The organism is Rossellomorea sp. GAMAL-10_SWC (assembly GCF_049568075.1).
GTDB lineage: Bacteria > Bacillota > Bacilli > Bacillales > Bacillaceae_G > Gottfriedia.
In genome coordinates, this window is record NZ_CP144911.1 from 2536569 (window position 1) to 2594239 (window position 57671).

The 57671-nt window shown below is 32.9% G+C and carries 64 protein-coding genes and 1 riboswitch (2 of these 65 cut by a window edge); of the genes, 20 read left to right on the forward strand and 44 right to left on the reverse strand.

Annotated elements, in window-relative coordinates:
* Positions 1–794: the 5' portion of a zinc-dependent alcohol dehydrogenase family protein gene (locus V5E38_RS12555; RefSeq protein ID WP_499210271.1), read on the reverse strand. 193 nt of this gene lie to the left of the window's left edge; 794 of the gene's 987 nt are visible here — the first part of the coding sequence; it begins with the start codon at positions 792–794; the stop codon falls past the left edge of the window.
* A gap of 204 nt (positions 795–998) precedes the next feature.
* Here V5E38_RS12555 and V5E38_RS12560 point away from each other — a divergent pair, with 204 nt between their 5' ends.
* Positions 999–1298 (forward strand): hypothetical protein, encoded by a 300-nt coding sequence (locus V5E38_RS12560; protein ID WP_499210272.1) that lies wholly within the window; start codon positions 999–1001, stop codon positions 1296–1298.
* Between the two features lie 78 nt (positions 1299–1376).
* Here the strand turns inward: V5E38_RS12560 and V5E38_RS12565 are convergent, their stop codons facing one another.
* The 3 genes from V5E38_RS12565 to V5E38_RS12575 form a co-directional block, all read right to left on the reverse strand.
* On the reverse strand, positions 1377–1949 hold the full coding sequence (locus tag V5E38_RS12565) for a TetR/AcrR family transcriptional regulator (RefSeq protein WP_499210273.1): 573 nt from the start codon (positions 1947–1949) through the stop codon (positions 1377–1379).
* Between the two features lie 17 nt (positions 1950–1966).
* A complete protein-coding gene (locus V5E38_RS12570) occupies positions 1967–2659 on the reverse strand; it encodes an MBL fold metallo-hydrolase (RefSeq protein WP_499210274.1) in 693 nt (230 codons plus the stop codon).
* Between the two features lie 306 nt (positions 2660–2965).
* On the reverse strand, positions 2966–4435 hold the full coding sequence (locus V5E38_RS12575) for an amino acid permease (protein ID WP_499210275.1): 1470 nt from the start codon (positions 4433–4435) through the stop codon (positions 2966–2968).
* A 198-nt stretch (positions 4436–4633) separates the two neighbouring features.
* Positions 4634–4812, reverse strand: a riboswitch (Lysine riboswitch).
* A gap of 201 nt (positions 4813–5013) precedes the next feature.
* Between V5E38_RS12575 and pdxK the strand changes: the two genes are divergently transcribed.
* A complete protein-coding gene (pdxK, locus tag V5E38_RS12580) occupies positions 5014–5829 on the forward strand; it encodes a carbohydrate kinase family protein (RefSeq protein ID WP_499210276.1) in 816 nt (271 codons plus the stop codon).
* Positions 5830–6237: 408 nt separating this feature from the next.
* Here the strand turns inward: pdxK and V5E38_RS12585 are convergent, their stop codons facing one another.
* The gene (locus V5E38_RS12585; protein ID WP_499210277.1) at positions 6238–6447 is read right to left on the reverse strand and encodes a hypothetical protein; all 210 of its coding nucleotides are present in this window, start codon (positions 6445–6447) and stop codon (positions 6238–6240) included.
* Positions 6448–6641: 194 nt separating this feature from the next.
* Here V5E38_RS12585 and V5E38_RS12590 point away from each other — a divergent pair, with 194 nt between their 5' ends.
* Entirely contained in the window at positions 6642–6956 is a 315-nt protein-coding gene (locus V5E38_RS12590) for a hypothetical protein (RefSeq protein ID WP_499210278.1), read from the forward strand.
* A 128-nt stretch (positions 6957–7084) separates the two neighbouring features.
* Here the strand turns inward: V5E38_RS12590 and V5E38_RS12595 are convergent, their stop codons facing one another.
* From V5E38_RS12595 to V5E38_RS12680, 18 genes are all read right to left on the reverse strand, one after another.
* Complete coding sequence (locus tag V5E38_RS12595) at positions 7085–7678, reverse strand: YdeI/OmpD-associated family protein (RefSeq protein ID WP_499210279.1); 594 nt, start codon at positions 7676–7678, stop codon at positions 7085–7087.
* Positions 7679–7941: 263 nt separating this feature from the next.
* Positions 7942–8649 carry a nitroreductase family protein gene (locus V5E38_RS12600; protein ID WP_387327519.1) on the reverse strand — a complete coding sequence of 236 codons (708 nt, stop codon included), beginning with the start codon at positions 8647–8649 and terminating at the stop codon, positions 7942–7944.
* Positions 8650–8850: 201 nt separating this feature from the next.
* Positions 8851–9273, reverse strand: a complete 423-nt coding sequence (locus V5E38_RS12605) for an RrF2 family transcriptional regulator (protein WP_084006839.1) — start codon at positions 9271–9273, stop codon at positions 8851–8853.
* 169 nt (positions 9274–9442) lie between these two features.
* Positions 9443–10069 (reverse strand): class I SAM-dependent methyltransferase, encoded by a 627-nt coding sequence (locus V5E38_RS12610; protein WP_499210280.1) that lies wholly within the window; start codon positions 10067–10069, stop codon positions 9443–9445.
* A gap of 89 nt (positions 10070–10158) precedes the next feature.
* The gene (locus V5E38_RS12615; RefSeq protein ID WP_499210281.1) at positions 10159–11670 is read right to left on the reverse strand and encodes an MDR family MFS transporter; all 1512 of its coding nucleotides are present in this window, start codon (positions 11668–11670) and stop codon (positions 10159–10161) included.
* 158 nt (positions 11671–11828) lie between these two features.
* Positions 11829–12008, reverse strand: a complete 180-nt coding sequence (locus V5E38_RS12620; RefSeq protein ID WP_097974623.1) for a hypothetical protein — start codon at positions 12006–12008, stop codon at positions 11829–11831.
* Between the two features lie 288 nt (positions 12009–12296).
* Entirely contained in the window at positions 12297–12839 is a 543-nt protein-coding gene (locus V5E38_RS12625; RefSeq protein ID WP_499210282.1) for an MFS transporter, read from the reverse strand.
* A gap of 4 nt (positions 12840–12843) precedes the next feature.
* Positions 12844–14280 (reverse strand): FAD-binding protein, encoded by a 1437-nt coding sequence (locus V5E38_RS12630; protein WP_499210283.1) that lies wholly within the window; start codon positions 14278–14280, stop codon positions 12844–12846.
* Between the two features lie 108 nt (positions 14281–14388).
* Entirely contained in the window at positions 14389–15804 is a 1416-nt protein-coding gene (locus V5E38_RS12635) for a PH domain-containing protein (RefSeq protein WP_499210284.1), read from the reverse strand.
* The gene (locus V5E38_RS12640) at positions 15797–16276 is read right to left on the reverse strand and encodes a PH domain-containing protein (RefSeq protein ID WP_097974616.1); all 480 of its coding nucleotides are present in this window, start codon (positions 16274–16276) and stop codon (positions 15797–15799) included. The genes V5E38_RS12635 and V5E38_RS12640 overlap by 8 nt, the downstream gene beginning before the upstream one ends.
* Positions 16277–16495: 219 nt before the next feature.
* Complete coding sequence (locus V5E38_RS12645) at positions 16496–17233, reverse strand: polysaccharide deacetylase family protein (RefSeq protein WP_499210285.1); 738 nt, start codon at positions 17231–17233, stop codon at positions 16496–16498.
* 346 nt (positions 17234–17579) lie between these two features.
* The gene (locus tag V5E38_RS12650; RefSeq protein WP_499210286.1) at positions 17580–18848 is read right to left on the reverse strand and encodes a zinc-binding metallopeptidase family protein; all 1269 of its coding nucleotides are present in this window, start codon (positions 18846–18848) and stop codon (positions 17580–17582) included.
* 6 nt (positions 18849–18854) lie between these two features.
* Complete coding sequence (locus V5E38_RS12655; RefSeq protein ID WP_387327491.1) at positions 18855–19532, reverse strand: 3-oxoacid CoA-transferase subunit B; 678 nt, start codon at positions 19530–19532, stop codon at positions 18855–18857.
* Positions 19514–20143 carry a CoA transferase subunit A gene (locus V5E38_RS12660; RefSeq protein ID WP_499213573.1) on the reverse strand — a complete coding sequence of 210 codons (630 nt, stop codon included), beginning with the start codon at positions 20141–20143 and terminating at the stop codon, positions 19514–19516. Before V5E38_RS12660 ends, V5E38_RS12655 begins: the two co-directional genes overlap by 19 nt.
* 65 nt (positions 20144–20208) lie before the next feature.
* Positions 20209–21537: a PLP-dependent aminotransferase family protein gene (locus tag V5E38_RS12665; protein ID WP_499210287.1), complete on the reverse strand. Its 1329-nt coding sequence runs from the start codon at positions 21535–21537 to the stop codon at positions 20209–20211.
* Between the two features lie 383 nt (positions 21538–21920).
* Entirely contained in the window at positions 21921–22226 is a 306-nt protein-coding gene (locus V5E38_RS12670) for an immunity protein CdiI family protein (RefSeq protein WP_499213574.1), read from the reverse strand.
* A 126-nt stretch (positions 22227–22352) separates the two neighbouring features.
* Positions 22353–23141: an SDR family NAD(P)-dependent oxidoreductase gene (locus V5E38_RS12675; protein WP_499210288.1), complete on the reverse strand. Its 789-nt coding sequence runs from the start codon at positions 23139–23141 to the stop codon at positions 22353–22355.
* 15 nt (positions 23142–23156) lie between these two features.
* Entirely contained in the window at positions 23157–24137 is a 981-nt protein-coding gene (locus tag V5E38_RS12680; RefSeq protein WP_499210289.1) for an MBL fold metallo-hydrolase, read from the reverse strand.
* Between the two features lie 262 nt (positions 24138–24399).
* Here V5E38_RS12680 and proC point away from each other — a divergent pair, with 262 nt between their 5' ends.
* Both proC and V5E38_RS12690 read left to right on the forward strand, forming a co-directional pair.
* Positions 24400–25239: a pyrroline-5-carboxylate reductase family protein gene (gene proC / locus V5E38_RS12685; protein WP_499210290.1), complete on the forward strand. Its 840-nt coding sequence runs from the start codon at positions 24400–24402 to the stop codon at positions 25237–25239.
* 78 nt (positions 25240–25317) lie between these two features.
* On the forward strand, positions 25318–25569 hold the full coding sequence (locus V5E38_RS12690) for a hypothetical protein (RefSeq protein ID WP_097974601.1): 252 nt from the start codon (positions 25318–25320) through the stop codon (positions 25567–25569).
* Between the two features lie 118 nt (positions 25570–25687).
* On the opposite strand, the gene cbpA is transcribed toward V5E38_RS12690, so the two are convergent.
* From cbpA to rnz, 5 genes are all read right to left on the reverse strand, one after another.
* Positions 25688–26335, reverse strand: coding sequence for a cyclic di-AMP binding protein CbpA (cbpA, locus tag V5E38_RS12695; RefSeq protein ID WP_025671671.1), 648 nt, complete (start codon positions 26333–26335; stop codon positions 25688–25690).
* Positions 26336–27118: 783 nt separating this feature from the next.
* Positions 27119–27760: a PspA/IM30 family protein gene (locus tag V5E38_RS12700; RefSeq protein ID WP_069033441.1), complete on the reverse strand. Its 642-nt coding sequence runs from the start codon at positions 27758–27760 to the stop codon at positions 27119–27121.
* A 15-nt stretch (positions 27761–27775) separates the two neighbouring features.
* Complete coding sequence (locus V5E38_RS12705) at positions 27776–28105, reverse strand: lmo0954 family membrane protein (RefSeq protein WP_387327473.1); 330 nt, start codon at positions 28103–28105, stop codon at positions 27776–27778.
* A gap of 158 nt (positions 28106–28263) precedes the next feature.
* Positions 28264–29016 (reverse strand): polysaccharide deacetylase family protein, encoded by a 753-nt coding sequence (locus tag V5E38_RS12710; protein WP_499210291.1) that lies wholly within the window; start codon positions 29014–29016, stop codon positions 28264–28266.
* Between the two features lie 113 nt (positions 29017–29129).
* The gene (gene rnz, locus V5E38_RS12715) at positions 29130–30056 is read right to left on the reverse strand and encodes a ribonuclease Z (protein WP_499210292.1); all 927 of its coding nucleotides are present in this window, start codon (positions 30054–30056) and stop codon (positions 29130–29132) included.
* A gap of 147 nt (positions 30057–30203) precedes the next feature.
* Between rnz and V5E38_RS12720 the strand changes: the two genes are divergently transcribed.
* The 3 genes from V5E38_RS12720 (at position 30204) to V5E38_RS12730 (ending at position 32522) form a co-directional block, all read left to right on the forward strand.
* On the forward strand, positions 30204–31319 hold the full coding sequence (locus V5E38_RS12720) for a BMP family lipoprotein (protein WP_499210293.1): 1116 nt from the start codon (positions 30204–30206) through the stop codon (positions 31317–31319).
* A gap of 72 nt (positions 31320–31391) precedes the next feature.
* Positions 31392–31775: a hypothetical protein gene (locus V5E38_RS12725; RefSeq protein WP_499210294.1), complete on the forward strand. Its 384-nt coding sequence runs from the start codon at positions 31392–31394 to the stop codon at positions 31773–31775.
* 135 nt (positions 31776–31910) lie between these two features.
* The gene (locus V5E38_RS12730) at positions 31911–32522 is read left to right on the forward strand and encodes a DsbA family oxidoreductase (protein WP_499210295.1); all 612 of its coding nucleotides are present in this window, start codon (positions 31911–31913) and stop codon (positions 32520–32522) included.
* 165 nt (positions 32523–32687) lie between these two features.
* On the opposite strand, the gene V5E38_RS12735 is transcribed toward V5E38_RS12730, so the two are convergent.
* Positions 32688–32849, reverse strand: a complete 162-nt coding sequence (locus tag V5E38_RS12735; RefSeq protein WP_176522467.1) for a hypothetical protein — start codon at positions 32847–32849, stop codon at positions 32688–32690.
* 226 nt (positions 32850–33075) lie between these two features.
* Here V5E38_RS12735 and V5E38_RS12740 point away from each other — a divergent pair, with 226 nt between their 5' ends.
* The gene (locus V5E38_RS12740; RefSeq protein ID WP_499210296.1) at positions 33076–34017 is read left to right on the forward strand and encodes a Gfo/Idh/MocA family protein; all 942 of its coding nucleotides are present in this window, start codon (positions 33076–33078) and stop codon (positions 34015–34017) included.
* A gap of 71 nt (positions 34018–34088) precedes the next feature.
* Here V5E38_RS12740 and V5E38_RS12745 read toward each other — a convergent pair whose 3' ends face one another.
* A complete protein-coding gene (locus V5E38_RS12745; RefSeq protein WP_499210297.1) occupies positions 34089–34952 on the reverse strand; it encodes an AraC family transcriptional regulator in 864 nt (287 codons plus the stop codon).
* Positions 34953–35033: 81 nt separating this feature from the next.
* Positions 35034–35957, reverse strand: a complete 924-nt coding sequence (locus V5E38_RS12750) for a DMT family transporter (protein WP_499210298.1) — start codon at positions 35955–35957, stop codon at positions 35034–35036.
* 195 nt (positions 35958–36152) lie between these two features.
* On the opposite strand from V5E38_RS12750, the gene V5E38_RS12755 reads away from it, so the two are divergent.
* Positions 36153–37073: an NAD(P)/FAD-dependent oxidoreductase gene (locus tag V5E38_RS12755; protein ID WP_499210299.1), complete on the forward strand. Its 921-nt coding sequence runs from the start codon at positions 36153–36155 to the stop codon at positions 37071–37073.
* A 136-nt stretch (positions 37074–37209) separates the two neighbouring features.
* On the opposite strand, the gene V5E38_RS12760 is transcribed toward V5E38_RS12755, so the two are convergent.
* From V5E38_RS12760 to V5E38_RS12770, 3 genes are all read right to left on the reverse strand, one after another.
* On the reverse strand, positions 37210–37596 hold the full coding sequence (locus tag V5E38_RS12760) for a hypothetical protein (RefSeq protein ID WP_499210300.1): 387 nt from the start codon (positions 37594–37596) through the stop codon (positions 37210–37212).
* A gap of 705 nt (positions 37597–38301) precedes the next feature.
* A complete protein-coding gene (locus V5E38_RS12765; protein ID WP_499210301.1) occupies positions 38302–39066 on the reverse strand; it encodes a MerR family transcriptional regulator in 765 nt (254 codons plus the stop codon).
* Positions 39067–39263: 197 nt separating this feature from the next.
* Entirely contained in the window at positions 39264–39764 is a 501-nt protein-coding gene (locus V5E38_RS12770) for a hypothetical protein (RefSeq protein WP_499210302.1), read from the reverse strand.
* Positions 39765–40014: 250 nt separating this feature from the next.
* Between V5E38_RS12770 and V5E38_RS12775 the strand changes: the two genes are divergently transcribed.
* The 3 genes from V5E38_RS12775 to V5E38_RS12785 all read left to right on the forward strand — a co-directional run bounded on the left by V5E38_RS12775 (position 40015) and on the right by V5E38_RS12785 (position 41709).
* Complete coding sequence (locus V5E38_RS12775; RefSeq protein WP_097974572.1) at positions 40015–40449, forward strand: SET domain-containing protein; 435 nt, start codon at positions 40015–40017, stop codon at positions 40447–40449.
* Positions 40450–40519: 70 nt separating this feature from the next.
* Complete coding sequence (locus tag V5E38_RS12780) at positions 40520–40846, forward strand: transposase (protein ID WP_499210303.1); 327 nt, start codon at positions 40520–40522, stop codon at positions 40844–40846.
* Positions 40789–41709 carry an IS3 family transposase gene (locus tag V5E38_RS12785; RefSeq protein WP_499213488.1) on the forward strand — a complete coding sequence of 307 codons (921 nt, stop codon included), beginning with the start codon at positions 40789–40791 and terminating at the stop codon, positions 41707–41709. The genes V5E38_RS12780 and V5E38_RS12785 overlap by 58 nt, the downstream gene beginning before the upstream one ends.
* Positions 41710–41772: 63 nt before the next feature.
* Here the strand turns inward: V5E38_RS12785 and V5E38_RS12790 are convergent, their stop codons facing one another.
* From V5E38_RS12790 to ggt, 3 genes are read right to left on the reverse strand one after another with little or no spacing between them, the layout of a single operon-like run.
* Positions 41773–42300 (reverse strand): chromate transporter, encoded by a 528-nt coding sequence (locus V5E38_RS12790; RefSeq protein WP_499210304.1) that lies wholly within the window; start codon positions 42298–42300, stop codon positions 41773–41775.
* Positions 42297–42878, reverse strand: a complete 582-nt coding sequence (locus V5E38_RS12795) for a chromate transporter (RefSeq protein WP_097974568.1) — start codon at positions 42876–42878, stop codon at positions 42297–42299. The genes V5E38_RS12790 and V5E38_RS12795 overlap by 4 nt, the downstream gene beginning before the upstream one ends.
* Positions 42879–42899: 21 nt before the next feature.
* A complete protein-coding gene (gene ggt, locus V5E38_RS12800; protein WP_499210305.1) occupies positions 42900–44516 on the reverse strand; it encodes a gamma-glutamyltransferase family protein in 1617 nt (538 codons plus the stop codon).
* 226 nt (positions 44517–44742) lie between these two features.
* Between ggt and V5E38_RS12805 the strand changes: the two genes are divergently transcribed.
* A complete protein-coding gene (locus tag V5E38_RS12805) occupies positions 44743–45423 on the forward strand; it encodes an N-acetylmuramoyl-L-alanine amidase family protein (RefSeq protein ID WP_499210306.1) in 681 nt (226 codons plus the stop codon).
* A 104-nt stretch (positions 45424–45527) separates the two neighbouring features.
* Here the strand turns inward: V5E38_RS12805 and V5E38_RS12810 are convergent, their stop codons facing one another.
* Positions 45528–46766 carry a DNA polymerase IV gene (locus tag V5E38_RS12810; RefSeq protein WP_499210307.1) on the reverse strand — a complete coding sequence of 413 codons (1239 nt, stop codon included), beginning with the start codon at positions 46764–46766 and terminating at the stop codon, positions 45528–45530.
* Positions 46767–46919: 153 nt separating this feature from the next.
* On the opposite strand from V5E38_RS12810, the gene V5E38_RS12815 reads away from it, so the two are divergent.
* The 3 genes from V5E38_RS12815 (at position 46920) to V5E38_RS12825 (ending at position 48356) form a co-directional block, all read left to right on the forward strand.
* Positions 46920–47438 (forward strand): VOC family protein, encoded by a 519-nt coding sequence (locus tag V5E38_RS12815; RefSeq protein WP_499210308.1) that lies wholly within the window; start codon positions 46920–46922, stop codon positions 47436–47438.
* A 124-nt stretch (positions 47439–47562) separates the two neighbouring features.
* Positions 47563–47940, forward strand: a complete 378-nt coding sequence (locus V5E38_RS12820) for a globin domain-containing protein (RefSeq protein WP_025672250.1) — start codon at positions 47563–47565, stop codon at positions 47938–47940.
* 17 nt (positions 47941–47957) lie between these two features.
* A complete protein-coding gene (locus tag V5E38_RS12825) occupies positions 47958–48356 on the forward strand; it encodes a thiol-disulfide oxidoreductase DCC family protein (RefSeq protein WP_499210309.1) in 399 nt (132 codons plus the stop codon).
* A 68-nt stretch (positions 48357–48424) separates the two neighbouring features.
* On the opposite strand, the gene V5E38_RS12830 is transcribed toward V5E38_RS12825, so the two are convergent.
* The gene (locus V5E38_RS12830) at positions 48425–48589 is read right to left on the reverse strand and encodes a hypothetical protein (protein ID WP_175403474.1); all 165 of its coding nucleotides are present in this window, start codon (positions 48587–48589) and stop codon (positions 48425–48427) included.
* A gap of 270 nt (positions 48590–48859) precedes the next feature.
* Between V5E38_RS12830 and V5E38_RS12835 the strand changes: the two genes are divergently transcribed.
* Entirely contained in the window at positions 48860–49144 is a 285-nt protein-coding gene (locus V5E38_RS12835; protein WP_056475296.1) for a YiaA/YiaB family inner membrane protein, read from the forward strand.
* A gap of 66 nt (positions 49145–49210) precedes the next feature.
* Here the strand turns inward: V5E38_RS12835 and V5E38_RS12840 are convergent, their stop codons facing one another.
* Both V5E38_RS12840 and V5E38_RS12845 read right to left on the reverse strand, forming a co-directional pair.
* Positions 49211–50551 (reverse strand): glycosyltransferase family 2 protein, encoded by a 1341-nt coding sequence (locus V5E38_RS12840; protein ID WP_499210310.1) that lies wholly within the window; start codon positions 50549–50551, stop codon positions 49211–49213.
* Between the two features lie 264 nt (positions 50552–50815).
* Positions 50816–51628, reverse strand: coding sequence for an alpha/beta hydrolase family protein (locus V5E38_RS12845; RefSeq protein ID WP_499210311.1), 813 nt, complete (start codon positions 51626–51628; stop codon positions 50816–50818).
* 195 nt (positions 51629–51823) lie between these two features.
* Here V5E38_RS12845 and V5E38_RS12850 point away from each other — a divergent pair, with 195 nt between their 5' ends.
* A complete protein-coding gene (locus tag V5E38_RS12850) occupies positions 51824–52420 on the forward strand; it encodes a DedA family protein (protein WP_097974554.1) in 597 nt (198 codons plus the stop codon).
* Positions 52421–52857: 437 nt separating this feature from the next.
* Here V5E38_RS12850 and V5E38_RS12855 read toward each other — a convergent pair whose 3' ends face one another.
* The 3 genes from V5E38_RS12855 to mce are packed head-to-tail and all read right to left on the reverse strand — an operon-like array spanning position 52858 to position 55962.
* Positions 52858–53976, reverse strand: a complete 1119-nt coding sequence (locus tag V5E38_RS12855; RefSeq protein ID WP_499210312.1) for a zinc-binding metallopeptidase family protein — start codon at positions 53974–53976, stop codon at positions 52858–52860.
* Between the two features lie 38 nt (positions 53977–54014).
* Positions 54015–55556 (reverse strand): acyl-CoA carboxylase subunit beta, encoded by a 1542-nt coding sequence (locus V5E38_RS12860; RefSeq protein ID WP_499210313.1) that lies wholly within the window; start codon positions 55554–55556, stop codon positions 54015–54017.
* Positions 55543–55962, reverse strand: a complete 420-nt coding sequence (gene mce, locus V5E38_RS12865) for a methylmalonyl-CoA epimerase (RefSeq protein WP_335477637.1) — start codon at positions 55960–55962, stop codon at positions 55543–55545. Before mce ends, V5E38_RS12860 begins: the two co-directional genes overlap by 14 nt.
* Positions 55963–56407: 445 nt before the next feature.
* Between mce and V5E38_RS12870 the strand changes: the two genes are divergently transcribed.
* On the forward strand, positions 56408–57671 hold the 5' portion of the coding sequence (locus tag V5E38_RS12870) for a M4 family metallopeptidase (RefSeq protein WP_499210314.1). 395 nt of this gene lie beyond the right edge of the window; the window shows 1264 of its 1659 coding nt (coding positions 1–1264); its start codon is at positions 56408–56410; the stop codon falls past the right edge of the window.

The window sequence follows — 57671 nt, forward strand, 5'->3', positions numbered from 1 at the left end:
AGTAAAATAAAAATTACATGTAAAGATAAAGATTTGTTATGTAAAAGTGTTAAATCATGCGTCGAACGTGCTGCGATTGCTAGAACAGTACCTTTTGGTTTAACTGCAATAAAGGATTTATCTAGGTTTTCTTTACCGACAGTATCAAAAACGAGATCAAAGCCTTGCCCATCTGTTAGGCGGTTAACATATTCTTGGACGGACTCTTCCTTGTAATTAATGACATGGTCTGCACCTAGTGCTTTAACTAAATCAGCTTTTTCATTCGACGAAACAGTTGTCGTAACAGTAGCTCCAAAAGCTTTCGCCAACTGGATAGCTAGATGACCAACTCCACCTGCCCCGCCATGAATTAAAATATGATTACCTTGTTTTAATTTACCTCTGTCAAAAAGTGCCTCCCATGCAGTAATAGCTGTTAGTGGTAAACTTGCAGCTTCTTGAATTGGTAAATTTTTTGGAGCTTTAGCAATTACTGTTTCTTCTATTAAAAAATAATCTGAAAGAGTACCCGTAAAGACATTTAAACCGAAAACAAAATCTCCAACTGAAAAACGTGAAACATTTTCACCAACTTCAACAACTTCACCAGAAAAATCACTATGTAAAATCATCGGAAATTTAGGATGGAACGCATTTGGTACAATTCCTTTTCTAATCTTTGTATCAATTGGATTGATACTAGTCGCAGAAACTTTAACTAAAACTTGATGACCAGATGGCTTCGGTATTGAAAGTTCAACATTTTTAAACTCAGAGCTATCTCCATATTGGTGAATAACAATTGCTTTCATAATAGACCTCCTATGCAAAATAGAAAATATTATTAAGTCATTTTAGCATACATCAGATGGAAAGAAATACAATTTTAACTTGAAATCGAATCATAAGGTTTTGATTATAAATGGTTAAAAATTTATAATTTATATTGTTTTTTCACATTGATTCAGTATAATCAATATTAATCTTTTAATCTTAATTCATGGAGGAAAATGACTATGGTAAACAAATTAGAGGAATTAAATGAGAGAAATGCGTTAAACCATAGAAATATTGTAAAGTATGTAAAACACGTCTTTGATGAGTTAGACTTAAAAGTTAGAAGATTTCGTGAAGAAACAGCAATTAAGGCAGCTCATCATGCAAAACCAGATTTAGAAGAAGAAAAATTATTTTATAACAATATTCACCATATGAAGACGTTACTAATTGACGTATTAGAACGTACTACTGAAGATCTTGAACATATGGGAGATAAAAACTGGAATAAAAACTTCAAAGACGGCGTAAACGCTTAATTTTAAATAAAAACGTATTTTCTCTATCAATTCAATAAATAAGGATAGGAAGGTATTTAAACCTTCCTATCCTTTTGATTATTTCTTTAGACCCGGCTTCAAATTTCTTACATAATTTTTCAATACAAAAAGTACACTTTCATCAATTGGAATATTTATACCAAATCCATCACTTTTTTCAAGCGAAACAAAACCATGAAGTAAACTTCTTAAACCTCTTACCGCATGAATAAGTTCAATATCCGTTAAATTATATGGTTTCAATAACTCATAGATTAAGTTCAATATTTTATTGCCAGTTAAATGATAATCATCACCTGGTGTTTGAGACGGAGATAAGGTAGCTTTATATAAACCAGGATGGGTTCTAGCGTAATCAAGATAAGCAAAAGCTAATGCAAAAATTGCGTTCTCATTATTTTTACCTTCAACCGATTCACGAAGTTTTTCATAAAGTTGCGTAATCCCATGTAATGCAACACTATTTTTTAGTTCATCCAAATTCTTAATATGATTATAAATCGATGGTGGTTGAATCGTTAGCTTCTTTGCAAGATAACTAATCGTTAAAGCCTCCCAGCCTTCTGTATCGACAATTTTAATTGAAGTACTCAGTAATTGATTAAAATTCAATCCAATCCTTGGTGACATTACGAATTCCCCTTCACTTACTGCTTTTTAAGAGCACGGTCAATTGCTTCTTGTGGATGACTTAACATCGTACCATGACCGACTGCTAATAATGTAGGTTTTAATTCACTAATTTTCTTAGCACTATTTAAAGCAGCATCTTTATTCCATGTTGCCATTGAAGGAAAAGGAAATAAAATTTTCAATTGACCAGAGATTGCAAAACCACCTCTTAATGAAAAAGCATCACCAGCGATAATACCATTTGTGCGTTGATCTAAAAATGCCATTGAACCAGGTGTATGCCCGGGAACTTCAACTGCTATTAAAGAGCCAATAATGTCTCCTTCTTGTAGTAACCGATCCGGAATAGTTTGGATATTTTTAGGGACGCCACCTTTTATAGGAGTATTTGGCTCACTAGCTTCTAAACTAGTGTCTCCTTTTAATAATTTTGCATCCCTTTTTGAAATGGAGACGACTGCATCAGGAAGTAGTGATTTTAATTGATCAAGCGCTCCAACATGGTCACCGTGCGCATGCGTTAAAACGATATTCGTAATTTTTTTGCCGATTTGATTAGCTGCTTCAATAATTTTAGTCGCACTAAAGGATAGTGCTGTATCGATTAACGTAAGTTCGTTTTCTTCTTCAACTAAAAAACAATTTACAGGAAAGAAATTGGGTAAAAAGCTCAACTCATAAAGATAATTATTTTTCGTAATCTTCATTTTATACCCTCCTAATAATAAAAACTAATACCTTTAGTTTTATAATGCTAAAGGTATTAGTTTTTGTGAACAAAAATTCCAAATTTACATAAAAATCGTTATAATGACTAAAAAACCCTTTCATCAAAGATGAAAGGGCTTCAGACTGTTGACAAACGCTCGCTTTCTTCGTTGCTTCGCCTGTTGAGCGGTGCTCATTACCGTCTAGGGTAACCCCCCGCTCCTCACCAGGCTTCGCGCCTCGAAAGACAAGCGCTCGCAATCAGTCTGAAAATCAATTTTTAGTACTTTTTCTACATGTTGATATTATTTTCTAGATAAATCCATCTCTTTATAAGAAACAACTTTCGTTTTGTGTTTAAATTTATAACCTAACCAAACAATTAAAAATACAGGAATTCCAATGTATGAAACAAGTACACCTTGCCAATCAATTGCCTTACCAGTGAAAGCTTGCCAGTTTTGAGCTAGTACAATAAATAAACAAGCTAAGAATGCTAAGATTGGACCTAGTGGGAACCATTTTGCGCGATAAGGTAAATCTTTTAAATCTTTTCCTTGAGCAACATAAGCCTTACGGAAACGGTAATGAGAAATCGCAATACCTAACCAAGCAAGGAAACCTGATAAGCCTGATAAATTTAATAACCAAGTATACACTTGACCTTCACCGAAAAATGAAGATAAACAAGCAAGTGAACCAACTGCAAGTGTTATATATAAAGCATTTGTAGGAACACCATTTTTATTTACTTTTGTTAAGAATTTAGGAGCTTTTCCTTCAATTGCTAGCGTATATAACATACGAGTAGATGCGTATGTTCCACTATTACCTGCCGATAAAACTGATGTTAAAATAACTGCATTCATTACAGAAGCCGCAAATGCAACACCTAATTTTTCAAATACTAAAGTAAATGGACTAACAGCCACGTCATTTTTCATTAGACCAGGGTCTGTATAAGGAATTAATAAACCAATTACGATAATAGCTAATACATAAAATAGAAGGATACGCCAGAAAATTTGACGGATAGCTTTTGGAACATTTTTTTCCGGATGTTCAGTCTCACCTGCTGCAACACCGATTAGCTCTGTACCTTGGAATGAGAAACCTGCAACAATAAAGATTGATAAAACACCTAAAAATCCATTATGAAACGGAGCATCTCCAGCAGTAAAGTTTTTGAAACCTGCATGATGTCCACTTAAAATGCCAAAAATCATTGCAATACCAACAACTAAAAAGACAACTACAGTAACAACTTTAATTAATGAAAACCAAAACTCTGATTCACCATAGCCTTTAACCGAAAGTAAATTTAACCCTAAAATAATCACTAAAAAGATTCCGCTCCATAAAACAGCTGGAGTATGTGGAAACCAATATTTCATCAGCATTGCTGAAGCTAATAATTCAAAAGCTAAAGTGATTGCCCAGTTATACCAATAATTCCAACCCATAGCAAAACCAAATGCTGGATCAACATAGCGAGATCCATAAGTACTAAATGAACCCGAAACTGGCAAGTAAGTCGCCATTTCACCTAAACTAGTCATTAAGAAATAAACCATAATACCAATTAGTCCGTAAGCTAAAACAGCTCCGCCAGGACCAGCTTGACTAATTGAAGTTCCACTAGCTAAAAACAATCCTGTCCCAATTGAACCACCAATTGAAATCATCGTTAAATGTCTTGCTTTAAGGCCCCTTTTTAAAGAACCATCGTGAGTATTCGATACTACTTTATCATTCTTAGGGTTTGTTAGTCCCATCTTATTGCCTCCTCTTGATTCTTGCAATCTTATCTTTACGCGAGAATATGGGACGGTATAAAGTGTTGTATGATGTGTATTTTACTCAGTATTTTCGTCATTATGTAAAGAATGGAAAATCTGGTAAAATACAAAAAACACGTGAAGCAATGTTCACGTGTTTAAGACTCAATTATATGTGTCAAACAACATCAACATCTCTTCAATAGCCCTCCACAAGAAATTCTTGTGACAGTCCTATGCTTATTCAGCAATAGGCCCAGTAATAAATTTAAATGGTAAATTTATTACTTCGGCAGTTTCACCTTTTATTACTTTTCACAGGTACCATAAACCTCAAAGTAACGACTAATCAAAACTGCGCCTCTATCCAGACGAGATAAAGATCATATTAAATTAATTTTTATAAACTCAATATACAATCTATTAATCTAGTTTGTCAATAGAATTTTCGACAAAAATAGACTTTACCTAAGAGATGCATCTCTTGATTTTCGCCTCAGGATACTCATGTCTTGTACCTAACACTTATGTTTTTGTATAATAACTCTGTATACTTCAAAGGAGGAAATTTTCACATGACAATTTATAAAGCATTAACACTTGCGGGATCTGATAGTAGTGGTGGAGCTGGATTACAAGCTGATATTAAAACGTTTCAGGAACGTAATGTTTATGGAATGAGTGCAATTACAACTTTAGTAGCGATGGATCCTCATAATCATTGGCATCATCAAGTATTTCCAATTGATATAGATACAATTGCAGCGCAATTAGAAACAATCGTTGTTGGCGTTGGAATTCAAGCAATGAAAACAGGTATGCTTGGTTCAACTGAAATAATTGAGTTAGCAGCAAAAACAATAAAAAAACATAATATTGATCGAGTTGTTGTTGATCCAGTTATGATTTGTAAAGGAAATGACGAGGCTCTTCACCCAGAGACAAATGATGCATTAAGAGAAATTTTAGTACCACTTTCAACAGTTGTAACACCAAATTTATTTGAGGCAGCTCAATTAGCTAAAATGGCTCCAATCTGCACTGTTGAACAAATGGAAGAAGCAGCACGCAAAATCCATGAATTAGGTGCTAAATATGTTTTAGTTAAAGGTGGAAGCAAAATTCAGCATGAAAATGCAATAGATGTATTATTTGATGGAGAAAAAATCGAGCATCTAGAATCTGATAGAATCGAAACTACATATACTCACGGTGCGGGTTGTACTTATTCGGCAGCGATTTGTGCAGAGCTTGCTAAAGGAGCAGAACCAAGAGAAGCAATCTACACTGCAAAGAAATTCATTACTGAAGCAATTCGTCACTCATTCCCACTTAATCAATACGTTGGCCCAACAAACCACATGGCATATCGATTACATGGAGAAGGCTAATATCAAATAATGGGGCTGTCTTATACGTCAGGTTAACTGACGTATGAGGCGCCCTTTTTTAATTGTAAAAAATGTGAATGTACTGAAGCTGGAATGATTTTTATCAATCAAAAACTAGCAAATCTGTTCCAAGTCGAATAAAAACTTGATAAAATCTGCTATTTATCCTACTATTTTCTAAATTTGAGGACATAATACCTTAACTGGTATGGGTAATTTTTAATTTTATTTGCGATTCCTTGGAATTTAATTGCAGTTTTGCTAAATTTATTTGTGATTCCCTAATTTTAATTGCTGTTTTGCCAAATTTAATTGCGGTTTTCGGATTTTATTTGCGACTCACGATATTTTTTATTTTAAAGAATAAAAAAAGGGCAAAGGTTTCCCTATACCCTATGTTCCCACTTTTCACTTAACGAACCCTTTAATTGCCTTAAATGCACTTCTTCCTTTGAAGTAAACAAATCTTTCCCATTTAGCTAGTAAACCATTTCCATTTTCACCATTTTCAATCTGAAGCGCGTGTTGTTTATGAAACTCAGCAACTCGTTCATTATGTTTTGTATGCAAAGTGTTTAAACGCTTATGAAGATGTATTGCCTGTTTGTTATGTCCCATATAAATTCTCCTCCTTTAGTTAAAAGCTTAAATAATTTATAAATAGCTAGAGCATACAATTTTACAATTAATTTCTACTTTATTTCCTACAACCTTTTACACTTTCAATAATTTTAAAAACCAAGTGAAAATTACCATGATTTAACATTTTTTATGTATTGCATGTTATTATAAATAGAAAGGAAGTGGATTTTATGAGAAAAAATATTTTCATATTAATAATAACATGTATGTTTCTTTCAGTAATTGGTTGTGAAAAAAATAATGACGAAAGTATCCAAGGCATTGCATATGCTAGCCTAACTAGAACTGAACAGGCTGCGTTAAGTGATAAACACGGGGTCGTTAAAAAAGTAGAATCCATACCGAATAATGCTACAATATTTAATAAAAACTATCATAAAGATAAGCTATATTCTGTTACTTTTAATGGAGATAATCCTGAGAAGATCGTTATCTATATAGATAATAAGACAAACAAAAAAGTCGGAATGATTGGTGGGGATTAATTTTTTAATCCATTCAGACTGTTGACAAGCGCTTGCAATCAGTCTGAAAAACAAGTTTTTTGTACTTTGGCTACACACTAAAAGAGCAATATTAATCGCTCTTTATTTTTTTATTGGTTTTAATACAACTAATCATTTAATCCTTTTCCATCGAGAATTTGACCAATGTATTTCTCAACCCTAGACGTACGTGTTTTCGATTGTTTTGGTTGAGAAAAATAATAAATATAAGCTCTTTGACGTCCTGGCGTTAATGCTTCAAAAGCCGTTTTTAAGGCCGGATTTTCATCTAATTTAAGTTGTAATTCTTCAGGAACTTTATAATCTGAAGTCTTTTTTAATTCTACTTGCAAACCTGCTTTTTCCACTTCAATTGCTTCTTTAATATAGTCCTTTAAAACGCTTTCCATTTCAATTATTTCCTGAATATTGGTGAACCGAATCTGACGTGCTGATTGTACATTTTCTGTTTGTTGAATCAGAATGCCTTTTGGATCTTTTAACAACGCACCTTTGTGAAACAGAAGTGCACAATATTCTTTAAAACCATGAATTAAAACGATATTTTTATTATCAAGTGTGTAACAAGGATGCATCCATTTAAAATCTTCAGTCAGTTCACAGTCAATGACGATATCTCTTAACTTATAAAATTCCTCTTGCCACTTTTTCGCTCTCAATAAAAATGCTTCAACTTTAGGATGCATATTATTATTTGTCATCGATAACACCTCTTATTAATTCCACTTTTTTAGCATAATTATAAATTAACGTACAACATGAAAAATCTTCATTTTAAATTTTACTATACATGTTTTTATAATACCACTCGGATTGGCTCATCTACTTTATTCTTAGCTAGTTAACTGGATAAATAGTCCCCTCCAAAAAAGTTATTCTTTAAACGGATGCAAATTTCCTTCAATCAAAAAAAGAACAGGTCAAAGGTTTCCCTTATCCCTGTTCTACATACTCTTCTAAGTAATTAGTACTGATCCCAAGCAACAACTTCATCTAAAGTTAAACGAACTTTTTCGAAGCCTGCTTTGATTCCTTTACCAACTGAAATTAACATAACTGGTTTGAAGTTTGCTGGTACATTGAAAGCTTCTACAAATTTCGCTTGGTCAAATCCACCCATTGGAACTGTATCTAAACCTTTTGCTTTTGCTGCAAGCATAAATTGCATTGAAACTAATCCACCATCAACCATCGCAATTTTTGTTGCAATTTCTTCTGGTAAACCACCGTAGTTTTTCACGATTGATCCTACGTAGAAGTCTTTCACTTCCTGAGTCATCATACCTTTTTCAACTAATTCATCATAAATGCGATCGGCATTTTTGTATGCTTCTGTATCACCTAAAACAGCGATTACCGCAGAAGCATCCACAACTTGTTGTTGGTTATTAGCGATTGGTAATAATTTTTGTTTAGTATCTTGGTCCTTAATAACAAGGAATCTCCATGGTTGTAAATTAGAAGAAGATGGAGCTTGAACTGCAATTTCTAGTAACTCCTTAATTTCATCATCAGACATTTGAAAGCTTGGATCGTAGTGACGAACTGATCTTCTTTCCTTTGCTACAGTGAAGAAATCCGTACTATCAAGTTCTTTTGGCGCTTCTTTACCAAAATCAATTTCGTTTACTTTATTTAAATACTCTTCTTTTTCAGATTTAACATTAGACATATTTAATCTCTCCTTAATTAACTGTATTCTTTACAAATACAGTATATGACTTTAACTGTATAAAAGTCAACTACAGTTTACAAAAAAATAAAATCGAAACATCTTAGTTTCGACTAAATTAGAAAACATACTAATAATTTGATTTTCAAACTGATTGCGAGCTCGTTTGGCAGGCAATCTGAAACTAGTTTCGATTTTATTTTATCCATTTTCCTTTGGTAATAAGTCTGAAATTGTTTTCTTTGCGAGACCTTCAACAAGCCAGCTTTCCATCTCATCTTTTAAATCATATAAAGCAGATCGTGTAGATGGTGTAAAACATTCCTTACTATTTACATCTAAAAAGCCTTTTGAATATGGATCTGATCTCATCGCATCATATACATCTTTTAAAGTAATTTCATTAGCACCTCTGGCTAAATAATATCCACCATCTCGTCCTTCTTTAGCTGAAATAATGCCTGCCTTAACTAAATTAGCAAGAATTTTTCTTAAAAAAGTAGATTGTGCTTCAAGTTTTTGAGCTAATACTGCGCTTGGACAAATTCCATCTTGCTCCGCTAAAACTAGTAGAGATTGCAGTGCTAGTCCAAACCACTTTGTACTAGAAACCTTATCTTTCAAGATCATTCACCTCAGTTACTAGTCTAAACTATTTTTTGAAAAAGACAACCTTATCTAAATTAATGTTATACAGGGTGTAAAATTTAAGTGAATTTAGAAAAGCCCTACGCCTTTTCCTAAATTCACAATAATGATTCGTAGTTTTTAGTGACAATAAGATTTGTAAGGATTATTTCTTTTGACATTTCACCATCGTAAATTTAAACGGTGGTTTACTTTCCATATTCTTATGTGGTTCAAGAATTTCGGAAACTTCAATCAATCCATAGTCTCCAAATTCTTGCTTGATCGAGTTAGAATCATAAAAGAACATTTTTATCCCTTCCATTATTTCAAAGTAATCTTTATCTAGCTGTTTGCCTTTTCCGTACATTGGTGCATCTTTTGAAATTGTAGTAAATACCATATAGCCATTCGGATTTAACTGATTATAGCAATCTTTAATAAACTTTTCTCTCTCTTCTTTATTCAATAAGTGAATAAGTGCGTAACAAAATATACCGTCATAAAGCTTTTGATCAAAAGGCATGTCGGTAACTGAACCATGAAAAATAGTAAAATTAATTCCATTTTGTCTTGCCAATTCAATCGCTGTTTTTGATATTTCAATACCTGTTACGTTTATTCCATTGTCAGTAAAAATTTTTGCGTTTCTACCATATCCGATCCCCGGAATCAAAACATCCTGAACTTTCTTTTCAAGGAAAAAGTCCTTTGTTAAAATTGCGGAGTCTGAAGGTTCAAATCCCCACATCATTTGATTTTCTATAAAACTCGATTCCCAAATTTCTGCCATATCTAAAACCCCTTTTAAAATCATTCAATCTACTTACCCAATTGTGTTCAAAAAAAGAAAGACCTAAGGCCTTTCTTTATTATTTCTATTTATGACGCATTGCTCTTAGCCATTTCTTTATCTGATAAACGCTCGTTACCCATTAAGAAAATTGAAATCAATGCTAATCCTACAGGAACTAATGTCCAAAGGAATGTATGAGCAATTGATGTTGAAAACACGTCAGTAATTTTTGTCAATATTGGTGCAGGAATCAATTTGGCAGCTTCAGGAGTAAAGGCTTGATTAATATTCGAAAAATCCTGAGGTGCGCCACTTTTTGCAAATGCATCAGCAATTTTATCAGTAAATACATTTCGTTGAATAACTCCAAAAACAGTAATACCAACTGTCATTCCTAAAGCACGAAGGAATGCGTTAGTTGAACTTGCAGAACCACGATTTTCATTATCAAAATGATGCATCGCAGACATACCAAGAACTGAGAACGACGCCCCTACACCAAATCCAACAATGATCATATAAACGATCACTTGGAATTTAGACGTATCAGGTGTTAAAGTACCTAGGCAAATAATACCTGTTAACAGAAGCACAACTGATCCGACCATAATATTACGATAACTAGTTTTATTTGCTAAAGTTCCACCAAATGCGGCAGAAATACTTACACTCACCATCATTGGTAATAAAACTAAACCAGAATTCGTAGCTGTTCCACCTTGAACAAACTGGATAAAGATTGGAATATAAATTGTTGCAGCAATGAATGCCGCTCCATAAAATAAGCCAACAAAGTTACTTGCAGCAAACAGACGATATTTAAACATGCTAAACGAAATAATCGGCTCAGCTGCTTTACGTTCAATAAATAAAAAGACAATAAGGAAAACAGCAAATCCAGCAAATAAACCTAAAATTTGAACTGAATCCCAAGCATATTCTTTTCCACCTAGTTCAAGTGCAAACATTAAACATATGATACTAATAACAAATGTTGTTGCACCCCACCAGTCGATTTGTTGCTTTGTGTGGTTTTTTGACTCGACATAAAAATAACTAATTAGTCCAAGTGTTAAAAGTCCAAAAGGAATATTAATATAGAAAATATATCTCCAGTTAATATAATCCGTAATATAAGCGCCAATTAAAGGTCCAAGAACACTTGATAACCCAAAAACAGCACCAAAAACACCACTCATTTTACCACGCTTTTCAACAGGAAACACATCCCAAATAATTGAAAAAGCAATTGGCATTAATGCACTTCCACCAATACCTTGGATTGCACGATAAATACTAAGCTGAATAATAGAAGTCGCTGTTCCACAAAGAACTGAACCTAAAATGAATAGAATAATTCCTAACATAAAAAATCTTTTTCTACCGTACATATCAGAAAGTTTACCGAAAATTGGCATCCCAGCCATTTCTGTAACTAAGTAAGCTGATGTTACCCAAACAAATTTATCATAGCCACCTAAATCTTTTAATATTGTAGGCATTGCCGTAGAAACGATTGTGTTATCAAGGGAAGCGAAAAATATCCCAAGCAATAACGCAATCATAACAGGAACCAGTTTTGTTTCCCTTTTTTGCATGAACATCTCTCCTTTAACATTTCAAGCATAAAATTTAATTTCAATACTGTATTCATGGTCTAACTTAAGTATCTGACTGACTGAAAAACGCTATTCTTTCGAGGCAATTAGTCTGATGAAGAGCTATCCTTTGGCAATCATTAGCACAGCCGTAAAAATCAGTCTTTATTAATGTATAAAATAGCATTACTTAATAGACCTAAACCTATTCCAATTCCAAAACCAATAAATCCTCCTACGACTAAATGTGATGTAAAATAACCTACACCTAAACCAATCGTTAATCCTAAAATAACAAAAGCAGCATAAAAAATCCCTACAGCTTCCTCATGTCTCATAATATATAATCATTCCTTCCATACAATTTAACTTCACATAAAGTAATGAATGTCTCCATAAATACTTTAATTAATTTAAAGTTAATATAACATTGTTTCGTTACTTAAACAATATATAAATTTAAATTTATTATTTTATTTTTATTAAAAACAGTATTTTATATGTAAATCATGGTACATATTCATTAAATTTATTGTATAAAAAGGAATACAACAACGTTACGCACAAAAACAACCTATAAAAACAAAACATTGTTGCGTTACTCTGAATTTAAATAATAAACTTCATTACTTAGGACCAGTCTGGCCCATGCTCCTTATCATTTTATAACAAAGACCAAGTGCACTTATTAAGAAAAGCCAAGCTGCTAAATGAAACATAAATTGAATGTCAATTGATTCAAGTATAGTTCCAACACCTATAATACAAATAGCAGTTACAAAAGAAGTCCAAAATAAGTAACTCCTATAAAAATCGGATGAAGCGTTCATAAATAATTTCTTTTCAGCGATCTTGAATGACGCAGTAAATCCTCCAAATAAAACTTGCCCAATATAAACAATCTTTATATTATCGATAAAAGGAAGTGAAAAAAACAATAAACAGCAAAATAATGAATGGAATATCATTAATAAAAATGGTGAAACCCGGTCAACGAATCGGCCACCAAAGTATACAACCACACTTAAACTTAATGAAAAAAGTCCATATAATAAACTAAATATGTCATACGCATCTCCTATATTTCTTAAGAAGAGGACATAATATGGAAATACTAAAGAGCTACTAAATCCAATAATACTAAGTAATGCAATTAAACAACGGTTCATAGGATTACTCCCCATAATTTTCATAAAACGTATTCATAAATACACTATTTGGATCAAACTCTCTTTTCTTATTGAAAAAATCTTGCGTTTTTGGATATGCTGAAACCATTTGTTGCTTAGACTGATATGGATAATAAGGTAAATAATAAGTACCTCGATGCTCTAGAGTTAGATCAGTCCACTTTTGAATGACTTCTTTTGCATATTGAACAGAATCTTTATCTTTACCGTGTTGAATCAAAACAACGAAAGCAAACATATCATCTTTCGCATAATTCATGACTGTTTCATCATCTTTTTCAACGTATCGAATCGTAATATTTAATATATTTAAATTTTCATATTGTAAATATTCTCTAACATCATCAATGTAACGAACAAATTCATTTACAGGTACAAAAAATTCCTGTAAAACTTGTGTATCTTGACGATCATCGAATTCCATAAACTTACTTTCAGAACGCATGACATTATTGCGAGTTTCATAGTTTCCATTTAGGGAGTGAATAAAGCGATATTGAAAATCCCAAAATAGATTTTTACCAATGTCCGAAGTTCTGGACATACCTAGTGCAAACTTCGGTAAAAAAGCGGAATAATCTTGCTTCAGCTCTTGATCTGCATCGGTCATTTTATGGGAAGTTGCCATATAATTAATTGCATAAACCTTATCTAAAAAGCCATCTGGTGCTACAGAAATCCTAGCAATATGCATTCTTGCATTTTGGTTTTTTAAAACGTTCTTGTTAAAATAATTTGGATACTTCTTATAGTCCATCGTTTTTGTTTCTACTCGATATAATTCATTATTAGTTAGTTGAAACTCTACTTCTAAAATAATTCCAAACAATCCATATCCACCTAATACATACGGGAATAATTCTTTATTCTCGGTGCGGCTTACTTTAATTACCTTCCCTTCTGGTGTTAATAATGTAAACCAATTAACAGTACTAGCTAATGAGTGATTCCGAATGTCACGACCATGTGCGTTCACACTTAATGAACCACCTACTGAGAATATCTCTTGTGACTGAGTTACCTTCAATGCAAGATGATAAGGATTAATCGCTTTTTGTATATCTCCCCATGTAGCACCACTTTGAACAATAATTGTCTTTTGAACAGGATCCACTTTTTCAACCTTATTAAATGTTTTTAAATCAATCACCACACCATCTTTATAATATGTATGACCTCCTTGACTATGTCGCTCACCTGCAATTGAAACTGTCTTCCCTTGTTTTTTTGCTTCAATTACAATTTTCTTTAATTGATCTACTTCCTTTCCTTTGACAATACGATCAATTTTAGTAGGAAGAAGATGGCCAACATCATCAATCACTCCATGCTTTAATGGTGCAGGTTTATTCCACAGCGTATGTAAGACTGTCACAAACACGGTTAAGAGGAGTATTCCTACAAATATTCTTTTCCCCAAGTTCTTTTCCTCCTAATTGAAAAAATAAATTTAAGCGTTAGAAAAAGACGTGCTTACACTAATGTATACACGTCTTCTTTTAACAATCTGTACTTGTTCAATACGATATTAACTAAACCAACCAATCATTTGATTTACGTCTTTTTCATCTAAATGTCTTACCTGATAAGTACGACCAAATTGGCTTGAAAGAATCGTAATGTAGATAGATTTTAGTTTTACTCTTTTTTGAAGGAAACTTTGTTCACCGATCAATACTTGTATTCGCTCTTTTGGTAAAATCGCGGTTGTTCTTGAGAAATAACCAGACTGAATGATCACAGTTCGATCTAATAATGTATAGCCTGCGTTTCTAAATCCTAATTCCCCAATAAATAGACCAATTAAAACAATGCCATAAGCCCAGAAATGGACAAATGGAAGTAATACAATTCCACTTGCTATTAGAAGAAAAGTAATAATCATTCTTGAATAATACGTTTTTCGAGCTCTTTTTGGTGCTCGGTTTGATATTTCATCATAGTTAATAGAAGGAATAAAATTTTTTAGGAATAACTGGACATCCTTCGTTTTAATAAATGGATGTAGAACATGTCTACCTTGTTCCTGCTTATCCCCCATTCCAACAGCTTCGACGTAAACTGTAGAATAGCCGAATAATTGACGAATGATCCCTTCTTTTATAACTACTCCTTGAATTCGTTTTAACGAAACCGTAAATTCATTTTTTTCGAATAATCCTCTTGTAATAATAATTCGATCATCTATTCTTTGGACAGTAAAGTTTGCAAATTTCAATATGTATCGAATGGTTGAAAAAATTAGGGAAAGTAATAAACTACCTAAAAATACAATAAAAAACATCATGTAAGTGAATGTTTGTATTTGATTATATATTGCCACATAAATACTATGTGGAAGTAAATCCTCGATTTGTGAAAATAAAGATGCTAAAACGGCAAAAGCTAGTCCAACTTCAAAGGAAGTGATTCCAGCTAAAAAAAGTTTTCTTGTTTCAATTGTTAAACTTATATCTACTAAAGGTACTGCTTGTACACTATTTTCCTCAGCTACAACCAAACCTACTTTTTTCTTTTTAGAGTTTAATACTTCATTTTTTAATGAAAGTGCCACTTCCTTAGGTATCGCATTTAATATACCTTCAGCTTTTTTCCCACCAGCTGTTTCAATTCGTACGCTCACCACATTAAAAAACTGTTGAATAAATCCAGCATTAATTGAAAATGACTGAATACGTTCTTTTTGAATAAATGTATTTTCGATTACAAATAATCCCGAACGAATTCTAAATTCATCTTCAGTTATATAGTAGGTAAATCGATACCATTTTATGATTGCTGAAGCAACTGGAAAAACAATCAGAACAGCAGCAAACAAATATTGAAACAATGAACCTTTACCACCTGAAACTAAAAGTATAATAAGTGGTATTAGTACGTTTTTAATTTGCTCTAAAAATACGGTAAGTATATAAGCTGGATGTTGTCTTTTTGGCTCATACATCGTCATCACTTATCCTTGCTAAGTAGATAATTTTATCTCTAAGCTTTTCTGCGACATGGTGTTCTAAGCCTTCAATTTCATGTGTGGTAGCAGCCGTGGAAATATTCACTGTAGATAAACCGTATCGACGCAGTATTGGTCCTACTTCTGTCGTAACGTGTTGAACTCTGACCATAGGAATAACAATTCGCTTAATAACAAATATTCCTTTTTGAATTTCTAACTCATTTTCATAAATCTCATATGCGGTATATTTCAATTTAAGTGTAGGTAAAAATAAAGTTAAAAAAATAATTAACGCTATAACGATACCTATAATAATCATTAAAATAAAGAAGGGAAGTGAAAAATATCTCATAAGAAAATAATAGATAATTGGTAAAGCAACTAAAGAGATACTGCTAAGTAGTGATGTAATTCTCCATACTGACCTCATTTTAGATGATGGTCTTTGTGATGGATTTGCTCTCATTTAATCACCTTTTCTATCTCATTAATCTATCACTTACTATATCATACCATGAGACAAACTATTCACAAACCTCCTATTTATCGACAAAGTTAAAAAAAGGTAATTTTCCCCATGATTGATGAAAAAATAATCTTCTAACTAAGCAAATATCTTTAATAATCAATAAAAAAAGGTTAACTCATAAAGTCGAACGTACTAAGACTTATGAGTAACCTTATTTCAATCGTAATAAATAGTCTCAGATTCTCTAAAATTTACAATTACTTTAGCCTGTCCTTCTACAATCTTAGCAAATTCATCCATCGTAGTGTCATACTTAATATAGATTCTAGGTAAAAGATAGACTTCATTCTTTGTACCCTTTTCTAGATAATATTTCGGATCTGTCGCTACTGCAAATTTATAGTACTTTTTTGTTTCCTCAATTACTTTATCATTATGATAACCATAAGGATAAGAGAGAGCTATCACAGGTTTTCCAGTGATTGATTGGATCTTATCTTTGGAATCTTTCAACTCATGCTGATAATCATCTATCTTCCTTAAATCTAGATGGGTTGCAGTGTGTGATTGGATTGAAAACCTCCCTGTATCAGACATCTTTTTTAAATCCGTGCTAGAAAGACGATCCGGCCATCCAATATAGTCGGATATCGCAAAGATAGTTGCTCTTGGTGTAAAGGTATCCGATTTCAATTTTTGAAAGATTTTTAACACATTTAAGTTATTTTTATAACCGTCATCAATTGTAATAAATACAGGTTTCTTTACGTTATTACGGTCTCCCCATTGTTCAAAAGTTAAAAGTGTAAATCCATGATCACGTAAATAAATCATTTGTTTTTCAAAATTCTCTGGTGAGACAAACAAGTCTCTTACTCCGTGACCAGTAAACTCATCAATGGAATGATAAATTAAAATTGGAATTTTATCTGTAGCATGTGTTTTTTCTGGCAACTGTATCCACAAAAATAAACATAGAAAAAATAAAGTTATCTTTCGCATATAAATCCTCACTTTATCTTTTTTCTATTAGTGTTCCAATTTCATTGCCTTGTATTATAAATTCTCTTACAAAATAAAAAAGACTCGTAAATAACCGAGTCCTCTACCCTTTATTGTTATAACGCCAACATCTTGATCATTGCAGTACTTAGCCCACAACATTGTATTGCTATTTTTCGCCAGATCATCCACTTTAATCTAGTACTTGATTTCGTCGATTATTTACATAATATTTAATATAAAAGCTCATATTATTTCCTTGAAAATATTTTGAGACTTGTTTTGATAAAATACTCCATTATTCATCTACTCCACACCAATCTAGTAAAGTGTAAGCAATTACCTCCGTACAACGAAACAATTCATCTAGATCAATGTATTCATTTGGATAATGTGCAACCTTCGTTTCTCCTGGTCCAAACACAATAGTAGGTATTTGTTTTATTTGTGTAAATAAACCGCCGTCCGTACCCCATGGAGAGGCTTCAATAATTGGTTCATTTTTATAAACATATTGATATGATTTCTTTAGAGATTCCATAAATGGATGCTCAAGATCAATACTACCTGGTAACCATCTTGCTCCAAAAAATTCAAGCTCTACCGGATTTTCAATAAACCAATCATCAATTAATGAGAGTGTTTTAAGCCACCTCGTTATTTCAAGTTTAGCTTCTTCGATTGTTTCATTTGGTGAAACACCTAGCCTTCCCTCAAGAGTAACTAGATCCGAGACAGAGGAGGGCCAAGTACCTCCATTTATTTTTCCGATATTAATTGGAATTGGAATTGGCACATTTTTGTATAGTGGATCATCTAGTAATCTTGTATTTCGAACTTTTTCTAATTGATTTATATGATTAATAACCATTATACTTTTTTCAATTGCACTAATACCTTCATACCTTGTTCCACCGTGGGCGACTTTACCTTTTACTTTTATTCGAAACCAAACACTACCTTGCTGTTTCGGAAAAATTTTCATTTTAGTTGGTTCTGGAATAAGGACAGCATCAGCTTCGTATCCTCGTAATATCGTTGCTAGCGTACCTGCCCCTCCGCTTTCTTCCTCAATAACACTTTCAAAATAGATGTCGCCTTTAAGAGGAATATTACATTTTTTTATTGCTTCAATCGCAAATAATGCAGCAACATTTCCGCCCTTCATATCTGTTGTTCCCCTACCATATAAGCGATTCCCAACGATTGCACCACTATACGGATGGCGCTCCCAACTACTTAGTTCACCCTCAGGAACCACATCAATATGTCCATTTAATATAATCGATCTACCATTACCTGTTCCCTTAAAAATTGCAACGATATTCGGACTATCTTCAAATGAAGTTCGTTCTGAAATAAAATAAGATGATTTTGTTAATTCCTCAATTGACGGCTCAAAACGATCAATCACTAATCCTAGATTTTGTAAATAATTTGAGACAATTTTTTGTGCAGCAGCTTCATTTCCTGAAACACTTTTTTCACGAACAAGATTTTGAAGTAATTCAATTGCCTTGTTCTTATTTTTATGAATGTAGTCATTAATTTTAACTTTCAAATCCAATCTTGATCACTCCCAACGATGAACAATAACATTTGGGTTCACAAATAGTGGAGCACCAGTTTTCTCAATCACATCGCTGACTAAATATGGGGACATTACTTCATTTAACCAAAGCTCTCCATTTTCTTTTTTAACTTCAATTACGGCCATTTCAGTAATGATTAAATCTACGCAATTTGGAGATGTAAGAGGGAGTGTACATTCAGAGACTATTTTTGGGTCACCATTTTTATTAGTATGGTTCATTAAAACAATTACTTTTTTTGATTTTTGAGCTAAGTCCATTGCTCCACCAATTCCTGGCACTCTTTTACCAGGGACAATCCAATTTGCTAAATCCCCATTTTTACTGACTTCGAGGGCACCTAGTACTGTTAAATCTAATAAACCTTTTCGAATAATCGCAAAGGCTATGCTACTATCAAAATAACTTGAACCTGGAATTAATGTTACAGGTAATCCTGCAGCATTACATAAATTCTCATCTTCCTCACCTTTTTGCGGAGTAGGCCCTAAACCTAATACGCCATTTTCTGCATGGAACATTACTTGGCAATCATCTGGTAAGTAATTTGGGATCAGTGAAGGAATTCCAATCCCAAGATTCACAATCATACCGCTTTTTACTTCTTTTGCTGCACGTTTTGCCATCATTTCCCTAGGATTTATTTTTCCCAAACCCACTTCCAATTCACCCCTTCCGATTGAACGATGTGGTTTACGAAAGCGCCAGGCACGATAATTTCTTCAGGTTCTAATGCTCCTAATGGAACAATTTCATCAACTTCCGCAATTGTGATTTTTCCGGCCATTGCTACATAAGGATTCGTATTGCGAGCACTCTTATCAAAAACTAAATTCCCAAAAGGGTCTGCTTTCTTCGCATATACAATTGAAACATCTGAAATAAGAGGAGTTTCAACTAAATACTCTTTCCCTAATACATTCACTCTCTGTTTATCAATATCTATTACACTATCAATCCCAATATCCACTAAAACGCCACCTAATCCAACTCCACCCGCTCGGATCCGTTCGATAAATGTACCTTGAGGACTGAACTCTATTTCTAACGTACCATCTGTCATTTGCTTTCCAGCATTCGGATTTGATCCGATATGTGTTGTAATCATTTTTTTTACTCTTTTAGCCGTCACTAATTGGCCAATCCCAACATCAGGAAACCCCGTATCATTTCCAATTAGAGTAAGATCTTTCACACCTTTCTCTAAAATGCTCCTTATTAATGTTGGTGGGTTACCGATTCCTCCAAACCCACCGAACATTAACACCATATCATCTTTAAAATAAAGCAAAGCTTCTTCAATACTAATGATTTTTCCGAAAGTATTGATTGCCATTATTCGATCTCCTTTGCTTCTTGATTTAGCTCATTAAATACTTCCTTCAATAAAGTTAGCAATTCATTTACTTGCGCAACAGTAATGACTAAAGGTGGAGAAAGCAAGAAACTATTTTCAGATCTTCCATATGGACCACTAACAGATGGATACAGTAATAATCCATGATTTTTAGCAATCTCAATTACACGATTTGTTACACTTTTACATTCAAAGAAATCTTCATTTATTTCTATTCCGATCAGTAGTCCTTCTCCCCTGACATCGAATAGAAAAGGATACTCTTTCTGCCATTCCTTTAGTTTTAATTTAATCTTCTCACCTTGTATTTTAGAATTTTGTACTAATCCATTTTTTTCGACATAGTTTAAAACCGCTAAAGCTATACTTGCAGAGAGAGGATTCGCACTAAACGTATGTCCACTCATAACAAGTCGACTGCCTTCTAATATTGGTTGCATTACACGATCACTTGCGACTGCTACAGCAATTGGCGTATAACCAGCAGCTAATCCCTTACCAAGGACTAATAAATCGGGCACACAATTCCAATGGTTCATTCCGAACATTTCCCCAGTTCTACCTATTCCCGTCATTACTTCGTCCGCAATAAGTAACACATCATGTTTATCACAAATTTCTTTAATTTTTTCATAATATCCTTTTGGAGGAGTTAACGCAGCTCCTGCCGCACCAACAATAGGTTCAGCTATAAAGGCTGCTACATTTTCAGAACCTAATTTCTGAATTGTACGGTCAAGTGCGGTCGCACAAAGTAAACCACAATTTCCAGGCTCTAATTCAAATGGGCACCTTTTGCAATACGGCGCTTCAACCATTGGATAATCCTCTAGTAAACTAGTAAAACGTTTCCTCCTTAAAGGATGCCCTGACATAGATAAGGATCCGATGGTGATGCCATGATAGCTCATGCTCCTTGATATAATCTTCGTTTTCGAATGAATTCCTCTTTCTTGAAAATGCTGTATTGCCATTTTCATAGCCGTTTCAGTTGCTTCAGTACCACTATTAACAAAAAAACTCCAATTTAAATCTCCAGGTGCTAGCTGAGCTATTTTTTCAGCTAATTGTTCTGCCGCCTCACTCGTAAACTGTGATCTATAAACAAACGCCACTTTAGAGGCCTGTTTTACCATTTCATCAATTATTTCCTTCACACCATGACCAATACTTGCAGCAACTGCACCCGAAGAACCATCAATATATTTCTTTCCTTGCTTGTCCCATAGGTAGATAGTTTCTCCTCGATCAATTGTTGGATAACTATCACCTACAAGTGGTTTTATTAAATAATCCCTTTTAGTCATACTATCCCACCATCTTTCACTTAGATCTCATTACTATATATATAGTTGAAAGAGCATGAAGTTAGACTAATGAAAAACAATAGGGTTTACGTCGAATGAAATTATGTTGATTACAACTTAAAAAGACCACAAAAATGTGGTCTCAGACTGTTGACAAACGCTCGCTTTCTTCGTTGCTTCACCTGCCTGCGCGGTGCTCATTACGTCTAGGGTAACTCCGCTCCTCACCAGGCTTCGCGCCTCGAAAGACAAGCGCTTGCAATCAGTCTGAAAGTCAGGTTTTTAGTACTTTGTCTACACACTGAAACCACAAAAATGTGGTTTTAACTTTCCTTTATGTATTTAGCAAACGAATTAGTTTACAACGAAGCTATTAATAACTTTTAGGTTAAAGGATTAAAAATTACAGGAACATCTAACTCGAATTGAACTTTTTTTGCCAATAATGCTCCCATTTGATTATGTTTAATTTTCTTAACTTTTTGTAGTGAAGGTGCCTTAAATAAATCTACTGAATTTTGATATTCAAGTACCCATGATATTATTTCTCTAGATAACTCTTCAGATATGTGGAGGTCATCAATATCAAAATTCCAATTACACTTTGCACACCAAATGGGATCAGCAAAATCTGCTTCTACTCGATATAATTCATCATGACTACATTTATTTTTATAAATAATAAAAATCCCCTTTAATCTTTAATTGCAATATTTCTTTTATATTCGATTCTTTGACATTAAAAAAAGCTTCGAGAAGATTCCTCTCTTAGCTCTTTTTAGTATCACCTAAGCAGTCTAAATGAACAGCTTCTGTTATTTTTTATTTCCGAATTTCATCATTAAATAGTAACTTACTTTAGGGAATACTGAATAAACTTTTGCTCCAAATCCCATCCATGAAGGTAGATCGATTTCATGAACATTTTTTCCAATTAAAGAAATAACTTTCGAAGCAACTTTTTCAGGGTCTAACATCATTCTCCGAACAGATTTTGCGTATGATCCTGACTCATCTGCTATCTCAAAAAACGGTGTATCCATCGGACCTGGATTTATATTCGTAATATAGATTCCGTCTTTTTCAACTTCTTGTCTTAAAGCATTGCTGAATCCTAGCACTGCATGCTTAGAACCTGCATATGCTGCAGCCTTTGAAGTTGCAATCTTACCGGCTAAAGAAGCGATATTAATAATATGACCCTTCCCTTTTAGCTTCATAGACGTAAGGGCAAGCTTTGAACATATCATGACTCCAAATACGTTGACATCAAACATTTGCTTCATATCTTGAAGTGACATTTGTTCAACTGTTTGAAATAGACCATACCCTGCATTATTTATTAAAACATCGATTCCATCAAATTGCTCTTCGATTTGATGAAATGCATCGTATACTGCATTTTCATCTGTCACATCTACAACAAAATAATGACATTTAACTGGAAAATCTTCTTGTATTTTTGCCTTTAAGTTTTTTAGCTCTGTTTCTCTTCTAGCAATTAAGACGATATTAGCGCCTTGTTTTGCTGCAGTTAAAGCTAAATCTTTCCCAAGACCACTCGAAGCACCTGTTATTACTACCGTTTGGTTACTTAACCTCAAAAATTTCCACCTCTATTATTGACTGACTGAATGCTCATTCGTTTTATACTCAAGTATACCATCATTTCGTTCATTTAAACTAATAAAACCTAAGTTTTCCAGGTAGTCTAATTGACCAATTGTTTCAGACAAAGTAAGTGAAAGTTGTTTTTGATAAACCTTTGGAAATAACATTTGGCAAACTTCATATGCAGTTAACGGTTGTTTTTTTATCATTTCATATACTTTTTCAGATCTAGCTTTTTGCTTTTCTAATCTACTTTTTACTAACCCTTTAATATCTGTAACTGGTTCACCATGACCAGTATATAATTTTGTAATCGGAAGTTCCGCTATTCTTTTTAAAGAGTGATTGTATTGTAATAATGGTTTTACACGTTCGGTTTCACCATTTAATGGTGGCTCAATAATTGGGTTTGAAGAAACCTTATCTAATAATAAATCTCCACCGAATGCAATGCCATCATCCTCACTGAATAAAGAAATGTGAGAAGTTGCATGACCAGGTGTGTACAATACTTTCAACCCAAAAATACTATCAATTTGATCGCCTTCATCTATCGTATGAGTTAAAGAACGAATACTAGTATATGGCATTTTCTCTGTTGTACGTGGCATTCTTTGTACATATTCTTGTGGTACACCGTATAATAGTGCATTTTCAATAAAGTACTCATTATAGTAATTTAGGAATGATTGTTCCTGAGTTAAATACGGAATATTTCGTTCATGGCCTAAAATCTTCACATCTTCATTGAACTCTTCTAATAATCCTGCATGGTCTGGATGATGATGAGTTAAAATGACCTGTTCAATATCTTCTACTTTATACCCTATTTTATCTAATTCACTTTTAAGTACATCTAATGTATCTGGCGTATTCGTTCCTGTATCAATTAAAGTCAATAAATCTCCTTCAACTAAAAAAACATTTACTGTATTCATTGCATAAGGTACCGGGAGTGTAATTTGGTGAATCTTATCTTCAGGGATCATGTTAATTCCTCCTTATCTGAATCTTCTTACAGTTAATTCTAATATACATTTAAAAAAATACAAACAAAGATGATTAGAATTTTACATTAATATAATACCAGAACCTAGAAAGTACTTTGAACACGGGGATCGATAAAGGTATTTTGCCTGCATCTAAAAATTAGTTAAAAATATTTTTAAAAAATGATATAAAAGTAACTAGGAATATAGCTTTTATTTCTCTAATATAAATATCTATTACAATAGAGGAGAGGTGAATGTAATGTTTCTAGGAAAAGTTGCGTTTATTGGTGCAGGTAGTATCGCAGAAGCATTAATTGCAGGATTAATTGATAGTGGGTATATTGAGAGTGATCAAATTGCAATCACTAATAGGGGTGATTTAGAACGTTTAGATAGTTTACATACAAAATATGGTGTATTAGCTACTACTAACCGTCAGCTAGCAATCTCTGGTTCAAGTGTAGTTTTTTTAGCGATGAAGCCTAAAGATGTTACAATCGCTCTTGATCAAATTAAAAGTTTTTTCAATGAAAAACAATTAATTATTTCATTAGTAGCAGGTGTTACAATTAGTACACTTAAACAGTTATTAGGAAATGAAAATCTGAATATTGTTCGAGCAATGCCAACTACGTCTTCACTCGTAAGAAAATCTGCTACAGCACTTGCTTATCCAGATGAAGTTCCTTATGAAAAAGTGCAAACAGCAAAAAAATTATTTGAGCGTGTCGGTATTGTCGCTAAAGTTGAAGAAGACGAATTACATGCTATGACTGGATTATTTGGTAGTGGTCCAGCCTATATATATTATGTCATCGAACAATTTGAACGAGCTGCAATGGCACTAGGGATCCATCGTGATATTGCCAAGCCATTTATTCAACAAACTTTAATGGGTTCGATTTCAATGCTTCAAGAAACGAATAAATCTCCATTAACATTGAGGAAGAAAGTTACTAGCCCAAATGGCACTACTCAAGCTGGAATATCTGTTCTTGAAGACCGTGAAGTTGCTAATTCATTTTTAAATTGCTTTATTGAAGCAACTGTCCGATCACGTGAGATTCAAGAGGAGTATGAAAAAATTAATAAAATTTAATCAGCTTGTCATGACTCTCTTCTTTAGGTAATAAAATGATACAGGTAACTGTGTTGTCCTAAGGGGGAGAGTTTTCTGATGAAAATAACAAACAGTAGAGTATTACGAGCAAGTATTAAGCGTATTCTCATCACAATTGCTTTAATCGTTACACTAGTTTTAATTGTTGGCTTTCTAACAATCAGTTATGTTGTTGGTAATTCAATGGTAGAAGCAAAAGGCAAACCACTTAGCTACCCTCAAAAAGTATCAACTCTCCTACTATTAAAATTCGATTCATTAAAGAAAAATAAAGAATCAAATCATGAAGTACATAAAAAGCTAAATTAAGGGTTTAACTAAGTCCAAGCCTATCAAACTAGCATCAAAAATTACAAATCAAATTAAAAATATGCTTATAAAAAAAGAGCAAGGGACTGTATAATGATCCCCTTGCTCTTCTTTTTAATCATTTTTGAGTAGCATGACTTGTTGCAACTTCTTCATGCATAATATGAAACTCTTTTTTAATAATATCTTTTTTCAACTTAATATAATCGTCTTCACTAATAGTTGGTGGTAGCGTAATTAAAACTCTTCGATAAACCGAATCACTATCTAGTGTAATACAGCTCTTCAAATTAGAATATTTATTTACAAGCTTAGCTAATCTTGCTAATGCACCTTCATGTTCCATCGTACTAACAGTTAATGAATAACCGCCGTCCTTTAGTCCCCATGCTTCTTCTAATAATTCAAAAACTGTTTTATGCGTTAAAATTCCTACAAATTCATTTAAATCATTTACTACTGCTAAATATGGAAAACGTTTAATCGTAAAGAATACTTTGAAAAATGGTGAATCCTCCTGAATTGGTGGACATTCTTTGCGCACAAAATCATTTACTGTCTTGCCTTGCAAAGAATCGTTATCTACTAAATACTCAGCTAGATCAACACGATAAAGATTCCCAACATACTCTTTATCATTTTCACTTAAAACCGGAATACATCGATATTTTGTTTTCTTTAAAAGATCCCATGCAAACTGCGCCTCAGTTGAAACCATACAATGAACTACATCATGTTTTTTTACGATATTACCTTTAATTCTCAATAATAACCCTACTTTCAAAATTTATTTTACTAATCATTCTTAATTTTTCTATTTTAAAAACACATATACAAAAATTAAAACTCCTTCAAGTCGCATGTTTTAATTAAAAGCACTGTTAACATAAGTAGAATCGATTCAAGCCCCTCATCCCAAAGATTGAAACTCTACAAACCTCCTTATACGCTCCTTAAATGTAGGATCTTTATTTATGTGGGAATCTTACGTTAATAAATAACAATGTCTTTTAAAACCATCTCGAAGCCTTTCATAATTAATTCGCCCTTTCTCAAAATGTACCTTTTTTGTTTCGCAAACTAATTCAAAATTTTCAAATAATTTTACAATACTATTTAAAGTCAACATCATATCTATATTTTTAAAAGAGAAATTTATTCCAAAATAATCAAAGAAAAGACAAAAAATCTGGTTCGTGAGGTACTTAGAATGTATTTTCTTGTAATTTAGTTACTCATAAAAGGTTCATGAGGTACTTATTTTGCTTTTTGGTTCATGAGGTACTTAAATTGCTTTTTCTTGTAAGTTACTTCCTCATAACTGGTTCATGAGGTACTTAATTTGCTTTTTCTCTGTACCTCCTTATAAAAGGTTCATAAGTAACTTAAATTGCTTTTTCTTGAGAATTACTTACTCATAACCTCCTGTAGTGGAAATCCACCTCACTCATCTACTTCTCAGTGAAAAAAAATGAAATTAGTTGAATTGTTCCATTTTAAATCCACACAAAAAAAGAAGAGATAGGTGATCTCTTCTTCTCGAAAACGATTATGCTTCTTGCTTTACTTTATTCGTTAGTTCTTTTTTTAATAAGTCAATTTTGTAATCAAATGATTGAAGATCAAATTCTGAACGAACTCTTAGCTCTAAATCACGAATTTGTTTTTCAAAGTAGTTGAAGTCAATTGATGGCATTTTACTATTAAGTAAATGGTGAGTTTCATTTATTTTTTTTGTCGCGTGAGCCATGTTTTGGCGAGACATTAAGTCATATTTTTTCGTATGAAGCTCTTTTAACTTTTTTTCAATTTGATTAACTTGCTCATGCATAAAGCTAATTTCTTCTTCTGTTTTAGCGATTAACGTAACAAACTTTTCAGCTTGTTCTTTATAAAAAGCTAGATCTTCAGTTGCACGTTTGATTAACTCTTCAGCTCCAGCTTCATTTGCAACCTTTAATTGTTCTTCACGTTTTTGCACCATTTGAAGTGCTCCCTCACGTTCGACCTGGAATTTCGTACGTAATGAGTAATGTCTTTCAAGTAATCCCCTTACTTTTCCTAATTCACTTTCAGATTGTTTAATGAAGTAATTTAATTGTGAGATAGGATTTTGTTGTTCTTTCTCATCTAATAAGCCATGTAAATCCGCTGAGATTTGATTTTTAATACGAGTAAATAAGTTTTTCATAGTCATACACTCCTCTTATTTTATAGGGTTGAAATTTTCATCATAAATATTAAATTCATCATCTTTAAGGTTTTTTTGATTTTTATAATCTTTATATAGGTAATAAAGCAAAATTGCTGCTGCTGCACCTATTAAAGAAGGAAGACCACTTATTGCAATCGATAATCCGATTAATCCAATAATTGTCCAGATGATTTTCATTAAAATCGAATCTGTTTTCATAAACTTTTTAAAACTGAAATATGTGATTACTAACCCAAGTGCTAAAGTAATCAAGCCACCTAAATTCGCTAAAGCAACTCCAATTAATATTAGTACGAGGATAAAAGTTAAGAACTTCTTCATGACCTCGTCGCCTCCTTTCAACTTATACTCTTATCTTATACAAGTTTTTATATTGGAATAATGGCCTGAGGAATGGTTTTATATCAGACTTAAGAAGTAGAAAAGCCAGAAACACAAAAAACCAGATCAATTTGGATAATCCATTGATCTGGTTTTGACTAAAAATTAGGAAGTTTAACTCCTGCTTTTAATTGTAATAGTTGTGATACCGTTACAAACTGATAACCTTGCTTTTGAAGAGCTGGTAAGATTTGTTTCAGTGCTTCGATAGTTTGACTACGGTCACCGCCGTGATCATGAAAAAGAACAATATCTCCTTTTCTAGTATCTTTTAATACATTTGATACGATTTTATATACTCCAGGATTTTGCCAATCAAATGTATCCTGATGCCATGACCACATTACAGTTAAATAGCCAAGATCATGCACTGTATTTATCGAACGCTCACTATAGTAACCAAATGGTGGTCTAAATAATACTGGTTCGACATGAGTTGCAGCTATAATTGCATCATGAGTTTTATGTAATTGATCTCTTATTTGATCATCAGTTAAATACTGAAGTCTAGCATGCGTATATGTATGATTCGCAACTTCATGACCTTCTTCTATTTCTCTCATTACAACTTCAGGAAATTTCGCAACTCTCTCACCCACTAAAAAAAATGTTGCTTTAGCATTATACTTCTTTAACAAATCTAAAACTTCTGGAGTATATTCATCATTCGGCCCATCATCAAATGTAATTGCTATTACTTTCTCTTTTACAGGTACCTCCCAAATAGCAGTACCTTGCTTTTCATAGTAATATCGATTTTTACTTTCAGCTGATGCATTAATAGAACTGTAAAAAATAGATTGGAAATAAAAAATAAATAAAAGGATAACTTTTAATTGTTTCAAAGCCATGACCTTCCTTTTACGCAGAATACTTATATCATGTCTCTAAACTATTCTTTTATGTACACTTCTCAACTTTTTAAAAGCTCTGCATCTTAACTGAAAAATTTCAATCTTGAAAATTAATCATTTCTTGTGATTTCGTATTCATCAAAATCATTCGCTATATATGTATGATCAAAGATTTCACGTGCTTCATCTAATAATTTTTTTGAAGCTTCCCCTTGATATCTTGCACTAATATGTGTTAAATAGAGTGTTTTAATTTCCTCACATTTAGCAACAGTTGCAATTTGAGTACTTGTAGTATGGAAATAATCATATGCATGAGCTGTTTCATCGTCTGCAAAGGTTGATTCATGTACTAATACATCCATACCTCTTGCAAGCAAATTACTTTTATCAGTTATACGAGTATCCCCTGCTATTGCAATGCGTCGACCTTTTTTTGAAGGCCCAATAAAATCCTTACCATTTAAAATTCTTCCATCCTCTAACGTTACTGTTTTCCCTTCTTTTAGGAATTTATAAACTGGCCCTGGTTTTACACCAATTTTCTTTAATTCCCCTACGTTCAATTCCCCAGGTAAATCCTTTTCAATAATTTGATAACCAAATGATTGAATCCCATGTTCAAGCTCTACTGCTTGAACAATAAATTGGTCATCTTCAAAAACGATCCCTTCAGAAGTTTCAACATAATGAATCGGATATTTCAAATAAGTACCACTAATTTTAAAGCTGGTCTCTACATAATCCTTTAACCCTTTAGGTCCATAAATTGTTAATAAATCTTCTCCACCTAGGAAAGTTCTACTACTTAATAATCCAGGTAATCCAAAGATATGATCGCCATGGCAATGAGTAATAAAAATTTTCTCGATTCGTCGTGGCCGAATTGTCGTATGTAATATTTGATGCTGTGTTGCTTCACCACAATCGAAAAGCCAAGTCGCTCCTCTTTCCTCTAAAAGCTGTAATGCAATACTTGTTACATTCCTACCTTTTGATGGCATTCCTGCTCCCGTTCCTAAAAATACAAGCTTCACGTTCATGCCTCCATCTTAATCATTTCTAATTGTTACAGTACCACTTGTATATTAAATTGCCAACACTTTAAAGAATGATTTATGAATTGATTGGGAAATTTACACAATAGAGCTTAGTTTTTAAAAAATAATAAATGGAGGAAAACAATGCGAAGTCGTTTTTTCCAAATCGCCACTGTCTCACTAATTGCTAGCCTTACTTTAACCAGCTGTGCTAATCGAAATAATAATATAAGTGCATCGGAGAAAGAAAAAGAAAATGATTTTAAGATTGGAATTGTTATGGGTAAAACTGAAATTCACGATAAAGGATTTAACCAAGCAGTTTGGGATGGAATTATAGAAACTGGAAAGAAACATGGTTGGAAGGAAAATAAAAATTATGTAAAAACTGATGCCCCAAACGACAAAGCAGCAAAAAAAGAATTAATGAAGTATGCAAAGAAAAAATATGATTTAACATTTGGAATAGGCTATTCATTTCAAAAAACCATCTCTGAAGTTGCGAGTAAAGAAAAAAAATCTGACTTTGTCATAATTGATGGGATTGTTGAAAAACCAAATGTCGTAAGTGTTACCTATCGTGAAGAGCAATCAGCATTCCTCGCTGGTATTGCAGCAGCGATGAACACTAAAACGCATAAGATTGGATTTATCGGTGGTACAAAAGATCCATTTATAAAAAGATTTGAATACGGATTTAAAGCAGGTGTTATGTCAGTCGATCCAAAAATAAAAGTATTGACTGAATTTGCAAATTCATATGATAAACCTGCAGAGGGAAGTAAATTAGCAAAGGCCCTATACAATGATAAAGGTGTAGATATAATTTTCCAAGTAGCAGGAAAAACAGGATTAGGTGTATTTACTGAAGCTAAAAAATTAAAGAAAAATGGTAAAAAGGTTTGGGTAATTGGTGTTGACCGGGATCAATATAAACAAGGATTACCTGAAAATGTCACCTTAACATCAGCAATTAAACGAATAGATAAAGGCGTAGATGAAGTAATTACAAAGAAATTAAAAGGGAACTTTCAAGGCGGACGCATTTTGAGATGGGGCATTAAAGAAAATGGCGTTGACCTTGCAAAAACAGATAAGAATTTAAATAAAGACACAAAAGAACAAGTTGATTTATATAAAGCAAATATAAGAACAGGGCATATCGAAGTACCAGAAACAAAAAAGGATTTTGATAACTTCTCTCCTACAAAGCCTGAAAAAGCAGAAATTAAAAAGAAAAAAGTAAAAATTGGTAAATAAAAAATTCTTGTCCAATTATATGAATATTCTGCATATAGTATAGTACCAACAAAAAAAGTTAGGTGTGATACTATGTCAATTCGAGATTTCATATTACTCTTCTATTGTTTTATCATCTTTTTATCTGTACCAATTGGGTATAGATATGCTTCAAGGAAAACAAAAGAGACTGGACAATTTTTACCGTATTTAGTAGTATCGCTTGCCATTGTTTTAGCAGACGGAATCCTTTCTATTTTAGTTTGGTCATTTTTTACATCACAAATGGATACATTCATGTATATAGGTGGATTACTTACTGGAATGATTTTCACATCAATCTGTGGTCTATTACTACTATCCGTTTTACTTTTAAGAAGAAAATATTTTTTAAACGCATTTGTTGATCTGAACACTGCTAGAATCGGAACGAATCCACCACCTGATGATCAATCAACCAATGATATAAAGAAATAGAGCTCTCATGCTCTATTTCTTTTTTACTTGAAAATCAGTTATTCCATATAAAAATTTCGTAATTCGAAGCTAATAAATTGAGATTTAGTTCTAATATTGTTTATACTTTCTTTAATTGATTTAGGAGGTTTCATAATGAAAGTTACAATTTATTCGGACTATGTATGTCCGTTTTGCTATTTAGGAAAAAAACCACTTGAGGACGCTATGAAAGAAGTTAGCGACGTAGAGCTTGTATGGAAACCATTCCAATTAAGACCTGAGGGAGTTGAACCTTTAAGTCCAAATAGTTCTTATATTCAACAAGGATGGAAATTCGGTGTTCAACCACTTGCACAAAAACTCGGTGTAGAGATGATTTTACCAACTATGGATCCTCATCCTTCAACTAAAAAAGCTCACAGAGGCTTTTTTTTCGCTGAAGAAAATGGAAAAGGTGCTGAATATGCACAAGCGGTTTTGGCAGACTTTTGGACAGAAGGCAAAGAAATTGGTGATGTAGACGTACTTGCAGATATCGCTGAAAAACTTGGCTTAGACCGTTCTCAATTCATAGATGCTGTTTCAAATTCTAAGTATGACTCATCGATCCAAAACCCTAATTTTATTAATGCAGTACCAACATTTATAATTGGTGATCAAGTTTTACAAGGTGTTCAAAGTAAAGAGGCATTTATTCAAGCTTTAAACAACCAAAAACTTGTTGAGCAGTCTTCATTAAGCTGCGATATCGATGGAAACTGTTAATACTCTTTAATCAAAAAGGATATCTCTTAAGTTTGTTTAACTTACTAACTTATGGGACATCCTTTTTAATTTTAATAAATCAAGTGGGATAAACAATTTTTTAATTCATTATTTTGCTGATCGTTTTTGGTTCATTCTTAATCAAGAACAAACACGAATAACAAATCATTTCCCAGCTACTTTAACTTGACTCCAATCGATAACAAATGGATTACCAGTTAAATTTTTTCTTACTTCAGTAACAATACTCATTTGCTTTACAACTTCTGATTGAATTAATTTTTCTCCATCCCCACTACCATCATAATACAATGGCTTCTTCTCCATGATGTCACCTCCATTACTAATCAATGAATTATATTCTCTTTCTGTGTCGAAAACCCCTTTTTGAAATTGGAAATTCCCAAAACTTTTTACTCAAAAAATTATTTTCAATGAGCAATTTGTAATACTTCAATTCTTTTATGCAAAGAACATGATACCTATTTCTTTAATTATTTAATTTTTCTTACTATAATTACAATATAATTCTATTTTGAAAGGTGTTTTTCTCATGATAAAAGTTGGTATTATTGGTCTTGGTGCAATTGGCCAAAGATTAATTCCTTTATTTTCAAACAACCAAGAAACAAAAATAGTAGCAATATGTGACACTTTAGAAGAAAGAGTTCAAGAAACAAGTAGCCAATTAGAATCAGTTTTAACTTTTACAAATCATCTTGAGATGCTTGAAAATGCTGAACTTGATCTCGTTTATGTGACTGTACCTCCAAAATATCACTATTCGGTAGTATCTGATATAATCGCAAAAGGAATTAATGTGCTTTGTGAAAAGCCTTTGGCAAATTCAACAGAGGAAGCTCTAGGACTTTATACTCAAGCTAAAGAAAAAGGTATTTTTCATGCTATGAACTTTCCATTAAACTATAATGTTGGTAGTAAGTCTTTTGCTAGCCTTATAAAATCTGGATATGTTGGTGACTTAAGAAGAATCGAATTAAAGATGCGTTTTCCAAATTGGCCGAGACTATGGCAACAAAATGAATGGGTTGCTACTAAAGAACAAGGAGGTTATGTATTAGAGGTTGGTGTGCATTATATTCAACAAATTCAAAAGATTTTTGGTAACATGAAAGTCAATACGAAACATATGCAATATCCCGCTGACCCTATTGCTTCCGAAAATGGAATTATCGCCTTTTTAGAATTAGAAGATGGCACTCCTGTATTAATAGATGGCTTAAGCCAAATTGCAGGTGAAGAAGAAATTAAATTTACAGCATATGGTTCGGAAGGAACTCTTTCTTTAGTAAATTGGGCTAGTTTAGAAGGAGGAAAAATCGGCGAGCCAATTCAACAAATTGAAGCCGATCAAACTTTAGCTGATTCATTAATTGACAATTTAGTAAAGGCTCTAAAAGGTGAAGAAGCTACAATCATAGATTTCTCTGAAGGCTACAAAGCACAAGTAGTTTTAGAAGCATTAAGAGGATAAATCCCTACATAAAAGAAAAGGTGCTCTCTTTATGAAGCACCTTTTTTAACGCTTATAATAAATAATCGGATTTATTTTACCGGAATCCAAATTTCAGTATAATAATCTTCACTAAATGGATTTCCTTCCGGATAAAGTTCAAATTCAGGGATGCCTGCATGTGAATAGCCGCTTGAAGGAAACCATTCCGAAAAAATCTTCTTCCATGCCGATTGCATTGCATGTGGCATTGCTCCGTGAACACCAAATACAGCCCATTTTGATGCAGGAATTTCATGATGATAAAAACCTTCTGGTACATCTCCTTCATATTCGGTTGCAACCCAATATTCTAGTAGATTTTTTGATTTTTGCTCTTCGCTCATCATACACACACCTAAAACACCTTTAATGTCACCGTTGTTAATTTCGTACAAACGATCACTCGTACCATTTTCATTAACCTCATCCCACATTTTAGGAATCAGTTGCTGTTGTTGATCATTCAAATAAGAAAACTCTTTTTTCACGCCAACTACTTGAAAAGCACTTTTTTCAACAATATTAAATTGCATTGGTTCTGCTCCCTTCAAACTCACCTGAATAACAAGGCGGTTATATGATTTTAGATTTCCAATAAACTTTCTTGCTTCACTTGGTGTTACACCATGCTGTCTTCTAAACGCTTTTGCAAAAGCCTCAGGAGAGTCATACCTGTATTTCAAGGCAATGTCTATTATTTTATGATCAGTAGTTGTTAATTCATTGGCCGCTAGCGTCAATCTTCTTCGCCTTATATATTCAGCTATATTAATATCAGTTAAAATTGAAAATGTTCGCTGAAAATGAAAAACAGATGAATTAGCTTTTTTAGAAATTTCTTCAATCGTTAACTCGTTTAATAAATTGTCTTCAATATAATCAATTGCCTTTTGTAAAGATTCAACCCAAGCCATATGACTCCTCCCTTATTTACATCCTAACAAGTTAAAATTATTGAGTCCTGTCTTTTTATGCTCTTTTGTGACAGATAATAGTCAATTAGCCTCTTTTCGATCAGCCATTGCTAAAATGATAACCGTACTTATAATACATAGACTACCGATCCAGTCTATCATTTCAAAATTTATTCTTAACCAAATGACTGATAGTACAGCTGCTGATAATGGTTCCACACATGCAAGTAAGCTAGATTCAGAAGCATTAATATACTTTAAACTCTCTAAATAACAATAAAAGGCTATTAACGTCCCAAAAATAACAATAAAAATGACTGCGAAATATGCACTCATCGACCAATGACCTTGGAAATTAAAGGGTGAATGTATGAAGCTAAAACAAATTCCACCGATTAGCATTCCCCAACCTACTACGATTGTCGACCCAAATTTTTTTAAAAGATTTTGAGGTTGTATTGAATAGAATGCTAAAGCAAAAGCGGAAGTAAGTCCCCAAAACAATGCCCATCCAGTAATAGACAATCCTTTAATCGTTCCATGTGTTACCAATAAATATGTCCCTGCAAACGCTAAAATGACAGCCAGTACCTCTTTTCTAGTTGGTCCTTTTTTGAAACGCATTGCTAAATAGCATGTAATAATGACAGGTGCCAAATATTGTAAAATTGTTGCAGTAGCAGCATTTGATGCTTTTATTGTGGCGAAGTATGTATATTGAACTGCTAACATCCCAAGAATACTAAATAACAATAGACTTAAGACATCCTTCTTATCCTTCCAAACTTCTGTTATATTTCTTTTTTCTTTCAGACTAGCAAAAATTAATAGGATGATTCCTGAAAACAATAATCGAATAACTACTAACCATTCTGGACTAAAATGATTTCTTTGAAATACAAATTGTGCAACAGTTCCAGATATGCCCCATAATATTGCCGCAGTTAATACGAGAATAATTCCCTTCGTTCTAGAATTTGTTAAGGCAATCTTATCTGCGCTCATTTTTACTCCCTCCACAAAAAACAACAAATTAAAATAAGTTAATAAAAAAATCGTACCTAACTATTCAGAATATATCAATCAAAAATCTCATAATTTTCAACAATTAGATTAATTGAGAAATTGTGATTAGAAATTGCTTAATTGGAAAAATTGAACATATACGATTTTGTATTAAATGATTTAGGAGACTAGTCTATGAATGAGTTATTTGAATGTATCATAGTAGGGGGAGGTTTCGCAGGTTTACAGGCATCAATTCAGCTTGGGCGATACCAAAGGAATGTACTCGTAATTGACTCAAATTATGGGCGCTCAACATTATGTAAAACATATCGCAATATATTAGGTTGGCCGAATAGTGTAAGTGGACAAGAGCTAAGACAACTAGGAAGAAAACATGCTGAAGTCTATGGTGTATCATTCACCCAAGATAAAGTAATAGGTATACATAACGTAAACAATCAATTCTTAATAGAGACGAAAGCAGGAAAATCTTATTCTGCCAAAACAGTCTTACTCGCAACTGGACTAATTGATCGAATTCCTCAAATTAAAAATCTAGTCGATTGTCTTGGATCGACAATTTATGTTTGTCCAGACTGTGATGGATATGAAATTTTAAATAAAAGTGTTTTAATACTTGGATCTGGTAATACTGGTGCAAATCTCGCCATAACATTAGCTTATTGGTCAAAACAAATTACATATATTAATCACGAAGGACATGACGTTGATACCAAATTAAATGATCAACTACAGAAAATTGGAATTCACTATCGAAAAGAAAACATTAAAGAAGTACTCAAAGAAGATGATTCCACTTTTAAAGGCATTTGTTTACAAAGTGGTGAAATAATTTATGGGGACCGAGCTTTTATTGGTTTTGGTGGAAATGAAGTACAAAATAATCTTGCTATCCAACTAGGGGTAAATCTTTTAAATAATAAGCACGTTATTGTAGACCCACGAACAAGGGAGACGAATGTTCCAAATGTATGGGCAGCCGGCGATTTAGTAGCCCATTCTCAACAAGTCACAATAGCAATGGGCGATGGTACCCAAGCCGCTGTTTGGATTCAAAAAAGATTATTAGAAATGAGTGTAAAAGATTCATAAACAACTTACAAAGATAAGCGATTTGCCCCCACCCTATCCATTCTCTAACAAATTTACTATTTAAGCTCAACAAAAAAAGTATTACATCATTTAATGAAGTAATACTTTTTTTCTGTTTTCATCTTAATAAATCGTTTTAGAAAAATACTTTTAATAAAGTATACATAGTGATGATTGCTAAAATAAACACTAAAATTGGTATTAATATTCGGATGAAAGTTGAAGGCATTCGATATCTTCTATAAGTATCCTCAATACAAATAATACATAGTAAATAGATTAATCCTGATATGATTGCTCTAGTTAAATCAAAATTCCCAAGTGATCTAATGGTGTGATTAACATGTTTAACATGCTGAAATATATAAAATTGTACAAGATTGAAAATTAAAAATAATAAAAAATAATAAAATACACTTAATATATAAGTACTAAACTTTATCTTTTCATGCTCAATATTTTGACGCTTTCTAATAAAGCGCTTCTTATGTCGCTCTTTCCTCGGTATAAATTGTTCGTCCATTTTAGTACATCCTTAGTTTAAAAATTGAATTATTTAAATCAAATTCTTACCTATATTGTACATAAACATTCCATTATTTAAAAATTTATAATACTTCTCTATAAAATTTACATCAAACTACTTAATCATAAAAATAATTATACCAAATTTCGTTGAATACATTTACTATTTTTTTCCAAAAAAATATAAAAAAAGTGTACTTAGATTGAATCTAGGTACACTTTCTCACGCTGTTGAAAAACAACCTTGTCAATTAAATTACCAAATTTTCGTAAAAGGAGTAGAGTAATGTTGATTTCCACTACTGGATGCTCTTCGCTTTCGATGGAGCGAGACCAAGCCTCCTAGGCGAGTCTGCGGGGTCTCAGCCTTCCCGCTTATCCCATAGGAGTCTTAGGATTATGACAACATCTTTATTTTGTTTGTTAAATGCTCGTAAACCTTTTATGAGTATGGGCTCTTCTTCTTTTTCCTATTTTACTTCCTCATGAACCTTTCATGAGTAACCTTTTTTCTTCTTTTTCCTGTTTTACTTCCTCATGAACCTCTCATGAGGAACCTTTTTTCTTCTTTTTCCTGTTTGACTTCCTATGAACCTCTCATGAGGAACCTTTTTTCTTCTTTTCCCTGTTTTACTTCCTCATGAACCTTTCACGAATTATGAGAAGGTGTACTTAGAACTAGTCTAAGTACACCTTCCCCGACTTATTTTTTATGTTGCGTGTAAATATGAATTGCATCTCTTAAAAATTCAGCAGTTCCAGGTTGTTCCTTATCGTAATGTGCTTTAAAGCGTTCATCGTCTACATACATTTGGGCTAAGCCCGCGTGCTGTTCCTTACTATATTTGCTCCAATAAAATGTTAACCAATGTTTATGCAGATCAGCTGCTTTTTGTGCAATTTCACTTGATGGATCGCCCGTTTTAAATGCTTCAGCTAGTGTTTTTGCTAATTCTTCAGCAAGCCGCGTTACTTCTTTATGATCTTCTTCTGTCATATTCATTACTTTTTGATTTGCTTTATTAACAGCTTCATCTCCATATTTTTCACGTGCTTCTTTTCCATATTTCTTTTCATTTTCTTCGATCATATCTTTCTTAAAGCCTTCAAATTTTTCTTTATTTGACATTGTAATTCTCCCCTCTGTTAGAGCAATTGACTTTTCAACGTTTGTAATTAATAAATCCAATTGCTTTCTTTTATCAAGAAGCTGCTCACGATGCTCGGTTAACGCCTTGGCACTATTAAAATCAGGTGATGTGATAATTTCTTTAATGTTTTCTAAATTCATACCTAGTTCTCTATAAAATAAGATTTGTTGCAAGCGATCTACTTCCGCTTGACCATAAATCCGATATCCTGATGAGTTAATTCTTGCCGGCTTAAGAATTCCAATCTCATCATAATATCTTAAAGTCCTTGTGCTGATTCCTGCTAGAAGTCCAAGCTTTTGTACTGTATATTCCATTGCGACTACCTCCTGACATCATTACAATACACCTTTACGCAACGTTAAAGTCAATTCTATAATTTATATTTTTTAAGATTTTTTTTCGGAGTAACCTACATATTCCATAAACGATCGTTTGGCATCATTCTTTACAAGACATAAAAAAATCCCCTCTTCTTTAGGGGATTACATCGTATAGACAAACTACTAAATAATTATTTACCTGTAAATACTTTCACACCATTTATACCATCAAATGGTTTTCCACCAGGAGCGTGCAAATGACGAACTGCTAGTTTAAATCGCTTATTTGAAGGTATTTCTTGTTTAAAGGTTAACAAGAATGAATTGTTATCTCCTTGTACCTTTGTAATTGTAACTTGATTAGTTGATAAAGCGTTCCTTGCATTAAATTGACTTTTGCTTCCTAGAGATGCAATTCCGGTAGGGATTTTATCAGATAAACTTTGAATCCAATAAAATGATGCTTTTGTTCCTAAATTTAGATCAACTTGCGAATCAAAAGTTACTAGGATCTGATTTGTTGAAACCTGGAAAATATCAGCTAGATTAGGAATTTTGGTTACAGTTTGGTTTGGCTTATATCCTTCAATTCGCAGAAATTCCTTTTTGCTAGTTGCATTTACCTGCTTATTTCCTGGAAGAATAGAAGACATTACAATCAATAAAATCATAATCTTATAAAGAAATTTCATTATAATCTGCCTCCCTATATATATATAACAATTTTATAATTTGATGTTTTGGCAAAATATATACTTAGATTTTTTTTATTTTATCCGATTTTAATCTTATAGTAGACTTGTCCTGAGTTTTACTACTTCTTTCGATCGAAAAAGAGACGCACTTTTATGTGAATAACGCTAATTAGATAAAAAAATTGATTTATATCTAAATTAGTGGCAAACTATTTATAAGACTTAAGAGAGAATTATAGGTGTAATTATGATTGAAATTAAAACTTCTACGTTGAGTGACGGTGAATTTAATCGAGGTGTCTTTGCAACACGTGATATTGCAAAAGGTGAACTGATACACGAGGCGCCAGTTATTTCTTACCCGAACGAGGAACATGAGCATATCGAGAAAACTTTATTAGCAGACTATGCATTTGAATATGGTATTAATCATTCAGCTATTCTTCTAGGATACGGAATGCTATTCAACCATTCTTATGATGCAAATGCAACTTACGATATTAACTTTGATAATCACACATTTGATTTTTTCGCTTACAAAGACATTAAAGCTGGCGAAGAAATTTTGATTAACTATAATGGCGAAGTGGATAATATGGATCCTCTTTGGTTTAATAAAGATTATGAAGAAGTTATGAGCAAACAGAAAGAAGAAGAAGAAAAAGAAAAAGAAACCAATTAATGTAATAATCCCCTTATAGTAGACAGTTAAAAGAAAGGTACTGTACTGTCTACTATAGGGGGAATTTTTTATGGGGAAAATTAGAAAAACTTATACAAAAGAATTTAAACTTAAAGCGATTAACCTGTATTTTGATGAGGGTATGGGATTAAAAACTATAGGTAAACAACTGGGAATTGCTCATTCAGTAGTAGAAAGATGGGTTAAACATTATAAAAATGAAGGTATCGCAGGGCTTGAAGAAAAACGTGGAAAGGCAAAAGGACCAAATATAGGAAGACCACGGTTAGAGCCATTAAGTGATGCAGAAAAGATTCAAAGATTAGAAGCTGAGAATGCATATTTAAAAAAGCTCTTAGCTTTGAAAAAGGAGATGGTACTAAAAAGAAAGCGCTAGAGTTTAGTGTTATTTTTGAGCTGAAAACAAAGTTTCCTGTTATTTTACTATGTAAGATTGCAGGAGTTTCTAAAAGTGGATTTTATAAATGGGCTAAGAAACAAGAAAACCCTTCAATTAAACAAATTGAAGATCAATTTATTGTTTCTAAAATTAAAGAATGTCATGAAGATCCAGATGTAAATGAAAGTTTCGGGTATGTAAGGGTAAAAACATGGTTGAAGAAAGTATATGGAATAGTAGTAAACCATAAACGAGTATATCGCCTTATGAAAGAAAATGGGATTAAGGCTAAAATTCGTGTTAAGAAATGGAAGTATTTTGGTCGTAAAGAACCTTATGTCATTTCTGATAACTATTTAAACCGAGATTTCTCTTCAGATAACCCAAATAGAAAATGGGTAACCGATATAACTTATCTAATATTTAACGGAAAAAGACTATACCTTTCAGTTATCCAAGATCTTTATAATAACGAAATTATTTCTTACCAATTAAGTGAAAGAAATGATTTAAAACTCGTTTTAGATACCATAAAAAAAGGGATAAAAAAAAGAGATGTAAGTGGTCTCCTAATACATAGTGATCAAGGATTCCAGTACACCTCAAAAAGATATAACCTAACACTTAAAAGATACAATATAAAGATAAGTATGTCCAGAAAAGGAAATTGTTTAGATAATGCATGTATTGAAAGTTTCTTTAGTCATTTTAAATCAGAATGTTTTTATCGATATCAATTTATCGAACAAAAACAAGTTGAGCACGCAGTGAAACGTTATATTTGGTACTACAATAATAAGAGATTTCAAAAGAAATTAAATAACCTTAGCCCTATAGAATACAGGGCTAAGGCTGCTTAAAGTACTTTTTAATTACTGTCTACTTGACAGGGGTAAGTCCATTAATTGGTTTCTTTTTTATTTTTAAAGATTAATGGCACCATAAATTAATGCACCAAGTACTACAAAAGCCGGATGAATTTTAAATTTTTCCATTAAGAAAAATGTACAAACGGCAATAAAAATAACTTGGAATGCTCCAATATCATGAAAAGAATCAGAAAAAGATTGATATGTAAGTATGCCTAATAGTACTACAATTGTTGGTTTTACATATGCTGTCATTCTTTTAACTCGAATTGAGTCACGATTTTTATAAAGCAATCCAATTAGTAGAATCATAAGTAATAAAGAAGGGATTACCGTTGCAAAGACTGCTATAAAGGAACCAAAGATCCCTCCAATTTTGTATCCAATATAGCCAGCCATTTTAGTTGCGATCGGACCTGGTAAGGCATTCCCCATGGCAAATGCTTCATGAAACTCTTGTTGAGTTAACCAATGATTTTGTGTAACAACATCATTTTGAATTAATGGGATGGTAGCCGGCCCCCCACCATATCCTAAAAGATTCGTTATAAGAAATGAAAGAAATAATTTCCAATAAATCATTCGTTTGTACTCCCCTTCCTCGTCTGATGGTCATTTGAGGAAGTTGCTCTCACTGGCTGGAAGATTGCAAATAGTAGTAAACTACCAATTATAATCGCTGGGTGTATGTGTAAAAATTGAATTAGAAACAAACCGACAACTAAATGAATTAATATTGTTGGTGTTTTCAATCCTTTTTTTGAACTTTGATAAAATTGCCATGTTAACACACCTAACATTACCCCTACAACAGGTACAATTGATTCCTTCATCCCATTCACCCATTTAATATCTTTAAAAGACGCTAATGATGTTAAAAGTATAATCATTAAAAGGATTGTCGGTAAGATCGTTGCAATAATCGCATTAAGCATTCCGATTATGCCACCAATACGATAACCAATATAACCTGCTAATTTTGTATTGATTGGACCTGGGAGCATATTTCCTATAGCTAAAATTTCAGAAAATTCTTCGTCTTTCATCCATTTATACGTATCCACGACTTCTTTATAAACTAGAGGAATCGTAGATGGTCCCCCACCATATCCTAAAATACTACTTCGAAAAAAAGCGATGAATATTTCTAATTGTTTCATTAAATCAATTCCTTTTCATATTTACCAACTCGCTATACAACCGTCCGTTCTTGATTCTGTACCACCCATTAAAACGCCAGAGTCTTCATTTCTCCAAATAACTTGGCCTCGCCCGAAACTTCCAGTATCCTTTGCTACCTTAATTTCATGACCTTTAGCCTGTAACTCTTTTACAATCTCTTGAGGAAAATTAGGTTCAACTTCAACTATTTTCTCTTCAATCCATTGCCATCTTGGAGCATCTAAGGCTTCTTGGGGATTTAAATGAAAATCAATGCTATTCATGATTACTTGAACATGGCCTTGTGGCTGCATATAACCACCCATTACACCGAATGGTCCAATTGCTTTATTATTTTTTGTTAAAAATGCCGGAATAATCGTATGATATGATTTTTTTCCACCAATTAAAGCGTTGGCATGTTTATCATTTAAGCTAAAATCACAACCTCTATTTTGCAATCCAATCCCAGTTCCAGGAATTACTATACCTGACCCAAAACCCATATAATTACTTTGAATAAAGGAGACCATATTTCCGTCTCCATCAGCTGTTGCTAAATAAACAGTGCCTCCACTAGGCGGTCTTCCAGGTAATGGTGTATGAGCAGTTTCCGTGATCTCCAAAAAGCGTTCTTTTCCATATTGATCACTTAATAGACTTTCAACCGAAGTCTTCATAAACTTTCGATCTGTTACATATTCCTTTCCACAAGCAAAAGCTAACTTCATTGCTTCAAATTGTTTATGATATGTAGTTACGTTCTCTTTGTCATCAAACTGTTCATTTTTCAACATATTTAAAGCCATCAGTGCGACAATTCCTTGTCCATTAGGTGGGATTTCCCAAACATCATAGCCTCTGTAATTTATACTTATTGGATTTACCCATTCCGGTTTAAAAGACTCTAAATCTTCTTTTGTTAAAAAACCACCATATTCATTTGAAGAAGCAATAATTTTATCTGCAATTTCACCTTTATAAAAATCTTTACCATTTGTTTCGGCTATTTTTTCTAAAGTTATTGCATGGTCCAGTGACGACCAAATTTCCCCTACTTCAGGAGCTCTTCCATTTGGAGCAAACGTATCAAACCAAGCAGCAAACTCCTCAGAGTTTAATTCCTTTTTGTATATTTCATAAGCCTTTTTCCAAAACTTACCTAATGTTGGTGAAATCGGGAAACCTTCACGAGCATATTCAATTGCCGGTTGCAGCACTTCCTTTAACGAAAGTCTTCCAAACCGATTCGATAATTCTACCCAAGCAGCCGGAGCACCAGGGACAGTTATTGGAATCCAACCAAATTTAGGCATTTTTTCATACCCTAAATTTTTTAATTTTTCAATTGATATATTTTTAGGTGCTGGTCCACTTGAATCTAAACCGTATAACTTTTCGTTCATCCAAACTAATGCAAATGCATCTCCACCTATACCGTTTGAAGTAGGCTCTACTACTGTAAGGCAAGCAGCTGTAGCGATTGCAGCATCTACTGCATTACCACCCTTTTTTAAAATATCTAGGCCCACTTGTGCAGCCAATGGTTGGGAAGTAGCGACCATTCCATTTCTAGCATACACCACATTACGATGTGATGAATAAACGTGTTCATTCGCTTTCATTTTTGTATACATACACTTTCCTCCTTGGCTGTTGGCAATAGTTACATTAGATATAACTTAATCTTTAAATTCGACAATATTTTAGTATTCCCCTACTTAACTATCAATCTAAATAAAAGAACTATTAATGAATGTCTAATTCAACTAAATCTCTTAAATTTGGTTATATACATTAGATGCTTGTCCATTTCAACTAAAGGCTACTTTGAATAGATTATCATTAGGAGGGATAAATTTAATGTTGAAACTTTATTTAGATCCAGGGCATGGTGGCTCTGATTCAGGTGCAGTAGGTAATGGATTAAAGGAAAAAGATCTAACTTTGGATATCGCTTTAAGAATAAGAGATTTATTGAATAACTATAATGACGTTGAGGTTAGAATGAGCAGATCTACAGATACTGATCGTTCTTTATCTGAACGTACTAACGATGCGAACTCATGGGGTGCTACCTACTTTTTATCTGTTCATATCAATTCATTTAATACATCAGCGTCTGGCTACGAGGATTATATATACGATGGTTTGTCAGATACGTCTACTTCAGCTCAATATCAAAACGTTTTACATCCAGAAATCGTAAAGGTAAATGGTCTAACTGATCGTGGTAAGAAAAAAGCTAATTTTCATGTATTACGTGAATCAAATATGCCAGCAATTCTAACTGAAAATGGATTCATAGATAATGCAAGTGATGCTGCAAAACTAAAAGACCCAAATTGGCGTCAAAAAGTAGCTCAAGGGCATGTAAATGGATTAGTAAAAGCATTTAACTTAACAGCTAAGGCTAAGTCTGAAATGCATAGAGTAATCGTAGACGGAGTACAGGTCGGTGCATATGAAGATGATCAAAATGTACTGAATGCAGTGGAACAATATCTTCCAACAGCAACTAAAATTATTATTGAGAAGGTTTAAACGGTTATATAACTATTTGAAGACTGTCTAATTAATAGACCGTCTTTTTTTGTTAAAAAACGAAGACAACAAAAAAGACCTTCGATTGAAAGCCCAGCAGTTGTTTACTCTGTAGATTTCAATATATCTAATATATTGTTTGAGTCAATTTTCTTTTTTTGTCTCCCTAAACTAATCACTTGTTCTCCATATTTATCTTGCAATTTATGTAATGTTTCAAACAATGGTTCTTGTTTGGCATCCTTTTCAAAAGAAAATAGGTCTAATTGCTTTGATATTTCATCTTTTGGATTTAATTGTGATACAGTTACTCCGATTAAACGTAATGGTTCTCCGTTCCAATTTCTTTTCCATAAATCAAATGCCTCTTTAAAGATATCATTAGCTTGTTGTACAGGTGTTGAAAGTTTTTTACTTCGATTAATTGTTTTTCGGTCACTAAATCGAAGTGTAATTGTCACAGTGTCAGCAACTAAACCCTTCTTAATTAATCGTTCAGCTACCCTTTTAGATAGAGCTTCAAATTTTTCTGCAATTATGGGTTCCTCAAAAACATCAAATGAAAATGTCGTTGATTGGCCAATTGTCTTATGTGAAAGCATACGACTAGGATCGACTTCTCTCTCATCTATTCCATTGGCCTTATTTCTTAAAGATTTACCGTTTACACCTAATAATTCTTGTACTTGTTTTTCATTACTTTTTGCCAAATCTTCTATTGTAATAATACCAATTTCATTTAATTTTTCTTCAGTTTTCTTACCAACCCCATGCATTTCTCCTACTTTTCTAGGCCATAAAATAGTAGGAACATCCCTCTTACGAAGAACAGTAATTCCAAGTGGTTTTTTCATATCTGAGGCTGTTTTCGCAAGAAATTTATTTGGCCCAATACCGATACTGCATGGCATATCCAGATCTTCTAACAATATTGACTGAATCAATTCAGCTATTTTAATTGGATGACCTAGTTTTTCATCACAATTAGTTATATCAATATACCCTTCATCAATTGATGCCACTTCAATTTTAGGACTTATTGCACCTAATTTTTCAAATATTTGCCTTGAGACTTTTCGGTAAGCTTCAAAATTTGGAGTTTTCACAATCATCTCAGGACATTTTTTTCGCGCTTCCCATAATGGCATTGTTGCCCGAATTCCATAAGCTCGAGCTTCATAACTTGCCGTTACGATAATTCCCCTGCGCTCTTTTTCATTGCCGGCGACAACTACTGGTTTACCCTTTAATGTTGGATCATTCGCTATTTCAACCGAAGCAAAAAATGAATTCATATCAACATGTAAAATGACTCTTCCGCTCTTTGGTGCCCATTGATTCATTGCTACACCTCCTATGCTAGTATAATATCATTTTTTTATATTTCCTATAAACGTGTATTAATGTTGAAGATAGTTAAAACTGATAAAGTTTGAATCAAATCTAAAACCAATCTCTAATTATTATAAACGTTTTTGGATGAATGGAGAAAAGCTATGCAAAGTAAAATTCAAAAAATATCAACGAATTTATGGTTTGATACACAAGCCGAAGAAGCCGTAAATTACTACACTTCTATATTTAAGAATTCAAAGATTGAAAGAATCACACGTTTTGGAAAAGAAAGACATGACCCAAACAGTATGGAAGAAGGAGCTGTTATGACGATCCAATTTAGCTTAGAAGGGCTAGATTTTGTTGCGTTAAACGGTGGACCACACTTTAAATTTACAGAAGCAATTTCATTCATCATTCATTGTGACTCCCAAGAAGAAATAGATTATTATTGGGAAAAATTATCAAAGGATGGAGATAAAAATGCGCAAGCATGTGGTTGGTTAAAAGATCAATTTGGTGTCTCATGGCAAATTGTTCCGACCATTTTACCTCAACTATTAAATGACTCTAATCTAGAAAAATCTGAACGAGTAATGAAAGCTGTTCTACAAACCAAGAATAAAATCAATATAAACAACTTAATTGAAGCTTATGAAGAAAACCCCTCTTCTAATTAGAATAGGGGTTTTAATAATAAAATACATTCCCCGAAGATTCCTATTTACTTCTCATAAAGTCCAAAAAGAGATAAAATAAACCTATCTAAATTGTATTTTTTGAAATTAATGGAGGTATTTTCTTTTGAGTAACGAAAATCAATCAATGTATGATTATATAGGGAAAGAAAAATTAGAAGAGCTAGTGGATACTTTTTATTCTTATGTTTCAAAGCATGAGAGACTTTCACCAATATTTCCAGGTGACTGGGAGGAAACAGCTCGTAAACAAAAACTATTTTTAACACAGTTTTTAGGTGGACCACAATATTATAGTATGGAACGCGGTCATCCAAGAATGCGCGCGCGTCATTTACCTTTTCCAATTACAATTGAATTAGCTCATGACTGGTTGGATTGCATGGGAAAAGCGATGGATGATGTCGATTTAGATGAAGAAATTAAAGAGCCATTATTACAACATTTAAGAAATGTTGCTTACCATATGGTGAACCAAGAATAATCTTTAGGGGATAAATTATGAGCGAGAGGCCAGTTATTTTATTTGATGGTGAATGTATTTTATGCAATGGAGCTGTTCAATTTATAATTAAACATGACCAAAAAGGCTATTTTCATTTTGCCGCACTACAATCCACATTTGGCGAAAAGCTTAAGAAGGATCACCCCGAACTTGGTTCAATTGATTCAATTATTCTTGTTCAAAATGGAAGAATAAAAATTGAATCTTCAGCTGCACTTTCTATTGCAAAAAATTTAGAAGGCTGGCCAAAATTTTTCTATGCCTTTATCATAATCCCAGCTACAATACGTGACTATTTATATAGACTGATCGCAAGAAATCGTTTTAAATTCTTTGGAAAAAACGAATCGTGTATGATTCCATCAAAAGAAATCAGGGATCGATTTTATTTATAAAAGTCCTCTTCAATTAAAAGAACCACAAGGTTATCACTTCCCCTTGAGGTTCTTTTTTAGTTCCCGAATTAACTTTTTATTAGAAATCTTGTTAAAGCGAGCCCTAAAAATCCAACACCCATTCCAATTAGCCAACCAGAATGTGGTTCATGTAATAAACTTCCAATTCCTCCGCCTAGAAACATACAGCCTACAAACACGATTCCTCCAATACCAGCACCTCTATTACTCAAAATCTGACCATCCTCTCCAAATAAATATTTCCTATCTATTTGTGGATAGATATCTTTTTGTATTTCTCTATTTTTTATTTAGCTTTTTCCTAAAAAATTCCAGTAATATTTTCTAATTTACTAATTAATTAGAATTTTATTACTATTCAATAACAAATTTTATATAATAATATTAGACGTTAAAAATTTTTTTGAAATCATATATACCTTCTTAATTGCATTTTTAACGTCAAACAATTAAGAAAAATCTTAACCGGAGCGTGATTAAATTTGCAGAAGCACAGACGTAGAAACACACCAGCATTTACTGTTTTAGCTTACTTTACATTAGTTGCAGGAGTATTTTTATTTTGTATCGGACTTTACAATGCAGATATGGAATTAAACGAAAAAGGTTATTATATTGCAGTTATGCTATTAGTAGCAGTTGGCTCAATTTTAACCCAAAAGGTTGTTCGTGATAATGCCGAAGATGATGATATTATCGCTGAGCAAGAAGTTCAATTAAAGATGAAACTAGATAGTTCAACAAAGAAAGAAACAACTAATTTATAAAAACAAAAAGGGGATCACAAAAAGTACAGTACTTTTGTGATCCCCTTCCTTATGATTATAAAGTTTTTATTCCCAAACTCGTTTTAATTTAAAGAATTCTTGAATATAGCCATAAAGTGAAACTGGCGACATAATCATTTGATAGCATAATAGGAAGAATAGAAATCCTATACGATTATTTCTTATTCTTAAATTTAAATTACGGAAAACATAGTTTTTCTGATAAAAATAAAGGATTGAATAGCTAATAAATGTTAATGGGAGAACTAATAAAGTCATTGGACCAACAATAATGTTGATTCCAAAAAACGCTAAAATCAGTCCAGGAATCCAACATAAAGTGTAAATAAGATCTAAGTAAATCATCATGAGATTAATACCAGTTAAATATTTCGTATAAACTTGTGGTTGTTGCCACGGTTTTATTTCAATTAGTCCTTCAACCATACCTCGTGCCCATCTTGATCTTTGTTTAGCAAAATGACCAAAGGTTGTAGGTGCATCAGTAAATGCTACTGCTAATGGTTCGAAGTATACCTTCCATTGCTTTTGTAAAAGTCTCCATGTTAAAACGATATCTTCTCCGATTGCATCTGGCCAACCATTAACTTCCTTTACACAATCAGTTTTATATAAACTAAACGCCCCTTGTGCAACAAGAGTTCCTTGATATAATCCCTGAAGTCTTTTTATGGAAGCAATTCCTAAGAAGTAGTCCCACTCTTGAATCTTAGTCCAAAATGTTTCACGACTATTACGAACTAACATTGAGCCAGCAACAGCACTAACATCAGAAGGGCTACTCTTTATTCTTGAAACTAAGTATCTTACTGCAGAAGGATGAATTAAAGTATCTGCATCTAATGTAATGACATATGGTGTTTTTACATACTCCAAGCCTAAATTAAGTGCATGAAACTTACCTGCTTTTGGTTGATGTAATAAAGTAATATTTGAACTTAACTCTTTTTTCGCCCTCATTACTTCACGATCTGTACCATCAGTTGAATTATTATTAATAACAATAATATTTATTTTACCAGTATAATCTTGATTTGAAATATATTTTAACGTATTAAAAATAGCACCTTCTTCATTATAAGCAGCCACTAATACAGTTACCGAATCATTTGGAAATTCATTTTTAAAATTCGGTTGTTTATCGAGTAGTAAACTTATGACTAAAAAAGTGCTCATATAGCCCGGTATGTAGGCAATACCACCTATAATAATGATTGCTACAGGCGCAGTAACAACGTCAGATAAATCCTTTACCCAAGGAATTGATAAATAAATTGAAAAAATTAACCAAGAAAATGAAATAAAATGGCTAAACCAAAATTTCTTATTTACTGTTAAATAATATCGGTTTCTTTTTTTTTGTATAGGAGACAAGTTAGGTTCCAATAACCTTCCTCCTTTTTATGAAATTTTAACGATAAATTCATTATATCACTATAATTTATAATAATATCCTAGCAACTTTTGGTAAAAAGGTATTAATCAATGATTTTATAACACCCCCTGCATTACTTAATAATGACAAAATAAAAAAGAACTGATATTCTATCAGTTCTTAATCTAGCTACTATTATTTTTTAAAAGATAATCCTTTCTCTTCCAATGCATTTTTAATGGTCCTAATCGCCTTAGGGCCCATCCCATGTAATTTTATACTTCTGCTTCACTTAATTGTGTGAATTGCTCCAAATGTAAGTAACCTGCTGAAGTTAATGCTCTAATAGCAGGTTTAGCTAATCCATTTGGTAGTGAATTTTCACTCATAAAAAATCCCTCCTTTTTAAAATTTTTATCAACCCAATTGATTAAGTCGTTTTTCATACTACTTGTGATCGTATGATTTACATCCTTATATTTAAGAAAATCTATATAAGAATGATGTTTTGTTGTTAAGAAATCGAGTTGCCCTCCAATTGGAATAACTAAATCCTGTTCGCCGTGTAAGAATAAAACAGGCTTTCTTATCGTACTATCTTTAAATTTAGGATCATATTTTATAAACGTTTCCAATTCACTTTCATTTAATGGTTCTCTTCTATCTTTTTTACGAAAATCTTTCTCAGAATATAGAAAAGAACTAGAACCATTAATATTAATTAATCCGGAATAACAATTAGTTGAAAAAAACATTCCACTTGCAATAAAACCACCCATTGAACTACCTAACAGAATTGTATTTTCTTTTTGTAAACAAAGCTGATCTATCATTTCATCTTCTTCATCAATTGTTTCAAATATCGTTTTCCAAAAATATGTTTGTAAAATCTGTTGTTCGAAATGGTTATTCAGAGCCTGTCTCGAATCATGGTATTTAATTTCGGGAATAACAACTTTATATCCTAATTCAGATAGCTCTTTACCAAGTTGTATTTGTGATTCAATCGTTGAACCCCAACCATGAAACATGATGATTGTTTCTTTCCTACTAACTATATTTGGGATTATTTCATAATAATTAATCATTTTTCCCACCTAAATTTCTTAATTTTCTATCGTAATATTAAATCATTCTAATAATAACAAAATTATTTGAATTTTGAATTGCTATATTTTTAAAAATGCTATAAAATACTTTTGTTTGTATACAATGATATTATCTTTAAAATAAATTTTTGCCTATTTACTTAACGCGGAATAAAACGAGGATGTGTATGATCAATGGTTCAACATTTAAACTTAATAATTAGTCACTATGGTTATTTAGGCATCATTTTAGCATTAATAGGAGGCATTATTGGATTACCACTACCAGATGAAATTCTTTTAGTATACATAGGTTATAATGTATTTCTAGGTAGATTATCATATTTACCTTCAATAGCTTGTGCGATTATTGGAATCATTTGTGGAATCTCATTAAGTTATTTACTTGGATACATATTTGGTTTACCTTTACTTAATAAATATGGACCAAAAGTTCATATTACAGAGAAAAAAATTGAAATGACAAAAAGCTTATTTACAAAATTTGGACCTTATATACTTATAATAGGATTTTTCATACCCGGAATCAGGCATTTAACTGCTTATTTTGCTGCCATTAATAAATATTCTTATAAAAAATTTGCAACTTTTGCATTTATTGGAGCAATTCTTTGGGGATTCACTTTTATAACATTAGGTAAAATTTTTGGTGAAGAATGGGATAAAGTGGCGTCTATTTTTGCAAAGTATAGTTTAGTCATATTTCCAACTGCCTTATTGCTTGCGATCGTATTCTTTTTCCTATATAGAAAACGATTAACTACAAATTAGCGTTAGGTTTTAGACTTATTAACTATTAGAAAGACGAGACTGTGGGTTTCGTCTTTTTTTGTTAGGGTTTTTTCGCCATTCCGAAGTGGACTGCAAATAAATTCTGAAAATCACAATTAAAATTAGGAAAACTGCAATTAAATTCCAAGGAATCGCAAATAAAATTAAAAATTACCCATACCCGTTATAGTATTAAAGCTAAAAACCGTATCCAATCAAAAGGAAAACTAGCAAATATACTCTAAATCGATTAAAAACTTGATAAAAAGCTTCCAATCCACTAAAAAGCAACGAGCATTTCATATAAAAATAAGTTGAGCCCTTGAGATACCCTTCTTATTACATGTAAGTACGTTCTTTTATTATTTTTAAAAACAAAAAGAGGGCGCCTATTTATCAGTTAATCTGATAGATAGGACGACCCTTTTTTTACTTAATTATTTAGCAACTTCTTCTACAATTGCAATAACCATTTCAGCAGTTTTTACTAACTCTTTAATTGGCATTCTTTCATTTGTAGTGTGAATTTCTTCATAACCGATTGCTAAGTTTACAATTGGGAAACCGTGACCTGCGAATACGTTCGCGTCAGATCCTCCACCACTTTGTTGTAATGCAGGAGTACGTCCAATTTTTTCTGCTGCACGTTTTGCAACTTCAACAACATGGTCTCCTTCACCAAATTTAAATCCTGGGTACATAATTTGAACTTCTACTTCAGCACGTCCACCCATTTCAGTAGCTGCTTCTTCAAAAGCAGCTTTCATTTTAGCTACTTGAGCTTCCATTTTTTCACCGATTAATGAACGAGCTTCAGCTAAAATATTCACTTGATCGCATACGATATTTGTTGCACTTCCACCTTCGAAACGTCCGATATTAGCAGTCGTTTCTTCGTCGATTCGACCAAGTGGCATTCTTGCAATTGCTTTTGAAGCAATCGTAATCGCTGAAACGCCTTTTTCAGGTGCAACACCTGCATGTGCTGTTTTACCATAAATAGTAGCAATTACTTTAGCTTGAGTTGGAGCTGCTACGATAATGTTACCTACTTCTTCATCGCTATCTAATGCATATCCAAACTTAGTTGTGATTAATTTAGGATCCATTGCTTTAGCACCATGTAATCCAGATTCTTCACCAACTGAGATAATGAATTGGATTTCACCATGCTCAATATTTTGTTCTTTAATGATTTTAACAGCTTCTAAAAATGCTGCGATACCAGCTTTATCATCTGCACCTAGAATTGTAGTTCCGTCAGTAACGATATATCCATCTTTGATTGATGGCTTGATACCTTTACCTGGAGTTACTGTATCCATATGACAAGAGAAGAAAATACCGTCAATGCCTTCTTTAGTAGCAGGAATTGTAGCAACAATATTTCCAGCACCGTGACCTGTAACACCCATCGTGTCGTCTTCAAAAACATTCATTCCAAGGGCTTCTAATTTTTGTTTTAAAACCTTTGCAATTTCAGCTTCAAACTTAGTTTCAGAGTCTACTTGTACTAATTCTAAAAATTCTTCTACTACACGTTGTTCATTAATCATTTGTGTCATGCCTCCATATTGAATATGTAAAAAAATGTCTACAAAGGTATATTACCATGTTTTTTTGCTGGGCGCTTTTCATTTTTGTTTTTTAATACTCCTAAAGATTGAATAAGCTTTTTTCTAGTCATCCTTGGATCTATAACATCGTCAACTAAACCGTATTTTGCAGCAACGTAAGGATTAGAAAATTTCTCTTTATATTGATCCATCCATTCTGATCTTAACTCATCTGGTCGATTACTTTGAGAGATTTCTTTTCCGTATAAAATATTTACAGCACCTGCAGCACCCATTACAGCGATTTCAGCGTTTGGCCAGGCAAATACTAAATCTGCTCCAATTGATTTACTATTTAATGCAACATATGCTCCACCAAATGCTTTTCTCGTAATGACTGTAACTTTTGGAACTGTTGCCTCAGAATATGCATATAAAAGCTTAGCACCATGCCTTATTATACCTCCATGCTCCTGTTTTACACCAGGGAAAAACCCTGTCACATCAACAAAAGTGATGATTGGTATATTAAAACTATCACAAAAACGAATAAATCTTGCCCCTTTATCAGCTGAATGTAAATCTAAACCTCCAGCCATAAATTTAGGTTGATTACAAACGAGACCTACTACTTCACCATTTAATCTAGCAAAACCTACAACTAAATTTTTAGCGAAATCTTTTTGAACTTCAAAAAAGGAATCATCATCTACAATCATATCTATTATTTTTTTAACATCATAAGGTCGACTACTTTCATCAGGAATTAGCTCCATTAAATCATCAAGATCTTTTTCAGTTTTCATTTTAGTAGGTGGTTTTTCTTCCCAATGAGCCGGTAAATACTCTATTAAATTTCTAACGATCTTAAGGGCTTCTTCTTCCGACCCAGCTTGGAAATGAGCATTTCCACTTATCTCATTATGGACTTTAGCTCCACCCAAATCCTCTGCAGAGATTTTCTCACCTGTTACACTTTCGATTACTTTAGGTCCAGTAATAAACATTTGGCTAGTTCCATTAACCATGACAACGAAGTCAGTAATTGCTGGAGAATAGACTGCACCACCTGCACAAGGCCCCATAATAACTGAAATTTGTGGTACAACCCCTGAATAAATCGTATTACGATAAAAAACATGTCCATAACCATCTAAAGAAAGGACACCTTCTTGGATTCTAGCACCACCTGAATCATTTAATCCAATAATCGGAGCCTTACACTGTACTGCCATGTCCATTAATTGACTTATTTTTTTCGCATGCATTTCACCTAAAGCACCGCCGAACACAGTAAAATCTTGCGAAAAAACAAATACCGTTCGATCGTTAATTTTGCCATAACCTGTGACAACTCCATCACATGCACCATTTTGTTCATCCATTCCAAAATCTGAACAACGATGCTCGACAAAACTAAATAACTCAACAAAACTCCCTTCATCTAATAGCATGTCTATTCTTTCTCGTGCTGTAAACTTTCCACGTTCATGTTGTTTCTCAATCCGTTCAAATCCTCCACCTTGCTCTATTTCAGATTTCTTTTCATATAGTTTATAAAGATCATCATACTTGCTCATTAAACTCCCCCCTTTTTTGAACAATTTCGATTAATACTCCAAATTGTTTAGGGTGGATAAAGGCAACTTTTGACCCCTCACTCCCATTACGCGGTGAATGATGGATTAAATTGAATTGGCGTTTTTTTAGTTCTAATAGTGATTTTTCGATGTCATCTACTTGAAAAGCAATATGATGCAATCCTTCACCTTTTTTTTCAATATATTTATGTACAGGATTCGTTGATGTAAGTGGTTGGATTAATTCGATGTTAATTTTATTTGTTTTAAAAAATGCGACTTCTACACCTTGGTCTTCATCTATTTCTCGATATGAGTATGATAAGCCTAAATCCCCCTCATACTTTTTAATACTATCGTTTAAATTTTTTACACAGATTGCCATATGATCTATATTTGTAAACATTTTTTTCCCCCTCCTTCAAATCAATGCTTTTATTAGAAGCATATGAGATTTTTCATGTACTGTAATCTGTTCAAAAGTACATAAGCTATTATTTAAACAATATTCAAGAAAGTGGACAAACATGATTAAAAACCGTAGCAGTATCCAACCGTATTTTAAGAGATAACAATGAAAATGAAGCTATGATTTTGAATCAGAGAACAATTAAGCTAAACACCAAAACTACAAGCAATTAAAAAAAGTTCGACGGCATTCCCCTCACTTTTCTCTTTTCATAAAACAATCTGACTACTTATCAACCGAATTGTTATTTAGACTCGATATAAAAGACTTATTTTTTCAAAAAAAAGTGCAATTATTGCGGTTTTTTGTAGTTTGTAAACCTACTAGATTACATGATAATATAACCTCGTTATCACTATTTGTTAACTAGGGAGGAATTAAAGTGAACAAAAAAGTTTTAGCAGTTGGGTTAACTTTAGGATTAGCAGCAAGTAGTTTTTCAGTAACAAATACATATGCTGCACCAAAAAATGTGTTATCTAGCTACAAGTACAATGAATCTGTAGGATCACCTGAATTTGTTTCAGGTCAGCTGACAAAGTCATCTACTCAAAGTCCTGAGAGCATTGTACTAGGCTATGTCAATACTAACAAAGATAAATTTAAACTCGGTTCGAAATCCTCAGAAGAATCATTCATCATTAAATCTAGCAATAAAGATATTTTAGGAACCGCTCTTCGACTACAACAAGTATATAATGGTGTACCTGTTTGGGGCTCTACTCAAACAGCATTAGTTGCAGACGATGGTGTTCTAACAGCTTTCTCTGGTACGGTAGCACCTAATCTAGATACGAAAAAAGGATTGAAATCTGAAAAGAAAGTAAATGCCAACAAATCTATTAAAATTGCAGAAGCCGACCTTGGTTATACACCTACTTATGAAAAAGACCCTACAGCAGATCTAGTAGTTTACACAAATGGTGATGAAGCTACTTACGCTTACCTTGTAAACTTAAACTTCCTTTCTCCTAAACCAGGAAACTTTAATTATTTCATTGATGCATCAACTGGAAAAATATTAAATAGCTATAATAATTTAGACGAAGCAGATAGTAGTGCCCCTCCTACAAAACCTGGTGGTACAACAAATAGTACGAATACAACTGGAACAGGAGTTGGCGTGCTTGGTGATACAAAAACATTAAATATGACCGTATCGGGTTCAACTTATTATTTACAAGATAGACTGCGAGGATCAGGTATTTTCACTTATGATGCGGCTAACAAACAACGTCTTGCTGGTACACTTTGGACAAGTCCTGATAACCTTCTAAATAGCACTTATGATGCGGCTGCAGTTGATGCACATTATTTTGCTGGATTAACATTTGATTATTATAAAACTGTTTTTAATCGTAATTCCTATGATGGTAATGGCGGTGCACTAAAATCTAGTGTCCATTATGGCCGTAATTACAATAATGCGTTTTGGAACGGGATGCAAATGGTTTATGGCGATGGTGATGGTACAACATTTATTCCATTATCAGGTGGTATTGACGTAGTAGCACATGAGTTAACTCACGCTGTAACAGAAACTAGCTCAAATTTAACTTATCAGAATGAATCTGGTGCACTTAACGAAGCAATTTCTGATATTTTTGGTACATTAATAGAGTTCTATAATAATAAAAATCCTGATT

Coding starts and splice junctions, on each gene's coding strand:
- V5E38_RS12635 (WP_499210284.1), bottom strand. CDS start 15,804: ATGTATGAGCCAAAAAGACAACATCCAGCTTATATACTTACCGTATTT.
- V5E38_RS12825 (WP_499210309.1), top strand. CDS start 47,958: ATGAGCGAGAGGCCAGTTATTTTATTTGATGGTGAATGTATTTTATGC.
- proC (WP_499210290.1), top strand. CDS start 24,400: ATGTTTCTAGGAAAAGTTGCGTTTATTGGTGCAGGTAGTATCGCAGAA.
- V5E38_RS12725 (WP_499210294.1), top strand. CDS start 31,392: ATGTCAATTCGAGATTTCATATTACTCTTCTATTGTTTTATCATCTTT.
- V5E38_RS12570 (WP_499210274.1), bottom strand. CDS start 2,659: ATGAAGATTACGAAAAATAATTATCTTTATGAGTTGAGCTTTTTACCC.
- V5E38_RS12780 (WP_499210303.1), top strand. CDS start 40,520: ATGGGGAAAATTAGAAAAACTTATACAAAAGAATTTAAACTTAAAGCG.
- V5E38_RS12810 (WP_499210307.1), bottom strand. CDS start 46,766: ATGAATCAATGGGCACCAAAGAGCGGAAGAGTCATTTTACATGTTGAT.
- V5E38_RS12705 (WP_387327473.1), bottom strand. CDS start 28,105: ATGAAGAAGTTCTTAACTTTTATCCTCGTACTAATATTAATTGGAGTT.
- V5E38_RS12790 (WP_499210304.1), bottom strand. CDS start 42,300: ATGATTTATTGGAAATTATTTCTTTCATTTCTTATAACGAATCTTTTA.
- V5E38_RS12600 (WP_387327519.1), bottom strand. CDS start 8,649: ATGTCTAATGTTAAATCTGAAAAAGAAGAGTATTTAAATAAAGTAAAC.
- V5E38_RS12750 (WP_499210298.1), bottom strand. CDS start 35,957: ATGAGCGCAGATAAGATTGCCTTAACAAATTCTAGAACGAAGGGAATT.
- V5E38_RS12625 (WP_499210282.1), bottom strand. CDS start 12,839: ATGAACCGTTGTTTAATTGCATTACTTAGTATTATTGGATTTAGTAGC.
- V5E38_RS12775 (WP_097974572.1), top strand. CDS start 40,015: ATGATTGAAATTAAAACTTCTACGTTGAGTGACGGTGAATTTAATCGA.
- V5E38_RS12620 (WP_097974623.1), bottom strand. CDS start 12,008: ATGAGACATGAGGAAGCTGTAGGGATTTTTTATGCTGCTTTTGTTATT.
- V5E38_RS12730 (WP_499210295.1), top strand. CDS start 31,911: ATGAAAGTTACAATTTATTCGGACTATGTATGTCCGTTTTGCTATTTA.
- V5E38_RS12615 (WP_499210281.1), bottom strand. CDS start 11,670: ATGCAAAAAAGGGAAACAAAACTGGTTCCTGTTATGATTGCGTTATTG.
- V5E38_RS12565 (WP_499210273.1), bottom strand. CDS start 1,949: ATGTCACCAAGGATTGGATTGAATTTTAATCAATTACTGAGTACTTCA.
- V5E38_RS12680 (WP_499210289.1), bottom strand. CDS start 24,137: ATGATCCCTGAAGATAAGATTCACCAAATTACACTCCCGGTACCTTAT.
- V5E38_RS12755 (WP_499210299.1), top strand. CDS start 36,153: ATGAATGAGTTATTTGAATGTATCATAGTAGGGGGAGGTTTCGCAGGT.
- V5E38_RS12860 (WP_499210313.1), bottom strand. CDS start 55,556: ATGAGCAAGTATGATGATCTTTATAAACTATATGAAAAGAAATCTGAA.
- V5E38_RS12850 (WP_097974554.1), top strand. CDS start 51,824: ATGGTTCAACATTTAAACTTAATAATTAGTCACTATGGTTATTTAGGC.
- V5E38_RS12610 (WP_499210280.1), bottom strand. CDS start 10,069: ATGGCAGAAATTTGGGAATCGAGTTTTATAGAAAATCAAATGATGTGG.
- V5E38_RS12700 (WP_069033441.1), bottom strand. CDS start 27,760: ATGAAAAACTTATTTACTCGTATTAAAAATCAAATCTCAGCGGATTTA.
- V5E38_RS12560 (WP_499210272.1), top strand. CDS start 999: ATGGTAAACAAATTAGAGGAATTAAATGAGAGAAATGCGTTAAACCAT.
- V5E38_RS12745 (WP_499210297.1), bottom strand. CDS start 34,952: ATGGCTTGGGTTGAATCTTTACAAAAGGCAATTGATTATATTGAAGAC.
- V5E38_RS12855 (WP_499210312.1), bottom strand. CDS start 53,976: ATGATTAATGAACAACGTGTAGTAGAAGAATTTTTAGAATTAGTACAA.
- V5E38_RS12585 (WP_499210277.1), bottom strand. CDS start 6,447: ATGGGACATAACAAACAGGCAATACATCTTCATAAGCGTTTAAACACT.
- V5E38_RS12815 (WP_499210308.1), top strand. CDS start 46,920: ATGCAAAGTAAAATTCAAAAAATATCAACGAATTTATGGTTTGATACA.
- V5E38_RS12690 (WP_097974601.1), top strand. CDS start 25,318: ATGAAAATAACAAACAGTAGAGTATTACGAGCAAGTATTAAGCGTATT.
- V5E38_RS12640 (WP_097974616.1), bottom strand. CDS start 16,276: ATGAGAGCAAATCCATCACAAAGACCATCATCTAAAATGAGGTCAGTA.
- V5E38_RS12740 (WP_499210296.1), top strand. CDS start 33,076: ATGATAAAAGTTGGTATTATTGGTCTTGGTGCAATTGGCCAAAGATTA.
- V5E38_RS12710 (WP_499210291.1), bottom strand. CDS start 29,016: ATGGCTTTGAAACAATTAAAAGTTATCCTTTTATTTATTTTTTATTTC.
- V5E38_RS12770 (WP_499210302.1), bottom strand. CDS start 39,764: ATGAAATTTCTTTATAAGATTATGATTTTATTGATTGTAATGTCTTCT.
- V5E38_RS12665 (WP_499210287.1), bottom strand. CDS start 21,537: ATGACTAAAAGGGATTATTTAATAAAACCACTTGTAGGTGATAGTTAT.
- V5E38_RS12805 (WP_499210306.1), top strand. CDS start 44,743: ATGTTGAAACTTTATTTAGATCCAGGGCATGGTGGCTCTGATTCAGGT.
- V5E38_RS12660 (WP_499213573.1), bottom strand. CDS start 20,143: ATGGTGTTAATGTTCGGTGGGTTTGGAGGAATCGGTAACCCACCAACA.
- V5E38_RS12795 (WP_097974568.1), bottom strand. CDS start 42,878: ATGAAACAATTAGAAATATTCATCGCTTTTTTTCGAAGTAGTATTTTA.
- V5E38_RS12595 (WP_499210279.1), bottom strand. CDS start 7,678: ATGACAAATAATAATATGCATCCTAAAGTTGAAGCATTTTTATTGAGA.
- mce (WP_335477637.1), bottom strand. CDS start 55,962: ATGTTTACAAATATAGATCATATGGCAATCTGTGTAAAAAATTTAAAC.
- V5E38_RS12760 (WP_499210300.1), bottom strand. CDS start 37,596: ATGGACGAACAATTTATACCGAGGAAAGAGCGACATAAGAAGCGCTTT.
- V5E38_RS12765 (WP_499210301.1), bottom strand. CDS start 39,066: ATGGAATATACAGTACAAAAGCTTGGACTTCTAGCAGGAATCAGCACA.
- V5E38_RS12845 (WP_499210311.1), bottom strand. CDS start 51,628: ATGATTAATTATTATGAAATAATCCCAAATATAGTTAGTAGGAAAGAA.
- pdxK (WP_499210276.1), top strand. CDS start 5,014: ATGACAATTTATAAAGCATTAACACTTGCGGGATCTGATAGTAGTGGT.
- V5E38_RS12735 (WP_176522467.1), bottom strand. CDS start 32,849: ATGGAGAAGAAGCCATTGTATTATGATGGTAGTGGGGATGGAGAAAAA.
- ggt (WP_499210305.1), bottom strand. CDS start 44,516: ATGTATACAAAAATGAAAGCGAATGAACACGTTTATTCATCACATCGT.
- V5E38_RS12575 (WP_499210275.1), bottom strand. CDS start 4,435: ATGGGACTAACAAACCCTAAGAATGATAAAGTAGTATCGAATACTCAC.
- V5E38_RS12590 (WP_499210278.1), top strand. CDS start 6,642: ATGAGAAAAAATATTTTCATATTAATAATAACATGTATGTTTCTTTCA.
- V5E38_RS12720 (WP_499210293.1), top strand. CDS start 30,204: ATGCGAAGTCGTTTTTTCCAAATCGCCACTGTCTCACTAATTGCTAGC.